Raw genomic sequence first — 50,995 nt, 5'->3', positions numbered from 1 at the left:
GGAGCAATAATAAGAGATTTAGATTTAAGAAAACCTATATACAAGCAAGTAGCAGCTTATGGTCACTTTGGTAGAACAGATATAGATTTACCATGGGAAAGAACTGATAAGGCAGAGCTATTAAGAAAAGAAGCATTAGAACGATAATAAATAAAGAGGTAATCTTTTAAAAGATTACCTCTTTATTTATTATAAATTGAAATAGCTTTAGCATAAAAATAGGATTTAAGATATTAATCTTAATATTATTTAGACAAGTAGTTAATATTTATATAGTAAACAAGCATATATATGTAATGAGATTTAATATCTATAAGGAGGAATTACTATGGGAAGTAAAAGTAGTATTAGTGAGATCATTAAATTTGCAGGAACATATATATCTGTATGTATAGGGTCGGGATTTGCTACTGGACAAGAAATAATGCAATTTTTTTCAGCACATGGCATAGTTAGTATATTGTCAAACTTAATATGTATGGGTTTACTAGCATATTGTGGATCTAGTTTATTAGAAATAGGGAAAACTCAAAAACTAAGAAGTAGCAATGATATATTTACATATTTATGTGGAAACTATATAGGTGGATTTTTTAAATTATTTATGCCTATATTTTTCTTTTGTAGCTTTATGGTTATGATATCAGGGGCAGGTGCGTCTATAAATCAATACTATGGGATAGATAAACAAATAGGTTCCATAATAATAGGGGTACTAGCATTAATATCTGTACTTATGGGAATGAATAAGGTTATAGATATCTTGGGTAATATAGGGCCAATTATAGCTATAATGTCAGTGGGAGTTGGTGTAGTAACTATTGCAAGAAATTATGAATCCCTTTATGCTGTTAATCAAATATTAACCACAATAGATGTTACTAAGCCAGTAGATAACTGGTTAACTACAAGCATAATATACACAGGACTAAACTTAATAATAGCCACACCTTTTTTAGTTGGAGTAGGCTCTACAGCAAAAAAGAAAAGTAGTTGCATATGGGGAGGAATTATTGGTGGAGTATTATTTATGGCAGCTGCTATAGCTCTTAATTTAGGAATAATGTCTGATATAGAAAATATATACATAACTGAAATACCTACTTTATACATGGCTGATAAAATCGGACCAATCGTAGGGGCTATGTTCTCATTGATGTTAATAGCAGGAATATATACAACTGCAGTTCCATTATTATGGACTGTATGCACAAGCTATTTTAAGGAAAAGAGTAGTAAGTTTACAGGTATAGCAATATTTTGTACTATATTAGGTATAATCGGAGGAAGGTTACCTTTTGCAACACTAGTAAAACTTATATATCCACTATCAGGTATGTTTGGAGTTATAATACTAATATCTATATTTGTAAATAAGATAAAAAATACTATATGTGGTATTAATATTAAAGCTAAAGGTTTATAATATTTGATATAATAAATACATAATTAAAATACTAAGGAGAAAAATATGACAAAAAAGTTAGAAATAGATTATGCATTTGGATATGTTTATGACAAAAGTAAATTAGTAGTAATGTATCCAGTGGGAAGTAATGTAATAGATGAAAAAGAATATGAGATGGAAGTTGAAGTTGCTTTCTTAGAAGATGGAATAGAGGCTGCATTTGAAGAAAGTGATATAAAAGAAGCAAATGATACTATAAAACCATTAGAAATGTTTTTAATGAAACCGAGTAAAATAATACCATTTGTAACAAGTATAAAAAACTATGAAAATAAAGAAGAAAATGAAAAATTATTAAAAGAATTTGATGAAGAATATAAAGTAAAGGAAAGTTACATAAATAAAGGATATGAGATAAGAGATGTATATTATGTGTTTGAGAACGTAGTAAAATATATACCTCAAGAAAATTTAGATACTTTAAACATATTAAAAATAGAAAAAGAAAAGTTTAATATGGACAAATTTATAGAAACTACTAGAAATAATTTAGATGAAGCTATAAATAGTGAATTAATACCTGTTAATATGGAAAAAAGTAATCTAACAAATAGATTATTCCTTAAAACATCAAAAGATACAAGTGCTAAATATGTAGTATTTGGAACAGATATAAGTACGTATTCAGAAGGGATACTTTGTGCAAATAAAGAAATAATAAAAGATATGGATGTAGATATGGGAGATCTTGAAATATCAAATACAAAAGATGTTGGATACCTTATAGAAGAAGCTGATGGATACCTAACATTTAAAATATCAAATTATAATAGTCAAACACCTAACGGAAACCAATTAGCACAAATAGTAGATTATAGCGGTGTATTCAAGAAAATGATGATTGATTTTATAGGTCAATTTATAAAATAAATAAATGGCGACATGAAGTGTAGCGCCCACGCAGTGGCTTGATCGAAGCGAATTTTTTATATAAATAAAAATAGAAAAAGTATCTATATTTATAGGTACTTTTTCTATTTCTAATAAAAAATTAAACATTTAAAAAAAATAAAGTAAGTTAAATACTAATTATTCTAAAATTTACCTATTATCGTGTATTAATAATAAATAAGCTCCACCAGCTAATTTACTATTACAATCTATTCTTCCAACTAAATCATTTCCTTTAGATATATAGCCATCAGAGTCAACTTTACCAATAGGTGAATTATTTATATGGTGAGAATGAATAGTACCGTCTTTTTCTACTCTCCCAATTGGATTATCACTAAGATCATACATAACATTATCACAAACTTTACCAATAGGGCAGTCATGATATAAATGATTATGAACAATGTTATTAGCATCTAATCTTGCAACAGGTCTAGCATTATAAGGAAATTTAACCATTTCAAACATACTTATCACACCTTTCAAAATAATTGTAAAGATTTAGAAAATTAATACAATAATACAATTCTATATTTATTAACTTACACCTTTTAAATAAAACAAAAATACATAATACATGAATTTAGATATAAACAACAATATATAAAATATATTTCTTAAAAAGGTTTTTGATACATATATTTTTATATAAATTACTTTTATAAAGGAGATTATATGTATACTGAATATATCAAAAAAAGGGTAAAAGATATAGAGCCTTGGTTAATAGAGGTGAGGAGAGAATTTCACAAGTATCCAGAATTATCATTAAATGAATATAATACTAAAAATAGAATATTAAATTACTTAAAAGAAATGAATATAGAGTATACAGAATTTGAAAAACACAACGGAGTTATGGCTTACATTATAAAACCAGAAAATAAGATAACTATAGGAATTAGAGCTGACATGGATGCGTTACCAATAAATGAAGAAAATGAAATTACTTATAAGTCAAAAAATAAAGGTGTGATGCATGCTTGTGGGCATGATGCTCATATAGCTATGCTACTTGGAGCGTGTAAGATTTTAAATGATATGAAAGATGAGTTATATGTAAATGTAAAATTTCTATTTCAACCAGCAGAGGAGACTGTAGGAGGGGCAAAATTTTTAGTAGAAGATGGATGTATGAAAAATCCAGATGTAGACTATATGTTTGGATTACATGTGATGCCATATCTAGAGACTGGATACATAGAGACTAAATATAATATATTAAATGCAAGTGCTGATAGTTTAAAAATCATTATAAAAGGTAAAAAATCTCATGGGGCATATCCAGAGTCTGGTAAAGATGCTATAGTAGTAGCGTCTAATATTATTTTATCACTACAAAGCATAGTAAGTAGAAATATATCACCATTAGATAGCGTAGTTTTGACGATAGGTAAAATTAGAGGAGGAGAAGCTCAAAATATTATATGTGAAGAGGTTTCAATGAATGGAACACTAAGGACAATAAATAAAAATACAAGAAAAGAAATGATCAAAAGAATAGAAAATATAGTATTGGATATATGTAGAGCATTTGATTGTGAAGGAGAAGTACTATGGGAAAGGGATGGGTATCCCCCTGTAGTAAATGATAACTATTTAGTAGACATAGTAGTTAAAAATACAGAAAAATTATTTGGAAAAGATAGATTTATACTAAAGGAGAAGCCATCTTTAGGAGGAGAAGATTTTTCTTATTATTTAGAAGAATGTAAAGGTGCTTTTTATCATATCGGTTGTAGGCATAGTAAACAAGATATTACTCAGCTTCATACTTCTACATTTAATATAGATGAAGAATGCTTAGTAGTAGGAACTCTAATGCATATATTAAATGTTTTACATTTTAATAGTAATTAATTAGTTACAAAATCAAATTCTGTATATATAGAAAAATCAAAACATTAAATTTAAATTAAATTATTGTTTTATATATTGACAACTATGTATAAAAATGTAATAATAAATAAAAAATGAAAATAAAATAATACTAAATCAGCTTTAAAATAGTCCAGAGAGGCTAAAAAGATATGTAATGTTTACACTAGTAGTATAGAAATGACTATCCTTTTATCGTGCTGATAAAAGGATTTTTTATTATATGGAATTATAAAATTTTTATCTTTGGACTATTTAAAAAGGCGGGGTTTATAAATAAAATTAGGAGGGTTTATCATGACATTTAAAAAGTTAGTATCATTAGCAACTGTAACTGCATTATCAGCATCATTATTAGTAGGATGTTCAAGCGGAGAAAGTGAAAAGAAAGAGGATGGTAAACTAAAGATAGCTATGGTAACAGATGTAGCAGGAGTAAATGACCAATCATTTAACCAATCTGCATGGGAAGGTCTAGAAAAAGCTAAAAAAGATTTAGGAGTAGATGTTACATACTTAGAATCAAAGCAAGACTCAGATTATGCAAGTAATATAGAAACTTTAGTAGATCAAGATACAGATTTAATACTAGGAGTAGGTATGAAATTAGCACCAGCTATAGAAGAAGCATCGAAAATGTATCCAGACCAAAAATTTGCTTTAATAGATGAAACATATCCAGAAGTACCTAAAAATATAGAAGCAGTACAATTTAACTCAGAACAATCTGCATATTTAGCAGGGATAGTTGCTGGTAAAATGACTAAAACTAATAACGTAGGATTTATAGGTGGTATGGAGTTACCAGTTATAGAAGCATTCCAATATGGATATATGGCAGGTGTAAAAGCTGCAAATCCAGAAGCTAAAATACAAGTTCAATATGCAAACTCATTTACAGACCAAGCAAAAGGTAAGGCTATAGCTAAGCAAATGTACTCTCAAGGTGCTGATATAATATTCACTGCAGGTGGGGATGTTGGTACTGGAGCTATAGAAGCTGCTAAAGAAGAAGGTAAATATGCTATAGGCGTTGATAGAGATCAAAGTTCCCTAGCACCTAAAAATGTATTAACTTCAGCTATAAAAAGAGTTGACGTTGGTGTATATGATGTAGTTGAGAAATTAAAAGAAGGTAAGTTTGAAGGTGGAACAACAACAGTATATGGATTAAAAGAAGGTGCTGTTGGATTACCTGAAAGTACTAAAAACTTAGTACCACAAGATGTAATGGACTATGTAAACCAACAAATTGAAAAGTTTGAAAAAGGTGAATTAAAAGCACCTAAAAATGAAAAAGAATATAATGAAATGGTAAATCAATAAAATGATTTTTAATCTACTATAACTATAAAAAAAGAGCTATCTTATGAGATAGCTCTTTTTTGTATTTAATATATTAAGCTAAGCCTAATATATTAAATAAACAAGTTGTCATAAAGCAAACTGTAAATGCTATTACAGTAGGTAATAAAAATCCTATTAAAGTCCATTTAGTACTACCAGTTTCTTTTTTTATAGTAATTAAGGTAGTAGCACAAGGCCAATGAAGTAAGCTAAATAACATAACATTAAGTGCTGTTAGATAAGTCCACCCATTATCTCTCAAAACTGTTCCTAAAGCTGAAAGTTCATCTAATTCAATCATTGAACCTGTAGCCAAATAAGACATTAATAAGACTGGTATAACTATTTCATTTGCAGGTAAGCCAAGTATAAAGGCCAAAAGAATAAATCCATCAAGACCTATAAATTTAGCTATTGGGTCAAGAAAATTTGCTACATGAACAAGTATACTCATGTCTCCTATATAAATATTAGCAAATATCCATGTTACAATACCAGCAGGTATAGCAACTATAACTGCTCTGTATAAGACAAATAAAGTTCTATCCATTATGGATGTATACAAAACTCTTCCTACTTGAGGAGTCCTATATGGTGGAAGTTCTAGTGTAAAAGTAGAAGGAACTCCTTTTAATAGTGTCTTTGACAAACCATAAGAAACTAATAGTGTTATTAATACACCAAACACTACTATTAAAGCAATGCAAAGAGCAGTTACTATACTTGTATAAGTAGAACTTGCAATGGCTGAAGAGAAAAATATTGTAGCTACAGCAATCAAAGTTGGAAATCTACCATTACAAGGAACGAAGTTATTCGTAAGTATTGCAATTAGTCTTTCTCTTGGAGAATCAATTATTCTACAACCTATAACACCAGCAGCATTACAACCAAATCCCATACACATAGTGAGACATTGCTTACCATGACAACATGCCTTTTTAAATAAATGGTCTAAGTTAAATGCAACTCTAGGAAGATATCCAAAATCTTCAAGTAAAGTAAATAATGGAAAAAATATTGCCATAGGTGGTAACATGACAGAAACAACCCAAGCCAAGGTTCTATACATACCAAAAGTAAGCATTTCATTTAACCAAACAGGTAGATGTATAGTTTCTAAAAAATTATAAATATGTGGTTCTATACTAAAAAGTGCATTGGATATCATCTGGGAAGGGTAGTTTGCACCTTGTATAGTTAACCAAAGTATAAAAGCAAGACACAATAGCATTAAAGGAATTCCAAATACTTTAGATGTAATAATCTTATCTATTTTATCATCCCTCTTATACTTTATATCACTTTTTATATTTATAGATAAATTATATAGTTCAGAAGCATATTCATAATTAGTTTTACTTATACTATCTCTTATTAATTTTTTATCTATATTTAGGGGAAGTTTTGATTTAATTAAATCAATTGCCTTGTTACAGTTACCATCTACATAGTCATTCATAGATTTATAAATACTATTATCTCCATCAATAAGCCTTAAAGCAAGCCATCTAGACTTTATAAAAGGAACATATTCTTTTAAGTCTTTTTCTATGGTACTTACATAACTCTCAATTTCTTTATTATATTTTATTATTTTATTATTATAATCGTATTTGTTTAATACTACTTTATCTAAAGTATATAAAAGTTCATCAATTCCTTTTTTATTTCTAGCTGATGTTAAAACTACAGGTATTCCTAGGTATTTTTCTATTTTATCTTTATCAATAAAAATACCTTTTTTCTTAGCTTCATCAATTAGGTTTATGCAAAGTATAACTTTATCAGTTAACTCCATAATTTGAAAAACCAAATTGAAATTTCTTTCTAAAGACGTAGCATCAGCAACAACAATAACTGCGTCTGGATTTCCAAAACAAGCAAAATCCCTAGCTACCATTTCTTCTTGAGATGCAGCAAATAGAGAATAAGTACCTGGTAAATCTACTAAAGCATACTCTCTATCATTGTATTTAAAATCCCCACGAGCGGTACAAACTGTTTTACCAGGCCAATTACCAGTATGTTGCTTTAATCCAGTTAAAGCATTAAAAACTGTACTTTTACCAGTGTTAGGGTTACCAGCTAAAGCAACAACATATTGGTTGGGCTTTCTTTCAATATCAAACATGTCTTTTAAAGATTTTACCTTTGTAGAGTCATGAGTTAAACCCATAATAAATCCCCCTTTATAAAACTAAAAATTAAATATAAAGCTAAAATTTAAATTCTAGAAACAATAATGTTATCTCCTTCTTCTTTCCTAAGAGCTATTTTTGCTCCCCTTATATCGTATACTGTTAGATTATTTTTAGGTCCCTTTCTTATAACATGAACTAATGCACCATCTGTAAGACCTAAAGCAAGCATTCTTTCTCTTATATATCCATCAGTTAAAAGTTGTTTAACTATAACTGTAGAGTTTATATCTATATCACTAAGTTTACTCATAATGCACCTCCATAAAATTCAAACTTAGTCTAAGCTAACTTTCACATTAAATACTATGAAAAAATTATAAGAAATGTTACATAAAAGTACTATGAAAAATATAAAGATAATATATTTAATATAAGACACATAGGAGGTTAAAACAATGAATAATGAGTATTACACGTTTAATGAATATATAAAAAATAATAAACTTAGTCCTAGTGAAGAAGATTATATTGAGATGATATATAGATTATATCTAGAAAATAAGACAATTAAAGTTGCTGAAGTTGCATTAGCTCTAAATGTAAAAATACCATCAGCAAGTAAGATGGTAAAAAGGCTGAGTGACAAAAATTTATTAGAACATGAAAGATATGGATGTATATATTTAAGTTGTGAAGGTAAAAGAATAGGAAAAAAATTATTAAAAAGACATGACACTATAGAATCATTTTTAAAAATTATAGGTGTTAAAAATAATCTTCATGAAGAAACTGAAAAAATTGAACATACTATTAGGGAAGAAACATTAGAAAAAATAAGCTTATTAGTAGGTTTTTTAGGTGAAAATAAATCTATATTGAAAGAGTTTAAAGATTATATATTAGACAGAGATGATGCATTTTAATAAAAATAACTAATAATTAAATATATATTGTTAAAAATAACTTATAGAATGATTGAATATAAAATATTAAATTTAACATAAATTGAACAAAAGAAAAGGAGATATACCTTATGAATAAGGATAGCATAAAAGTTATTCCACTTGGAGGTCTTGGAGAAATAGGAAAAAATATAACTGCCATAGAATACAACGATGAAATAATCATTATTGATTGTGGGATATCTTTTCCGGATGAAGATATGTATGGAGTAGATTTAGTTATACCAGACATACGATATCTATTAGAGAAAAAAGATAAAGTAAAGGGAATGTTTTTAACACATGGACATGAAGATCATATAGGTGCTATACCATATATACTAAAGCAATTAAATATACCTGTATATGGAACTAAGCTTACTATAGGGTTAGTGGCAAACAAATTAAAAGAACATGATATGTTAAATCATGTAGATTTAAACTCTGTAAAAACTGGTCAAAGTATAAAGTTAGAAAATATAAAAATAGAATTTATTGGAGTGACTCATAGTATAGCTGATGCTTGTGGATTAGCCATACACACACCTTTAGGTATAATACTTCATACAGGAGACTTTAAGATAGATTATACTCCTATAGATGGACGAATGACAGATTTAAATAGAATAGCTACACTGGGCAAAAAAGGTGTATTACTTTTAATGGCAGATAGTACAAATGTTGAAAGGAGTGGGCATTCTATATCTGAAAAAACTATAGGAGAAACATTAAATAGAATTTTTACAAATGCTAAAGGAAGAATAATTGTAGCTACATTTGCTTCTAATATCCATAGGATGCAGCAGATAGTAAATGCATCTATAATACAAAATCGCAAAGTAGCATTTAGCGGAAGAAGTATGGAAAATATATCTCAAGTAGCTATGGAATTAGGGTACTTACATATACCTAAAGAATATATAGTAGATATAGATGATATAAGTAAGTATCCAAATAATGAAATAACTATAATAACAACAGGAAGTCAGGGAGAACCAATGGCGGGCCTTTCTAGGATAGCTTATGGATCACATAGAAAAATACTTATAGAACCAGATGACTTTTTTATAATATCTGCATCACCTATACCTGGTAATGATAAATTAGTTTCTAGGGTTATAAACCAATTATTTAAAAAAGGCGTAGATGTTATATATGAGGATTTAGAAGAAATCCATGTATCAGGACATGCTTATCAAGAAGAGTTAAAGCTTATTCACAGCTTAGCCAAACCTAAGTACTTTATGCCAGTACATGGAGAATATAGACATTTAAAACATCACAAAGACTTGGCTATAAAGCTAGGAATGAAGCCTCAAAATGTATTTACTTTAGAAACTGGACAAGTATTAGAAATAACTAGTGAAGAGGTAAATACAAATAAAAGAGTTTATACAGGTGTTATATTTGTAGATGGATTAGGAGTTGGTGATGTAGGAAATATTGTACTTAGAGATAGAAGAGATTTAGCTAAAGATGGAATGGTAACTATTGTAGTTGCTATAAATAGAGATAGTTATAGTATAGTAGCAGGGCCAGACGTAATAACTAGAGGATTTATATACGCCAGAGAAGCAGAAGATTTGATAAATAAAATAAAGGAAGTATCAAAAGAAGAGATAGAAAAATGCCTAGAACAAGAAATATTGGAGTGGCAAATACTAAAAACAAATATTAAAAGAGCCATAGAGCAATTGCTATACCATAAAACTAAAAGGAGACCTAGTGTTTTCCCTATAATAATGGAAGTATAGCATATAAAAAGATATTAAATTAGATAATATAAAAAATTAAAAGCCTTCTGCTAGTTTAAAATAAACAATCAGAAGGCTTTTTAAACTTTTACTATTTATTAGAATTAGAAAGTGCTTTTGAGTATAATTCTAAAGATTTAGTATAGTCGAGTTCACCTAAAGTCCTATTATAGTAGTTATCAGAATCTATTGGTATTTTATCTTTAATATCATCTAACATAGGTATAAAAGATACCTTTGAAAATACTATAAAAAGCTTAAATTATGTAGTTATTATAATGACAATATCATCAGGAGTTTTAGCCTTTGTGATTATTTATAACCTGACAGATGTAAATATTTCAGAAATAATAAGAAAAATAACTACGATAAAAGTTTTAGGATTTTATGATAATGAAGTAAGTGTTTATATAGAGGGAAGGGATATTTAATAGATACAACAGTAGGTCTATTTGAAGGAAAAAATTGCATTTACACTTACAATAGTATTAGGATTAATTATAAATATATCTATGTATCATAAGCTAAAAAATGTAAAAATGGTGGAATCTCTTAAATCTGTCGATTAATGATGTAAATTGCAAATATAAAATTATGTCAAAAATAAATCTTCTTACATAATATATCTTAAGAGTAGAAAAACTCTAGAATATAAATGACAACAGGAGGTAAATATATGAGCAATATGTTAGATAGATTCTTTGGAGGCTGTGATGGTGGATTTGGAGCATGGTGGATAATAGTACTATTTTTCTTGTTCCTAGCATTTGGAGATGTATGGTGTGAAATAGATATATGTTCATGGATACCATTTTTAATATTATTATTAATAATATGTGGACAAGAAGGATTCTTTGGTTGTTAAATTAAACTAAATATAATTAAATTAAAAGCTAAGAGTAAAATCTTAGCTTTTTAAATTATTTCAAAATAAAACTTAAAAAAATAAGCATTTTTGCTGATTTGCTTGTATATTTTAATATATTTGTAAATACTTAATATATATAAATATATATATTAAAAATACGAAAAATAATCTTGAAATATTCAAAAGTTGAATGTATAATATAACCTTAAAGTGAAAATAAGAGAAAAAATATTACATTTTTAAACAAATTTCACTAATACGAATAAAAATATATATAAAAATACGGTTATCAAAAATTAAATAATTTAGTGAGGTGCAAAGATGAAGATAGGATTCGATCACAAGAAATATCTAGAAGAACAATCAAAGTATATCTTAGAAAGAGTTAATAATTTTGACAAACTTTACTTAGAATTTGGTGGTAAACTAATAGGAGATTTACATGCTAAAAGAGTACTACCAGGTTTTGATGAAAATGCCAAAATAAAAGTACTTCAACACATAAAAGAAAAAGTAGAAGTTGTAATATGTGTTTATGCAGGAGATATAGAAAGAAATAAGATAAGAGGAGACTTCGGTATAACTTATGATATGGAAGTTCTAAGACTTATCGATGATTTAAGAAGTTACGAATTAGATGTAAACAGTGTTGTTATAACAAGATATGAAGGACAACCTGCTACAACAGTATTCATAAATAAATTAGAGCGTAGAGGAATAAAAGTATACAAGCATGCTCCAACAAAAGGTTACCCAACAGATGTTGATACAATAGTAAGTGATGAAGGATATGGAGCAAATCCATACATAGAAACTACTAAGCCTATAGTTGTTGTTACAGCTCCAGGTCCAAACAGTGGTAAACTTGGTACTTGTTTAAGTCAGTTATACCATGAAAATAAAAGAGGAAATGCTGTTGGATATTCAAAATTTGAAACATTCCCAGTATGGAATGTACCTTTAAAGCATCCTTTAAATATAGCTTATGAAGCAGCTACAGTAGATTTAAAAGATGTAAATATGATAGATTCATTCCATCTTGAAAAATACGGTGAAATGTCTGTTAACTACAACAGAGACTTAGAATTATTCCCAGTTCTTAAAAAAATAATAGAAAAAATAACTGGAAAAGAATCTATATATCAATCACCAACAGATATGGGTGTTAATAGAGTTGGATTTGGTATAGTAGACGATGAAGTTGTACAAGAAGCATCTAGACAAGAAATAATAAGAAGATACTTCAAAACTGCTTGTGAATATAAGAAAGGACAAGTAGATAAAGGTGCTTTTGAAAGAATGCAAGTTATAATGCAAGGTCTTAACTTAAAGCCAGAAGATAGAACAGTTGTTATGCCAGCAAGAGAGTACAGCAACAAATTAAAAGAGGTTGCGGATAAAAACGATATGTGTCCAGTTGTTGCAATAGAATTAAATGATGGGGTAATACTTACAGGTAAAGGTTCAGAATTAATGGATGCAACCGCAGCAGCAACATTAAATGCTATAAAACATTTAGCAAATATAGATGATGAATTACATTTAATATCACCAGCTATACTTGAGCCAATTGTAAACTTAAAAACTAAAACTTTAGGAAGTAGAAATCCAGAATTAAGTTGTGAAGAAGTTTTAACTGCACTTAGTATATGTGCTGTTACAAACCCAACAGCACAAGTAGTACTTGATAAATTACCTTTACTAAAAGGCGCTCAAGCACATTCAACAACAATATTAAGTAAAAGTGATGAGCAAACATTTAGAGAACTTGGAATAGATGTAACATCTGATCCAGAGTATCCATCACAAAATCTTTATTACGCAAATTAAAAAATTGACATAAAAAATTAGACCATATTACAAATAGTAGTATGGTCTTTTTGTATACAATTACAAAATAAAAATAAATATAAAAATACGGTCATCAAGAACTAAAATAACTTAGTTCCTTGGAATAACTATTTTAAAGGTTTTTTCAAAAATTTGCAAGTTATTTTTTAAAAAACTTTAAATAATATATAAAAAGTACAATTGAGGCAAATAAAATATAAAAATATACTAAAATTAATGTAAGATAGATATATAAGTCAATATTTAAAAGGTGATTAAATTGGTAGAAAATAGAAAAATAATTCATATAGATATGGATGCCTTTTATGCATCTATAGAGCAAAGAGATAATCCAAGCTTAAGAGGAAAACCTGTTATAGTTGGAGGTCGTCCAGAAAGTAGAGGAGTTGTAGCTACTTGTTCATATGAAGCTAGAAAGTATGGGATTCACTCAGCTATGCCATCAAAAACTGCATATAAGAGGTGCCCATATGCACATTTTATAAGACCTAGGTTTGAAGAATATCATAAAGTATCACAAAAAATAAGAAATATATTTTATAGATACACAGATTTAGTAGAGCCTTTATCTTTAGATGAGGCATACTTAGATGTTACTAAAAATAAAAAAGGAATAAAATATGCAACACAAATAGCTAAAATGATAAAGGAAGATATTCTAAGAGAAGTTGGATTAACTTCTTCTGCAGGGGTATCTTACAATAAATTTTTGGCTAAGTTAGCATCAGACTACAAAAAACCTAATGGATTAACGGTAATAACACCAGAAAATAAACAAGAATTTTTAGATAAGCTTCCAATAAATAAATTTTTTGGAGTTGGCAAGGTAACCGCAAAAACATTAAATAATTTAGGAATAAAAAATGGCTATGATTTAAGGCAATTAGATATTAGTGAATTAGAATCAATATTTAAAAATAGAGGTTATGTATTTTATCAATTTGCAAGGGGGATTGATTATAGAGAAGTTAAACCACATAGAGAAAGAAAATCAGTTGGTTCAGAAACTACTTTAAGAAATAATTTAAGTATAGATGATGAGGAAGTTTTAGAGATACTCTCACAAATATGTGAAGATGTATCACATAGACTATTATATTCTAATAATTTAGGAAAAACTATAACTTTAAAAATAAAGTATGATGATTTTAGTCAAATAACAAGAAGTTTAAGTTTAAGAAATCCAATATATAAAAAAGAAGATATTAGAACCAATGTATATGAACTATTAAAAAATGTAGATACTAAAAATAAACAGATAAGATTACTAGGAGTAACAGTATCGAATTTAGTAGATTCTAAAAAAGAATGCACAAATGTAACTATATTTGAATATATAAATAATATGAATAACAATACTAATTTAAATTAAAATCCATGAAAAGCATAGATGCGCTTTTCATGGATTTTTTAGTTTAATAGTAAATGATAGTTATTACCAGATTTTAAGAGATTTCATATAATTTTATTTATTACTAAAAGGAGGTACTATGAATAGTAATCTAAGAGAAGTAAAAAAAATATTATGGATAATTTTATTTGCAAATTTAATGGTAGCTTTGTTGAAGATAATAATAGGTGGTTTTATTAAAAGTGCTAGTATGATGGCTGATGGATTTCACTCCTTATCAGATGGAGCATCAAATGCAGTAGGAATAGTAGGCATAAGTATAGCTATAAAACCTAAAGATAAAGAGCATCCTTATGGACATAGGAAGTTTGAAATACTTGCAAGTATGTTTATAGGAACTATGTTAACGCTAGTAGGAATAAATATAATTGTAGAGTCTATAGATAGATTTAAAAATATCATAGAGCCGTCAATTACAATTGAAAGTCTATTTATATTAATTTTCACATTATTTATAAATTTATTGGTGAGTAAATATGAGTATAAAATAGGAAAAAAATTAAATAGTCATATCCTAATAGCAGACTCAATGCATACAAAAAGTGACGTGCTTGTATCGATAGGAGTTTTAATAACTTTATTTGGTATAAACATGGGTCTTCCTCCAATTATTGACCCGATAGTATCAGTAGTAGTAGCTTTATTTATACTTCATTCCGCATATGAAATACTAATATCGTCTATAGGCGTATTAGTAGATAAAGCTATTATAGATGAAAAAGTTATAAATGATATTGTAATTAGATTTGATGAAGTTAAAGATGTGCATAAAATTAGAAGTAGAGGAAGTCAAAATGATATTTATATTGATATGCATGTGTTAGTAAATCCAGATTTAAGCACAGAAGAAGCACATATTTTAGGTCATAATATAGAAGATGCCATAAGAAAAGAAATAAATGAAAATTGCCAAGTTATAGTTCATACAGAACCTTATTATAATAGTAGAATTAATGTATAATAGTTATAAATTATACTTATAAAGGGAGAGAATATGTTAGAGATAATAGGAATGTCAGTTGAAGATGCTAAAACTATAGAAGCTTGTGGAGGAGATAGAATAGAACTTATTAGTGCACTAACAGAAGGAGGTTTAACTCCGAGCTTTGCTACTATAGAAAAGGTAGTAAATAGCGTGAATATACCTGTTAACGTTATGATAAGAAATCATGCAAATGGTTTTGTATATAGTGAGTATGATATAGAAATAATGGAAAAAGATATAGATATAGCTAAAAGTTTAGGTGTAAATGGAGTAGTATTGGGGCTTTTAGATAAAGAAAATAATATAAATGAAGTAAATCTACAAAGATTGCTTAAAAAATGTAAAGGAATTGATGTAACTTTCCATAAGGCCATAGATTTTACAAATGTGATTAAAAGTACTGAGATATTAAATAAATATAATATAACAAATATATTAACAGCAGGTGGTACTAAACATATAGATGATAATATAGAAAAAATAAAGTCTATGATAGAAGGATCAAAAGGTATAAATATACTACTAGGTGGGGGACTCAACTTTGAAAATATAAACAAAATAAAAGAATTAACAAAGGCTACAGATTACCATTTTGGGACAGCTGTAAGAATTGACAATAGCCCTTTTAGTAGAATAGATGAAAATAAATTAAAAGAATTAATTAAAATAATAAAATAGATAATAAAATATAAAAGAGCAAAGAAGACATAATTTTTAAGTCTTACTTTGCTCATTTTTTACTCCATTAATAACTCTTCTAAAGCTTCTATATCTAATATTTTAATTGTATCTTTTGAATAATCTATAAGTCCATCAGATTTCATTTTCATAAGCTCTCTAGATAAAGAGGGTCTAGGGATACCAAGCATTTCAGAAAGCTTTTGTTTTGTTATGCCAAGCTTTATAAATTTACTTTTCTGGATAGTATGTTGTGTAACTAGGTAGTTGCTTAGTTTTTGACGTATACTTGAAAAAGATAAATTTTTTATAGAATTATTAAGTTGTATAATCTTATTACTTAAGTCATTTAAAAACATATCTAAAAAATCTGGATTTTTAGTACAAAAGATTATAAATGAAGTTTTATGTATAAACATTACTTCACAATTACTAGATGCCATTATAGTAGCAGGATACGCATTAGTATCTGAGAAAGCTATAATTTCTCCAAAAAAATTACCTTCAGATAAGGAAGACATATGTATAACATTATTACTAGTTAATATACGTTTTACATCAATGCTACCTTGTAAGATTAAACCTACTTTGTCGCAAGGAGAACCTTCAATAGCTATAATATCATTTTTATTATATTTAGATATAGTATAAGTTGAATTTTTAAAAAAATGTAATGCTTCCTCTTTAGTTTTAAACAAAAAATCACCTACTTTTATAATTTTTTTATTAGTGTAACATATGTTACAGAAATATATACTATTATAACATATAATTATCACATAAAATAAAGAGGAGGACATGAAATGGAAAATAAAATGTTTTGTTTTCAGTGTCAAGAAACAGCAGGATGTACAGGATGTACAAAATTTGGAGTATGTGGAAAATCACCAGATCTAGCAAGAATGCAAGATCTATTAATATATACAACTAAAGGATTATCAGAGGTTACTACTAGACTAAGAAATGAAGGGAAGAAAATAGATAGTACTGTTAACCATCTAATAACTATAAACTTATTTACAACAATAACTAATGCAAATTTTGATGATGAAATATTCTATGAAAGAGTAAAACAAACTTTAATAACTAAGGAAGAATTATTATCAAAATTAAAGAACAAAGAAAATTTATCAGAAGCAGCATTATGGAATGCATCAAATAATGAAGAATTAGATGCTAAAGTATCTGTATTATCTAAACTAAAAAACACGATACTAGGAAGTGGTAAGAAACAAGTAGAAATAGATACAATACTAGATGAAAAATCAACTAAAGTTGGTGTATTAGCTACAAAAGATGAAGATATAAGAAGTTTAAGAGAACTTATAATATATGGATTAAAAGGCTTATCAGCATATATGAAACATGCTAATGCTTTAGGGTATGACAATGAAGAAGTTAATGCATTTTTACAAAGCACTTTAGCTAAAACATTAGATGATAGCCTAACTATTGACGAATTAATAGCATTAACATTAGAAACAGGTAAAGTTGGGGTAGATGGAATGGCTTTACTTGATAGTGCAAATACAGGCACTTATGGGCATCCAGAGATTACTAAAGTTAATATAGGGGTTAGAAATAATCCAGGTATATTAGTATCAGGACATGATTTAAAAGATTTAGAATTATTACTTAAACAAACAGAGGGAACAGGAGTAGATGTATATACTCATTCTGAAATGTTACCAGCTCATTATTATCCAGCATTTAAGAAGTATTCACACTTTGTAGGTAACTATGGAAATGCTTGGTGGAAGCAAAAAGAAGAATTTGAAAGCTTCAATGGTCCAATATTAATGACTACAAACTGTATAGTTCCTCCAAAAGATAGCTATAAAGATAGATTATATACTACTGGAGCAGCTGGATTTGCTGGATGTACACATATAAAAGGAAATGCAGAAGATGATAAAGATTTTTCTGTGATAATAGAACATGCTAAAAAGTGTAAAGCTCCTATAGAGATAGAAACTGGAGAAATAATAGGTGGATTTGCACATAATCAAGTTTTCGCCCTTGCAGATAAAGTTGTAGAAGCAGTTAAAACTGGAGCTATAAAGAGATTCTTTGTAATGGGTGGATGTGACGGAAGAGCTAAGTCAAGAAACTACTACACAGAATTTGCTAAGGCTTTACCACAAGATACAGTTATACTTACAGCAGGATGTGCTAAGTATAAATACAACAAGTTACCTTTAGGAGATATAAACGGTATACCTAGAGTATTAGATGCAGGTCAATGTAATGATTCTTACTCATTAGCGCTTATTGCATTAAAACTTAAAGAAGTATTTGAATTAGAAGATATAAATGATTTACCAATATCATTTAATATAGCTTGGTATGAGCAAAAAGCTGTAATAGTATTATTATCGTTACTGTACTTAGGTGTTAAAAATATACACTTAGGACCGACATTACCAGCATTTTTATCACCAAATGTAGCTAAGGTTTTAGTTGAAAACTTTGGTATAGGCGGAATAACAAATGTTGAAGATGATTTAAATATGTTCTTAGGAAAATAATTTTAATAAAAAAGGTACCATTTAATATGGTATCTTTTTTACATAAAATATTTAATTCTAAGTTAAAATTATTGATAATTCACACAGACTATAAAATACACTTTAAAATATTAATGAAAGAAAATTTAATATTTTCAGTAATAATATGAGTTTTATGTAACGTATGTTACACAAGTTTTACGAAAAATAGGATATAATAAGATTAAACAAAATTTAAATAGATTTAACTTAACTTTATAAGAAAGGTAAAGTGTAGATATAGATGAGTAATTATGGGAATTTACAAAAAATAAGGAATGGTAAAAGAACATATGGAATAACTCCTCATATACCTGGAGGGTTTGTATTGCCAGATACCCTTATAAAAATAGCTAATGTAGCTAAAAAATATAATGGAGTATTAAAAATAACATCAGGTCAAAGAATATTAATAACTAATTTAAAAGAAGAAGATCTAGATGATATATGGAAAGAGCTAGATATGAAACCAGCAGTTACAAATCAATATTCTGTAAAAAATGTAGAGATGTGTCCAGCAAATTTTTGTAAAAGGTCAAAATATCCAACAATAGGTATAGCTATGAAGATAAGTAAAAACTTTCATGGGATGCCACTTCCAAATAGAACAAAAATAGGAGTTGCGGGATGTAGAAATGCATGCACAAGTGTGTACTCTAAAGACATTGGAGTTTTAGTAGATATTGATGGAACTTTCTTTGTATGTGCAGGAGGAAGTGCAGGTTTTTACCCAAGAGTAGCTGATATAATAACTAAAAAATTATCAGAAAAAGAAGCATATACCTTAGTTGAAACTTTACTTAACTACTATAATGAACATGGTCAAATGGGTGAAAAGTTAGGTGAATTCATAGATAGAATAGGTATAGAAAATTTTAGAAAAGATGTACTAGAGATAGCAAATTTAAAGGAGGAATTATAATGATAACTAAAGATTCTATAATAGGAGATATAATAAAAGAAAAACCAGAGGCAGTAAAAATACTTATGGACTATGGTATGGGATGTCTAGGTTGCCCTTCAGCTACAATGGAAAGATTAGAACAAGCTTGTGAAATACATGGAATAGACTTAGACGAGGTTTTAGCTAAGATAAATAGCCTTTAATATTAAAAGAATAAATATATCAGTAAGGAGTATATATATTCCTTACTGATATATGAAATTAACATGCATGTTATAAAACTCTAAAATAGTCGAAAAAAGTATAAAAATTTAATTAAAAAAATAATGAAAACAGTTGCAAAAAAATATATAAAATAATATAATAGTATTGTGTTAATAAGGCGACATAGCCAAGTGGTAAGGCAGTGGACTGCAACTCCTTGATCCCCAGTTCGAATCTGGGTGTCGCCTCCAATTTAATATATGGGAATATGGCTCAGTTGGTAGAGCAATTGACTGTTAATCAATGGGTCACAGGTTCGAGTCCTGTTATTCCCGCCAATATGCTGGTGTGGCTCAACGGTAGAGCAGCTGACTTGTAATCAGCAGGTTGTAGGTTCGATTCCTATCACCAGCTCCAATTTAAATGACTCTAATCATATGATTAGAGTTATTTTTTTACGCTTAAGAAAATTATGATACTTAAAAAGCTGTGGATAACTATTGAAGTTTAAGTAATACTAATTAGTTTGCATAGCGTAAAAAAGAGATTTTGAGCAACGGACGAAGTCGTTGGCGACATGAGAGAAGCGAATTTTTTATAAAATAAAAAATGTTTTAAAATTAAATGGTTATGTATTATAATTAAAAGTATTAGAAAAATAGTATATGTTTAAATTTGAAATAGTTGACAATGTAAACTTAAAATATAATAAATCTAGGAGGGAATTTGGATGAGTAATAATGTCACGGATTTGGGAAAGGGAAGCATTCCTAAATTGATATTTAAGCTAGCAACACCTGCAATAGTAGCTCAACTGGTAAATGTACTATACAATATAGTTGATAGAATATTTATAGGGAGAATGCAAGGTGGAGATATAGCGATGGCTGGTGTTGGAGTTGCATTTCCAATAACATTAATAGTAGCAGCTTTCGCGGCTTTAGTAGGTATGGGGGGAGCTCCATTAGCTGCAATAAAAATGGGTGAAAAGGATAATGATGGCGCAGAAAAGATAATGAGTAATAGCTTTTCTACACTTGTACTATTAGCAATCTTACTAACTGTAGTATTTTTAATATTTAAAGAACCATTACTTTGGGCATTTGGAGCAAGTGAAGCTACTATAGGTTATGCAATGGATTACTTAAGTATATATCTAATAGGAACTATATTTGTTCTTATGGCACTTGGTATGAATCCATTTATAAATACACAAGGTTTCGCAAAAATAGGTATGATGACAGTATCTATAGGTGCGGCTATGAATATAATACTTGATCCAATATTAATATTTGGATTAGATATGGGTGTTAAGGGTGCTGCTACAGCTACAGTTATCTCTCAAGCAGTATCAGCAATGTGGGTACTAAGATTCTTACTAGGAAAAAAGACAATATTAAGAATAAGAAAAAAATACTTAAAAATAGATTTTAGAATAATGGGAAGAGTAATGGGACTTGGAGTTGCACCATTTATAATGCAAGCTACGGAGAGTTTAGTTTTAATAACATTAAATACAAAGCTTCAAATGTATGGTGGAGACTTAGCTGTAGGTGCAATGACTATAATGAGTAGTATAATGCAGATAATAATGCTTCCGACAATGGGGGTTACTCAAGGTTCTCAACCTATAATGAGTTACAACTATGGAGCAAAACAAATTGATAGAGTTAAAAAGACTTTTAAGTTAACTGTATTAATTACTTTAGGATACACTGCAACAATGTGCACAGCACTTATGATAATGCCAGAGATGTTTGTTAGGATATTCAATAGTGATCCAAAATTAATTGAAATAACAGTATGGAGTATAAGAATTTACTTCGTTGGAATAACTATATTTGGTATACAGGTAGCATGCCAAAATACATTACTTGCACTTGGGCAAGCCAAAATTTCTCTGTTTTTAGCATTACTTAGAAAAGTAATTTTATTAATACCATTAATATATATATTACCAACATTTATAGAAGATAAGTTATTTGCAGTGCTTTTAGCACAGCCTATAGCAGATATAACGGCAGTTTTAACAACAGCAATATGCTTTATGGTATTTTATAAGAAAAATTTAAGCAATATAGAAAGTAAAAGCATTAATACTAATGGTAAAGAAAGCTTAAATACAAATTAATAGAGTTAAAAAATCTCTTATGGATATATATATTTATGAGAGATTTTTTATTGTAAATATTTATAAATAATTAATGCAATCAAATTGAATTTTCATTAAGGAGAGACATATGAAGTATAATAAAATCGTAAAGGGTAAATTTATAGAAAGGCCAAATAGATTTATAGCTTATTGTGATATAGATGGAAAAGTAGAAAAAGTACACGTTAAAAATACAGGAAGATGTAAAGAGCTATTAATAGAAGGTTGCACTGTATATTTAGAAGAAAGTGATAATCCAAATAGAAAAACAAAGTATTCACTAGTTGCAGTTGAAAAAGGAGAGCGGCTAATAAATATGGATTCTCAGGTACCAAATAAGGTAGTATACGAAGCACTAGAGAATGATTTAATACAACTTCCTGGTCTTAATGAAGAAATAACTTACATTAAGCCTGAACAGAAATATCATGATTCAAGATTTGATATATATTTAGAAACTAAAAATAAAAAGGTATTTATAGAGATAAAGGGAGTAACACTAGAAGAGAATGGTGTAGTAATGTTTCCTGATGCTAAAACAGAAAGAGGAGTAAAGCATATAAATGAATTAATAAAAGCAAAAGACGATGGATATGAGTGCTATATATTTTTTTTAGTTCAGATGGATAATGTAAAATATTTTACACCTAATAAAAAAATGCACTATGAACTTTGGGAAGCATTAAAAAGAGCAAGGGAAAAAGGTGTAAATATAGTATCTTATGATTGTAATGTGGATAAAGAAGGGATAGTCATAAAGGAAGCTGTAGAAGTTATTTTATAAAATAATATATTTTTAAAATTTAGTATATAACTTTAAAATGTTGCAAGAAAAATATAAGTATTTGAAATATTAATGGTATAATATTCATATATGATATTTATTATGAAAGGAAGTTTATAACTATGACGAATAATTTATCAATGCAAGAACTTTTAGAACAACAAGAAAAAGAATTAAATAACATAAAAGTTGGGGAAACTATAAATGGTAAAATATCTAAGGTTAGTAATGATGGTGTTAGCTTAGAACTTAACTTTGGATTTGATGGGATAATCCCTACAAATGAATTAAATATTCCTAAAGGAAAATATACTAGTGATGTATATAATGTAGGAGATGAAATAAGTGCTGTTATAACAAAGGTTAACCATAAAGATGGAACAATACAATTATCAAAATTAAGATTAGATAAAGAAGCAGACATAAAAGAGTTAGAAAAAATACATAATGAACATAGAATAATAACTGTTAATGTAAATAAAAACATAGAAAGAGGAGTATTTGCTACTTATAAAACGCAAACGTTATTTATACCAATATCTCAATTAGATACTAAGTTTGTAAATGATACAAAAGAGTATGTTGGACGTAATTTAGAAGTATATATAAAAGAACTAGATTTAAAGAAAAATAGATTAGTGGCTAGTCATAGAGAAGTATTACAAGAAAGAATAGACAAAGAAAGAGAAGAAAGAAGAGCAAGAATAAAGGCGGAAAAAGAAGCTGAAAGAGCTAGAGTTAAAGCTGAAAGAGAAGCTCATATAGCAAAAGTTAAAGCTGATAAAGAAGCTTTATTTGAATCTTTAGAAGTTGGACAGAAAAGAGAAGGTAAAGTTGTAAAAATGATGCCTTATGGAGCTTTCGTTGATATTGGAGGAATAGAAGGGTTACTTCATCAAAACAACTTATCTTGGGAAAGAGTAGAGTCTGTAGAAGATGTAATTCAAGAAGGACAAGAAGTACAAGTTTATGTATTAGATATAGATAAAGAAAATAAAAAGTTTGCATTAGCATTAAAAGATATAAATAATGATCCATGGGAATTAATAAAACAAGAAGTACAATTAGATGATATAATAACTGGAACTGTAGTTAGAACTATAGAAAAGGGTGCTATTGTTAAGATAAGAGAAGGCGTAGAAGCATTCTTACCGATATCTGAATTAAGTGAAGAAAGAGTTATGAGAGTTAATAATGTAGTAAATGTTGGTGATGAAGTTAGCGCTATGGTTATAGAATTTAAGCCAAAGAATAGAAAAATGATATTATCTATAAAAGAAGCTACTAAAGAACCAGAAGAAGATTACTCAGAATTTTTAGAAGTTGAAGAATCATTAGGTTCATTAGGTGAATTATTTAAAGATAAATTTAAAGATTTAAAAAAATAACATTATACAAAGAGCCATGTTGTTTAACAATGTGGCTTTAACTATATGATATTTAAGGGAGATAGAGTGATTACACCAGATAACGAAAGTTTTAAATCTGTATTTTTATAGGATTTGATTTTTTGGGAATAATGAGTTTAGTAGTATTAAATTTAATTATAATAATATCATTATGGTTTTTATTTAAGAAAATAACACAGAAAAAATTATAATTTATAGGGAGAATTTTAATGAAAGCATTAATAGATTTACATACACATACACTAGTAAGTGGACATGCATATAGTACAGTACAAGAAAATATACAATCAGCAATTGACAATGGATTAAAATATTTAGGATTGTCAGAACATGCGCCAAATATGCCAGGTGGACCTCATCCATATTATTTCCATAATATTTATTGTATACCGAAAGAAGTAAATGGACTTAGAGTACTTAGAGGAATAGAAGCAAATATTATAGATTTTGAAGGAAATACAGATGTAGATGATGATATGCTTACACATATAGACTATGTCATAGCTAGCTTACATACACCATGTATAGATGCTGGAACTATAGAAGAAAATACACAAGCTGTACTTAATGTAATGGATAAATTAAAAGTTAAGATAATAGGACATTTAGATGATAGTAGATATCCAGTTGATTATGAAAAAGTAGTAAAAAAGGCAAAAGAGAAAAATATAGCATTAGAAATAAATAATTCATCTTTAAAGCCGACGACTTTTAGACAAGGAGCTTGGGAGAATGTAGTTAAACTACTTGAATATTGTAAAAAATACAATGTAAAAGTGATACTTGGAAGTGATGCACATATATCTTATGATGTAGGAAAATTCCCATATTCTGAGAAGGTAATAAATGATGTAAAATTTCCCAAAGAGTTAGTTATAAACTACAATGAAGAAAGTATAATAGAGTTTTTAAATTTATAAATAATATAATAGCTTAAAGTTAAGTAAATTTAGAAAATAAAGAGTATAAAAGAAGGACAAACAATATTCAAAATATAGTATAATATAAGAGTAACACTTATTGATAAGTGTTACTTTTATTATGCTTTAATTTAAAGGAGAGAGTTGGCATGGAGTATATTGCAAGGGTAGTATCTAATGTTGTTTGGCCTATGTTTATACCTTTTTTGCTTTTACTTGGGACATATATATGTTTGCAAGTTTTTTTTAACATAAGGCAACGAATTACAACAAAGGGGAAAATAAATTACAAGTACATAATTCCACAAAGTACCGTAGCTTTGGGTACTATGATGGGAACAGGAACAGTCGTTGGTTTTTTGACGGGGCTTAGTAAACTTTCTATAAGTGGGCAAATATATGTTGAATCAATTGCTATATGGGCACTACTTGGATCTATAATATTAATACCTATATCATATTGTGAAACTTTAATATCTAAAGTTGTGAGAATGCAACCAAAAGAATATATAGAAGCATTTATATCAAATAAAGCCTCAAAATTATATGTTGCATCTTTAGTTTTATTGTACATATTTGCTATAGGGGGAATACAGTTAAGTGGAATAGATGCAGTAGTAACCACTAGTATAAATGAAATAGTAAATTTGGAATTTAGTGAAATACAAAGATATATGTATATTGTTATTCCAGTAATAATTATATTAATTACCATTATACTTAAAAACAGACAAAGTATATTTTTAAAAATTTTAGTAACTATGGTAATACTATCATTTTCAACTTATTTATTATCATTTTTCATATTTCTTTATAAAACACAAGAGTATATACCTATATTTATAGAACGTATTATTATAGGATTTAAAAATCCTGTATCGGTGTTATTTGGAATACCATTAGGTCTTATATTTGGACTTCAGAGAGTTATACAAATAGCAGAACCAGGTCTTGGAACACTTGCATTAGCATCTATGAAATCAAATTCTAAGCCAAGAGAAGCTGCTTTAATATCTTCTATACTAACAACTGTACTTATTGTTATATCAGTGTTAGTTACTTCATATATAGCATCTTATGGACTTAGTAAAGGAATAATAAATTTTTCAGTTAATGGATACGAGAAGTTAGTGTCATACTTTGATACTATAATTAGTGTAACGGGTAAATTTGGGATATTAATACTATTTACATTTATAGCCTTATCTGCATTAACTACTTTATTGGGAGGATATCTTGTACTTATAAATGTAGCTAATTTTAATATTAAAAATAATTATCTTGTTTATGTAAGTTTATTAATATTAGGAGGTGCATTATCAGTATTTAATGTAGAATTAGTATTTTTATTATTGGAGATATTATTATTTATTTCAACATCTATTAACATTATGGCACTTGCTATGTTCACAGAATTTGAATGGAAAAAATATAAAATAAGAACATCAAAAATTAGGAAGGTTGCGTAAAAGTATAATTTAAACCAAGTTTAAATATAAAATTTATATATGCATAAAATAAAAGGAGTGTATAAAATACACTCCTTTAAATTATTATTAAGCAACTTCTTGAGAAGAAGCATCCTTTTGTAATTTAGCTATTCTTTCTTTGTTTAACTTAGACATACCTATAGAAGCAGTTATTAAAGCTGTATAACATACAACTATAAATGCTAAAACGAATATCCAAGCTATGCTGTATCCCATTTTATCAACTAATAATCCAAATATTGATGAACCAGCAGCAAATCCTACTGCGAAGAATATTTGAACTACACCAAGTATAGCACCGAACTCTTTTTTACCGAAGAATGATCCTGCAAGTAAAGAAGGTCCCATCATGTAAGCGAATACTGATAATCCTTTTAAAGCAGCAAATATTGGAGCTAACATAGGTATTAAACCTGCATTCATTAGAGCTAGGCAAGAAGTACCAGCTAATGCAAAGGCAACTATAAGACCTTTAGTTATACCTAATTTATCAAATATTACTCCACCAAATAAGTTTCCTCCAAGAGAGAATATAGCGAATGTAGAACCTACCATACCAACTATCATAGGATCAACTTTTAAGAAGTTCTTTAAGTAAGCAGGATATTGTACAGCAAGTACAGAAACATACATACCTAAGAAGAATAATCCTAAAGCAAACAGCCAGAAGAATTTAACATTTTTAACTTCTTTTAAAGAGTATCCCCAATCAACTGAAATAGTACTTTGCTCTTTTTCTTCTTTTCCATTGTCTTTTTTCTTACCTCTAACTATTTCGCTATCATTCTTTGGCATTCTTAAGAATAATAAAGTTATAGGTATACCTACAATTAATGATAAAGCACCAAACATAAAGTATGATTTAGATATACCGAAGTTAGTTAATGAATAAGCAGTCATACTTTGAAGGAATATATTACCTATAGATCCTCCAGCGAAAGCAAGTCCCATTGCCTTACCTTTTGATAATTCATCGAACCATCCATTTATTAATAAAGGAACCCCGATTGAAGATATAGCAGCTGTACCAACTTGAACTATACCAGCAACAAGGTAAAATTGCCATAATTCTTTACACATAGAGAATGCTAAGAATCCTCCACCTGAAAGTATAGAACCCATTAAGTACATTGTTTTAACACTAACTTTATTAAACATTGCTCCTATAAATGGAGACGCTATAGCAGATACAACTGTACCTAATGTAAATATTAATGAGAATCCAGCTTGTGTAAATCCATATCCTGAATCAGGAGATAGGATGTAAGCCATAAATTGTGGTTGGATATTTGCAGCAACGCCAAATGGTATAGCTTGTATAAGCATACATGCAACTACTATTAACCAACCAGTTGCGAATTTTTTACTTTTAGTGTTCATTGTATGATTTCTCCTTTGTTGTTGTTTTTGTAAATAGACACATAAAAATGGATATAAATGTAAAAACATAAATTAAAATGAAATATATCCTAGAAAAAGGATATCATAAGTGATATATTAAAAACAAAGGAAGGTTGATGAACAAAGTTGAAACTTGATTCAAGAATATTCAATAACTTCAATTAAAAATCAACTTTGATTAATTTATACTTAGTATGGTATTGTCAGATATACTATAAAATGGAGTCATAGTAATATATAAAATATATAATAATATTAAGAAATCATAAAAGAACGAGCAAATAAAAAGGAAGGTGAATAGGTTGAAAAATATTGCATTTGGTCAACTATTAGAAAAGCTACTTTACTTATCAAATCAAAAAAAGAGTACATTAGCAAAAGAGTTAGGATATGATATATCTTATATAAGTAAATGGATTAATGGGAGAAATTTACCGACTCAAAAGAGCATATCTAGTATATGTAAAATAGCATCAGAGTTTATAGTTAAATCTTTAAATGCTACATCAAAGCAAGAGCTTAAACACTACTTTGAAATAGATGTAGAGGTAAAAGATGACACTGTATTAGCTCAATATATAGAAAGAAGTTTAAAAGAATCATATATGGTTACGGCACAAAAAAGTTCTTCTAATATATATAAGAGTACACACTCTGAAGATAATTATAATAGTATGATGCATATAAACCCAAGGCTTAGAAAACAGTATTTAGCAAAGGATGCAATATTGCATATAAGTAAATCTAGTAAATTAGATTTAATATTATCTACCAACTTATATAGACTTAATGGAAATGACAAAGTTTCTATATCAGAAATGAAATCAGCATTATATAGCATACAAAAAGACAAAGAAGTGAAAGCAAGGGTATTAACTGGATTTGAAGGAAATCAAAATGATAAGGTACTAAATACATTACTTATAATAGACATGATAACAACATATCCTAATTTAGATTTTGAAGTATATAACTGTAATGTAGATAGCAGTAATATTTTAGCTGTTATAAAGGATAGAATTTTCCATAGTGCTATATTTGCAAGCGATGGACAATGCTTATTTACTAATATGTCTAAAGAAAAGGCTATCATAGATGAGGTTTATTATAGTTTAGAAGAAATATTAAAAAATCAAGGTAAATTGCTTGTAGAGAAAGAAACTCCACTAGATTTATTAAAGAATAAAACTTATATACAATATATAATGGGACAAGATTTAAAATGGGTATTAGGAGTTATGAATGAATTTTTTATGCCATCTGATTTATTTATAGAAATTGCAGAAGATGTATTTGGAAATGACAAAGAATTACTACAAGAGCTACGCCAAATAAATGCATTTTTACAAAATGTAACATACAAATCTAACATAAAGGTATTAATTTATGAAGCAAAACTAATGAAGTATATATCAACAGGAGAAATAACATTTTTTAATACACCAGTAAAATTAACATTAGAACAAATGGAAAGGCATATAAAAAATATAGAAAAAATAATAAAAGAACATGAAAATATAGAAATTAAACTTATTGAAAATAGCTCCATAGAAGAATTTGATTCAGGTTTAAGTCCATCTATGTATCTATCTAAGAATCTAAAGTTAATAAAAACACATCCTATGGATGAGGTAAATGATTATGCAATAATTAAAGATAACGAGTTTAAAAAAATATGTGATGAAGTGTTTGATAGTGTATGGAATGAGAAAGAAAATATACTAGTAAGTGAAAAGGAAGATATTTTAGAAAAAATATCAAAGGCACTAGTTTATACTAGAATAATAAATGGTGAAATTAATTAATAGTTTACTAGAAATTATATTGACGAATTTCAAAAATGTTTGAATTTGTTGAAAAAAGAAAATAAAGGTCAAAATAATTTATTGACTTAAATAATAAAAAATTGATATTGTAGTAACTGTAAATAGGCACTAACAAAATCATTAATGATCCAATAATTTTATATAGTTAATCTTAAAGTTTTATATTTTAATAAAATCTTAAAACTGATATAGATATACCGTTATTATTTTAATTAATAAAATACGTAAGATAGTCAGTTTTTTGATGAAAAAGTATAAGTGCTAAGATTAACTTTTATAAATTGTTGTATTATTTAATGAATGTGAAGCCTATTTTTTTTGTATATTTTAGGGGGTTAGATATACAAAAAACAAAATAGATATAAAAAATAAATATTTACAAGGAGAACATAAAAGATGCTACATCAGTTAGAAGTTGCAATAACAAAAGTATCTGAAGCTATATGGCCAGTATTTTTACCATTTATATTAGTTGTTGGCGCTACAATGGCTATAAGGACAATCTTCATGATACAAAAACAAGCTACAAAGCCTGCTAAATTACAAATGAAAAATGTAATAGGGCCAGCTTCTATATCTTTAGGGGCGATGATAGGTACAGGAGCGATAATAGGTGTTCTTGGTGCATTATCAAAATTATCAGCAAACGGCCAAGCAAATATAGAAGCTATGGCTATATGGGCATTAATAGGTTCATTAATAATGCTTCCTGTTTCATATTCTGAAACATTAAACTCAAAAATAATGGGGAAAACTCCAAAGGAGTATATATCTACTCTAATAAGCCCTAAATTAGGAATGACATATGCTATATGTTTCGTTGCATTAGCAGTATTTGGATTTGGTGGGTTCCAATTTAGTGGTATAGATTCAGTTTTCGCTACAGTATTAAATGATAAGTTTGGAATCGAATTATCATTAGTTCAAAGATATTTATTCATAGTTATACCAGTAATAGCAGTAGTTGCTGCATTAGTATTATCTAAAAAGCACGAGTTATTTATGGGAGCAATGACTTATATGATAGGAACAGCAGTTGCTGGGTACTTCATATTCTTTACAATGTTTGTTCTTAAGACTGCTGATTACATACCTACTTTCTTTGGAAGTATGATAAAAGGTATGATGAATCCAGTTAATGCAATGATGGGTGTGCCTTTAGGATTTATATTAGGTATGCAAAAGGTTATACAAACAGCAGAAACTGGTCTTGGAGCTTTAGCAATGGCTGCTCAAGAATCTAATTCACAACCAAGAGAAGCAGCTATGATATCTTTATTACCAACAGCTGTAACAGTATTCGTTTCTATAGTTGTTACTTCATATATAGCTTCTTATGGAGTTGAAGTAGGAACTTTAGCATTAGTTGATGCTAATGGAAATGCAGCAGGAACTGTTGCAAGATTAGGTGGTTACTTTGCTACGGCTGAGCATGTAGTTGGTATATTTGGATTAATTGTTTTAGCAGCATTCACAGTATTATCAGCATTAACTACAATACTTGGATCTTACTACTACATGACAAAGTTATTTAAGCAAAATCCAATTAATAAAAATATAGCAATATACTTAGCATTAATAATAGCTGCTGGTACTTTAGCAGTATTTGGAGCTAACGTGGTATTCGAAGCTGTTGACTTATTATTATTTGTACTTTCAGGAATAAATGTAACAGCATTAGCTATATTTACATTCAAACATTGGGAAGCTTACAAGTTAAGTGGATCAATTAAAAAAGACAAAGTAGCTTAATGATATAATAATTATTTAAATAAGCTAAAAAGCTACTTGCTATATTAGTAAGTAGCTTTATATATATACATTAAAACTTGCCTGGTGAAGGGAGAAATACAATGACTAAAAAGATTTACTTCAATGGAACAGTGGTAACTGTTGACAAAAATGAATCAATAGCACAAGCTATATTAGTTGAAGAAGGAAAAATAAAAGCAGTAGGAACTAATGAAGAGGTTCTTGCGTTAGCAGATGAAATTACTGAAAAAATAGACCTAGATGGGAAAACAATTCTCCCAGGGTTTATAGATCCTCATGGACACATAGTTGCTACAGCTCAAACTTTAATGATAGTAACATTAGGAGATGTAACTTCTAAAGAAGAACTATTATCTAGATTAAAAGAAGCCTTCGAAAGTGATCCTCCAACAGATGGAAACTGGTTAATAGGATTTGGATATGATAACACTAAATTTGAAGGTGGAGAACATCCAACTAAGTTTGACTTAGACCAAATAAGTACAGAAGTACCGATAACTGTTTCTCATGCATCAGGACATTTATCAGCTGTAAACTCTAAAGCATTAGAATTATATGGATATGTAGGAGATGACTATATAGTTCCAGAAGGTGGAGTTGTAAGAACAGTATCACCTGATTCAAAAGAGGCAAATGGAGTATTAGAAGAAAATGCTATATTAGATAGTGAAAAGAAAAAAGTTATAAAAGCTCCAGGATTTGAAGAAGTTTTAAAGGCTGTTGTTAAAGCTCAAAAGGTATATGCATCATTAGGTGTTACAACAACTCAAGATGCTTCAGTAGAAGAAGCTAATCATTACAATCATATATTAGGAGCATGTGCTCAAAATAATATGTTAATGATAGATATAGTTGGACTTGCTACTCAGCCATCAACAATGAACTTAATGAAAAATGAAGGTACTCCAAAGAGAGAATACTTCAATCACTATAAGTTAGCAGGAGCTAAGACTTGGTTAGATGGGTCTCCGCAAGGATTTACTGCTTGGTTAAGCAAGCCTTATCACGTTGTACCAGAAGGTCAACCAGCTGATTACTGTGGATATGGAACTCAAACTGATGAAGTTGTAACTAATTACTTTGTTGATTGTATAAACTTAAATGTACAAGTTCATACTCATGTAAATGGTGATGAAGCTTGTGCTCAATTCTTAAGATGCTACAAAAAAGCTTTAGAAATAACAGGAAGTAAAGCAGATTTAAGACCTGTTATGGTTCACTGTCAAGCATTAAGAGAAGACCAATTAGATGATGTTAAAGAAATAGGTGCAATACCAACATTCTTCAATGATCATGTAAGATTCTGGGGAGATTTACACCATGATCAAGTATTTGGACCAGAAAGAGCTCAAAATATATCTCCAATAGGATGGGCATTAGAAAAGGGTATAAAGTTTACGCTACATCAAGATCCACCAGTAAAAATGCCAAACCAAATAATAGCTATGCATACAGCTGTTAATAGAACTACAGAATCAGGAAGAGTATTAGGAGAACATCAAAGAATATCAGTTATGGAAGCTATAAAGGCTGTAACTATAAATGGTGCATACCAATACTTCGAAGAAGATGTAAAAGGTAGTATAGAAGTTGGTAAGTTAGCTGACTTAGTTATATTAGATAAAAACCCTCTTGAAGTTGATACTATGGAAATAGAAAACATAAAAGTATTAGAAACTATAAAAGAAGGTAAAACTATATTTGTTAAAGAAGCTGAATTACAAAATGCATAATATAAAAAATAGCGATGAGATATCTCATCGCTATTTTAAATTTTAAGCAAATTAAAAATTTCGTATTCCCTAAAAAACTAATAAATAAATATTTTAACTAATACTTTTGTTTGATATTTATATTAAGTGGTTAATAATAATTAAGAGTATCTATTTTGTGTAGTAAAATATAAAATGAGACAGTAAGCATAAATATTTTCCAGGAAATTATATAAAATTACCATACTTATTTTAATTTTGATAAAAATAAATAAATAATGATTAAAAATAAAGTAAATTAATGATATAATTAAATCTTAAGACCTAAGGACAGAAAATGAATTTTTAATATGTTAAAATAGACAAATATAGATTAAGCAGGTGATAAAATGGAAAACAAATTTTTACCTATATGCAAGCAAGATATGATAGATAGAGGATGGGAACAACTAGATTTTATTATAGTTACAGGAGATGCTTATGTTGACCATCATAGCTTTGGTACAGCTATAATATCTAGAGTATTAGAAAATGCAGGGTATAAAGTAGGAATAATAGCTCAACCAGATTGGAAAAGTACTGATGATTTTATGAAGCTAGGAGAACCAAGACTAGGTTTCCTAGTTAACTCAGGAAATATGGACTCTATGGTTAATCATTATTCAGTAAGTAAAAAACGTAGAGATAAAGATATGTACTCTCCAGGTGGGAAAATGGGACTTAGACCTGATAGAGCAGTAATAGTTTATTGTAATAAAATTAGAGAAGCTTATAAAGATGCTAACATAGCAATTGGAGGGCTTGAAGCAAGTTTAAGAAGATTTGCTCATTATGACTATTGGGGAGATAAAGTGAGAAAGTCTATACTAATAGATAGTGGTGCAGATTTATTAGTTTATGGTATGAGTGAAAGACAAATAGTAGAAGTAGCTAATGCTTTAAATGACGGTTTTGACCCTAAATATATAAGACATATAAATGGAACTTGTTATATAGCAGATAGCAAAGAAGAAATATATGATGATTATGTAGAGATACCATCATATAAAGATGTATGTTCAAGTAAAGAAGAATATGCAAAAGCATTTAAAATTCAATATGATGAGCAAGACCCATATAGAGGAAAAGTTATAATACAAAGACATGGTGATAAGTATTTAGTTCAAAATAAACCAGAACCACCATTAAATAGAGAAGAGCTGGATGAAGTTTATGCACTACCTTATGCTAAAGACTATCATCCTATATACAAAGAAATGGGAGGAATACCTGCTATAGAAGAAGTTAAGTTTGGTATAGTAAGTTCAAGAGGTTGCTTTGGAAGTTGTTCTTTCTGTGCAATAACATTCCACCAAGGTAGAGCAGTACAAAGTAGAAGTCATGAGTCTATATTAGATGAAGCTAAATATATAACAGAACTTCCAGATTTTAAAGGATATATACATGATGTTGGAGGTCCTACAGCAAACTTTAGACATGAAGCATGTAAAAAGCAAATAACTAAAGGAGCTTGTAAGCATAGACAATGTTTACACCCAGATCCATGTAAGAATTTAAAAGTTGACCATACAGATTTCTTAGAATTATTGAGAAAGGTTAGAAATTTACCTAAAGTTAAGAAGGTATTCGTACGTTCAGGAATAAGATATGACTATGTAATGGCTGATAAAAATGATAAATTCTTTAAAGAACTTGTTGAACATCATGTTAGTGGGCAATTAAAAGTGGCTCCAGAGCATATAGCAGAAGAAGTTTTAGAGCATATGCAAAAGCCAGCAGGAAATACTTATGATAAATTTAGAGAAAAATTCTTTAGATTAAGTGAAAGAGCTGGTAAAAAACAATATATTATACCTTATTTAATGTCATCTCATCCAGGTTCAACATTAAATTCAGCTATAGAGCTTGCAGAGTACTTAAGAGACATTAAATATCAACCAGAGCAGGTACAGGATTTTTATCCAACTCCAGGGACATTATCAACTACGATGTTCTACACAGGAATAGATCCATTAACTATGAAACCAGTATATGTTCCTAAGTCGAAACAAGAAAAGGCTATGCAAAGAGCATTACTTCAATATAGTGCTCCAAGAAATTATGATTTAGTACATGCAGCATTAGTTGAAGCTGGAAGAGAAGATTTAATAGGATTTAGTCCAAGATGTTTAATAAAGCCAAGAGAAGCTAGAGGATATTCAAATAGAAACTTGAATTCTAAAAACTCAAATAATAATAGTTCAAGAGGAAGAAATTCTTCAAGAAATAATGAATCAAAATCTAGAGGCAAAAAGGATAGAAATAATAAATCAAGTAAGAATTTTTCTAAAAGTTCAAAGCCTATGAAAAAGAAAAGAAGATAAATATACAAAGGATATGACATAAGTTCATATCCTTTTATTATTTTTATATCATTTTATACAAATCAATGGTAAAAATTTATTGAAATGTTAAGAATTTAAAATAATTAATAATAAAAATGTAGAAAAAAGTCGTTTTATGTAACTAAATTTTATATTATTCATATTATATTAAAGGACAGGCAAATAAGCTGTCCTAATTAAAAGGAGGTTAATATAAATATGTGCAGAAATAATAATTGTGAATGTTTCCAAAGAGACGATTTTGAGGATATAAGAGATGAAGTATGTGATATAGAAAGTAGATGTTGTGATGGATTTGTTAAGGAACAATTTACTATAAGATCAACGGCTACACCTGCTGGAGTAGTTGTTTATGACTCATCTAATCCAAATACTACGCGTGCTACAATAAAAGTTAGAAACTTATCAAGAACTGTAAGTATTAGAGTTCAAGCGAGCCCTATTGATATTGTCATAGCACCAAATCAAGAAGCTGCATTTTCAGTAGAGCAATTAAACGCTGTTGTAATTACATCACTAACACCAAATATGACAGCAAGAGCATTACTTTGCTTTGATTTACAACTTGCATCATTTTAACTTTAGTGATATTACACATACACTAATAATATAGATAAGTTACCCTAAGAAAAAATAAATAATTTCTTAAAGGCAGAGATTTTTCTCTGCCTTTTTTGTTTTTATTATAAGCATAAAATATATTAATTATTTAATTAAAAGATTAAGTATTTATAAAAAATAACGTAAATAATAAAGGTAGGAGTATGGTTAAAAAATCGACTAACATTGACATTTTTTTTAGTAAGAGTTATACTAAAATTTGTGTTTAATTTAAATAAATATAAATGTATACATCTAAAATAGAGAGGTATAAGTATGAATAAAAGTAAACTTTCAATAAAAACTATAGTTGCTATAGGAATTGGAGCTGCAGTGTTTATGATCTTGGGAAGATTTGGTTCTATACCAAGTGGTATACCAAATACTAACATAGAAACAGCATATGCTTATCTAGCATTAATGGCAGTGCTTTATGGTCCTATAGCAGGATTTTTAATAGGGCTTATAGGACATGGGTTAAAAGATTTAGTGTTTTATGGAATGCCTTGGTTTAGTTGGGTAATATCATCGGCTATAGTGGGTCTTATAATAGGTATAATGTATAAAAAAATAAAAGTAGACGAAGGAGATTTCTCCACTAAACAAATTATAATTTTTAATATAACTCAAATTGTAGCAAATGTAATAGCTTGGTTTGTTGTAGCACCTACTTTAGATATAGTTATATATGCAGAACCTGCAAATAAGGTATACATACAAGGAGCTATAGGTGGAATATCAAACATGGTTACAATAGGTATATTAGGAACCTTAATATTAAAAACATACTCTAAAACAAAAATAAAGAGCGGAAGTTTAAGAGTGGAAGAATAATCGGTGAAAGGAGGCATTTATGAAAAAGAAAATAATTGAGTTTAAAGACTTCAATTTTAAATATAGAATTCAAGCTGAGCCAACACTAAAAAATATAAACTTGACTATCTATGAAGGTGAAAAAGTATTAATAGTAGGGCCATCAGGATCAGGTAAAAGTACCTTGGCACATTGTCTAAATGGATTAGTACCATTTTTCTATAATGGAGAGATGAGCGGAGAGCTAAGGATAAATAATGAAGATATAAAAAATAAAAATATATTTGAATTATCTAAAGTAGTTGGGACTGTTCTTCAAGATCCAGACAGTCAGTTTATAGGTCTTACAGTAGGAGAAGACATAGCATTTAAGTTAGAAAACTACTGTGTAGAACAAAATGAAATGATAGATAGAGTTAATAAAGCTGCTAAGCTAGTTGATATAGATAATGAATTAGAAGCATCACCATATAAGCTATCTGGAGGGCAAAAGCAAAGGGTAACTTTAGCTGGAGTTACAGTAGATGAAGTTAAAGTATTACTATTTGATGAGCCATTAGCAAGTTTAGACCCAGCTACAGGAAAAAGTGCTATGGAACTTATAGATAGCATACAACAAAAAGAAAATAAAACAATGGTAATAATAGAGCATAGATTAGAGGATGTTCTTCATTGTAAGGTAGATAGAATAGTAGTTATGGACAAAGGATGTATAATAGCAGATACTACTCCAAATGAACTCTTATCAACTAACACGCTAGAAGAAGTTGGAGTGAGAGAGCCTTTATATATAACTGCCTTAAAATATTCAGGTTGTGAGATAAATAAAGACTTAAAGCCTGAAAGTATAAATACATTAGATATAGAAAAGTGTAAGGATAAGGTCAATGATTGGTATGAGAATACTAAAAAAGAAGAATCTAAAGCTAAAAATGACTATATATTAGAATTAGATAATATAAACTTTTCGTATTCTCCCGAAAAACAAATACTTAAAGATGTATCTTTTAAGATAAGAAAAGGTGATATAGCAAGTATAGTAGGTAGAAATGGTGCAGGTAAATCTACTATATCAAAATTAATATGTGGTTTTTACAAACCAACTAGTGGAAGAATATTATTTGATGGGAAAGATATAAAAGATGAATCTATAAAAGAGCGTTCGGAAAAAATAGGATTTGTTATGCAAAATCCTAATCAAATGATATCTAAAACTATGGTATTTGATGAAGTTGCTTTTGGTTTAAAGATAAGAGGATACAATAAAGAAGAAATAAAAGAAAAAGTAGAAAGTGTACTTAAAACTTGTGGGCTTTATGGGTATAGAAATTGGCCTATATCAGCACTTAGTTTTGGGCAAAAGAAAAGAGTTACAATAGCATCTATATTAGTATTAAATCCAGAGGTAATAATACTAGATGAGCCTACAGCAGGACAAGACTTCAAGCATTATACGGAAATAATGGAATTTTTAGTAGAATTAAATAAAAAGGGTGTTACTATAATTATGGTAACTCATGATATGCACCTTATGCTAGAATATACAAATAATGTAGTAGTTTTATCAAATGGTCAAAAAATAGGTGATGATAAATCAACTAAGATATTAACAAATAAAGATATAATAGAAAAAGCAAATTTAAAAGAAACATCACTACAAGAACTAGCTATAAAATGTGAAATAGAAGATTCTGTAGAATTTGTAAATAGATTTATTGATTATGATAGGAGGGTTAGAAACATATGAATACAGAAATGTTGTCATATATAAAGAAAGACTCACCTATTCATAGGTTAACTGGGGCTACAAAGTTAATATGTTTTTTACTTTGGACAATAGCGGCAATGATAACATATGATACAAGAGTTTTACTTGGACTTTTTATTGTTGGAATAGTAGTATTTAAAATGTCAAAAATTGAATTCAAAGAAGTATCTTTTGTAATTTATTTTATATTATTTTTCTTGCTACTAAACGCGCTTTTAATATTTATATTTGCTCCATATCAAGGTGTAGAAATATATGGAAGTAGAACGGATTTACTTCATTTAATAGGTCCTTATACAATAACAAAGGAACAATTATTTTATGAGTTAAACGTAGTATTGAAATACTTTGCAACAATACCTATGGCGCTTTTATTTATACTTACAACGGATCCAAGTGAATTTGCAGCATCATTAAATAAGCTTGGGGTAAGTTATAAAGCTGCATATACAGTATCAATAGCTCTTAGATATATACCAGATGTTCAAAGAGACTATAAGGATATATCTTTTGCTCAGCAAGCAAGAGGAATTGATTTATCAAAAAAAGAAAAATTATCAAAAAGAATAAAAAATTCGGCAGCAATACTTATGCCTTTGATATTCTCTAGTTTAGAAAGAATAGATAAAATAAGTTTAGCTATGGAGCTAAGAGCTTTTGGAAATAACAAAAAACGTACTTGGTTTAATAGAAGAAAATTTGAAAAAAGAGATTATATATCTATATTAGTGTTAATAATAATTTTATTAATATCTATATTTATGATTAAAGTTGATGGGTCGAGGTTTTATAATCCTTTTATATAATACAAAATTGCCAGATATATACTATTTAAAATCCATAGATAATAGCCTATATGAAATTTCATATAGGCTATTTTATGTTTGATAAATTATAATATAAATTAATTAGTTAAAATTACTAAATAGTGTTAAAATAGTACATAAGATAACCAAAATTGAAAGGAGTAAGACTATGATAAAAGAAAGAATCAATAAATTAAGAGCGTTAATGAACGACAAAGGGATATATGCCTACCTAATACCATCTTCAGATTATCACCAAAGTGAATATGTAGGTGATTACTTTAAATCAAGAGAATATATATCAGGATTTACAGGTTCAGCAGGTACAATAGTAATTACTCAAGATGAAGCAGGTTTATGGACAGATGGAAGATATTTTATACAGGCTGAAAATGAACTTAAAAATAGTACTATAAAGTTATTTAAAATGGGAGAAGAAGGTGTCCCTACTGTAGAAAAATATCTAATAGATAATATGAAAAAAGATTCAAAACTAGGTTTTGATGGTAAAGTAGTATGTGCAAAAGAAGGAAAAAATTTAAAAGATAAATTAGAATTTAAAAATATTGATATAGAATATAACTACGATTTAGTAGATCAAATATGGGAAAATAGAACGGAATTACCAAAGGAAAAAGCTTTTTTACTAGATGTTAAATATACAGGAGAAAGTTTTTCAAAAAGGTTAAATAGAGTAAGAAATGCTATGAAAGAAAAAGAAGCAAGTGTACATATCATAACAACTTTAGATGATATAGCGTGGTTATTTAATATAAGAGGTAAAGATATAAAACACAATCCAGTAGTATTATCTTATGCAGTTATAACTTTAGATGAAGTTTACTTATTTATAGATGAAGAAAAATTAGATGAAACTATAAAAAATGAATTAAATAAAGAGAAAGTACAAGTTAAACCATACGACTCTATATATGAATTTGTTAAAACTATAAATGAAAAAGAAGTTGTATTACTTGATTCAAATAAAGTAAATTATGCTATTTATAACAATATATCAAAAACTGTAAGAAAGATAGATACACAAAACCCGACTATTATGTTTAAATCAATAAAAAATGAAATAGAGCTAAAGAATATAAGAAATAGTCATATAAAAGATGGTGTAGCTTTTACTAAATTTATGTATTGGCTTAAAACTAATGTAGATAAAGAAGAAATAACTGAAATGAGTGCGGCTCAAAAACTAGAAGACTTAAGAAGAGAACAAGATAAATTTATAGAACCAAGTTTTAACACTATAGCTGCATATAGAGAACATGCTGCTATGATGCACTATAGTGCATCAGAAGAAAGCAACTATAAATTAGAGCCAAGAGATTTATTTTTAATAGACTCAGGTGGGCAATATTATGATGGTACTACAGATATAACAAGAACTATAGCATTAGGTGAAATAACAAGAGATGCTAAGACTCATTTTACAAATGTAGTTAGGGGTATGATTAGATTATCAAAAGCTAAATTTTTATATGGATGCAGAGGGTATAATCTTGACATATTAGCTAGAGGTCCGCTTTGGGATTTAGGAATAGATTATAAGTGTGGAACAGGTCATGGTATCGGATTTGTATTAAATGTTCATGAAGCTCCAAATGGATTTAGATGGAGAGTAGTACCAGAAAGAGATGACAGTTGTGTGCTTGAAGAAGGTATGGTAACTACTAATGAACCAGGTGTATATATAGAAGGTTCTCATGGTATAAGAATAGAAAATGAAGTGGTTACAAGAAAGGCTGAGAAAAATGAATATGGACAATTCATGGATTTTGAGGTTATAACTTTTGCACCAATTGATTTAGATGCAGTAGATGCAAGCTTAATGTTAGAAGATGAAAAGAAATATTTAAATAACTACCATAAAGCAGTATTTGATAAAATATCACCATTCTTAAATAAAAGTGAGTGTGAATGGTTAAGAAATTACACAAGGGAGATATAATAAGTGAGTAAGATAAAAACTAATGTATGTAGAATACTAGACTCTAAAAAAGTAAAATATAATATGTACTCTTATGAATTTAAAAAAGGAGAACATGTAGACGGAGTTGAGGTAGCGGAGAAGATAGGTAAAGATGTTAGTGTAGTATACAAAACATTAGTAGCTATATCTCAAAGTAAAAATATATATGTATATGTTATACCTGTAAATGAACATTTAGACTTAAAAAAAGCAGCAAAAGTAGCTAATGAAAAAAGTGTAGAGATGATTAATGTAAATGATATAAATAAATTTACAGGATATATAAGAGGTGGATGTTCACCTATAGGTATGAAAAAACTTTATAAAACTTTTCTAAATGAAAGTGCAAAAGAACTTGATAATATTATAGTTAGTGCTGGTAAAATAGGTTATCAAGTAGAGATTTCACCGAAAGATTTAAAAGATATAACTAATTTAGAGTTTAGAGATATTATAAAATAAAAAAGAGGGTATATACCCTCTTTTTTATTTTATATAAAATTATGTTTTTATTAAAATTAGGTAAATATAAAACTTTACATCATAGCCATAAAGTAATCTATTGCTATATAAATTCCTGAAAGTCCTACTAATCCATATACTATTTTGCTTAAAGTATTTATATTACCAAATCTACCTCCACCAGCACAAATTGCTGCAACTAAATCAAAATTAGCGATACTTACTAGACCCCAATTTATAGCACCAATAATAACTAGTATAAGAGCTATATTATATAACATATCCATAGTTATACCTCCAAAAAAATAATTTGTATATTATATGATTAACAAATAATTACATTTTATACATAATATTAAAATAATCAAAATATAAGCTATGTATTGTTAAAATTTGTAATAAATGATAAAGTTTAATTATATTACGAATATTTTAAATAAAAATGGGGTGTATGTTCGAGTGAGAGAAATTAAATCTCATAAAATTACAGAAGAAGTAAAAAAGATGTGTATAGATGCTAACATAAATTTGGGGCAAGATGTTGTATGTGCTATACATAAAAATCTAGAAAAAGAGGAAAGTGAATTAGGAAAAAATATATTACATGTGCTTTTAGAAAATATACAAGTGGCAAGTAAAAAAAATATACCAATATGCCAAGATACTGGTATGGCGGTGTTTTTTGTAAAGCTAGGTCAAGAAGTACTAATAAGTGGAGATACAATAGAAGTTGCTATAAATGAAGGTGTTAGACAAGGATATGAAGAAGGATACCTTAGGAAATCCGTAGTAGATCCTATAAATAGAGTTAACACAAAAGATAATACTCCAGCCATAATACACTATGAAATGATAAAAGGAGATAAAATAGAAATTGAATTTGCTCCTAAAGGTTTTGGTAGTGAAAATATGAGTAAAATGAAGATGTTAAAGCCATCTGATGGTATAAATGGAATAAAAGAATTTATAATAAATACAGTATCAGAGGCTGGTCCTAATCCATGTCCACCTATAGTTGTAGGTGTTGGTGTAGGTGGTACTATAGATAAGTGTGCTCAAATATCAAAAAAGGCTTTACTTAGAAATATTGGAGAACATAATGAAGATAGATTTATAGCAGAATTAGAGATGGAATTATTAACAGAAATTAATAAATTGGGAATAGGGCCACAAGGTTTAGGTGGAAATACAACAGCTCTTTCTGTAAATATAGAAACATTTCCAACTCATATAGCAGGTCTTCCTGTTGTAGTTAATATAAACTGTCATGCTTCAAGACATAAAAAAGTTATAATATAGGGGTGATTTATGATTAAATTAAATATGTCGTTATCCAATGAAGAAATAATCAAGTTGAGGTGTGGAGATGTAGTAAGTTTAAGTGGAACTATATATACTGCAAGAGATGCTGCTCATAAAAGACTTATTGAAACTATAGAAAGAAAAGAAAAAATGCCTTTTGATATATGTGGACAGGCTATATACTATGTTGGACCAACTCCAAATAAACCAAATGAAGTAATAGGTTCAGCAGGGCCAACTACAAGTTATAGAATGGATGACTTAACTATTCCTCTATTAGAAAGAGGTCTTAAGGTTATGATTGGAAAAGGAAAAAGAAGTGAAGATGTAATAGAAGGTATAAAAAAACATAAGGCTGTATATTTTGCAGCTATAGGTGGTGCAGGTGCTTATATATCAAATTCTATAAAATCTTGTGAAGTCATAGCTTATGATGATTTAGGTGCAGAGGCAATAAGAAGATTAGAAATCGAAGATTTGCAATTGATTGTAGCTATAGATAGTTATGGTGAAAATATATACGAAAAAGGTAGAAAACGTTATTGTAAAAGATAAAACATGGAGGTAGAATATGTCTAAAGATTATGCACAATTAGCTTTAAAAATGCACGAAGAAAACAAAGGGAAAATAAGTGTAGTAAGTAAGGTAAAAGTAGAAAATAGAGATGAATTAGCAGTAGCATACACTCCAGGTGTTGCTAGACCTTGTCAAGAAATACATAAAAATAAAGATGATGTTTATAGATATACATCAAAAGGAAATACTGTTGCGGTAGTTAGTGATGGAAGTGCTGTTTTAGGACTTGGAAATATAGGGGCAGAAGCATCTATACCTGTTATGGAGGGAAAAGCTATACTATTTAAAGAATTTGCTGATGTAGATTCATTTCCTATATGTCTTAAAACAAATGATGTAGATGAAATAGTAAATACTATAAAATTAATGGAGCCAGTATTTGGAGGAATAAACTTAGAAGATATAAGCTCTCCTAGATGTTTTGAAATAGAATCAAGATTAAAAAAAGAAATGGATATACCTGTATTTCATGATGACCAGCATGGTACGGCTATAGTTGTTGCATCAGCTGTAATAAATTACTCAAAATTATCTGGCAAAAATATAGGGGATTTAGAAATAGTAATAAATGGACCAGGAGCTGCTGGTTTGGCTATAGGAAAGATACTATTAAGTATGAATGTTAAAAATGTAATATTCTGTAATGAATATGGTGCTATAAATGAAGAAATGGATAATCTAAACTGGGCACAAAAAGATATGCTAGATATAACAAACATTAGAAATGAAAGAGGAACTTTAAAAGAGGTTATTAATGGTAAAGATGTATTTATAGGTGTATCTGCACCAAATTTATTAGATAAAGACGATATAAAAACTATGGCAGATAAGTCTATGGTTTTAGCTATGGCAAATCCAATACCTGAAATAATGCCAGATGAAGCTAAGGCAGGAGGTGCACTTGTAGTTGGAACAGGAAGATCAGATTTCCCTAATCAAGTAAACAATGTATTAGCATTTCCAGGTGTATTTAGAGGGGCATTAGATGTTAGGGCTAGTGATATAAACGAAGAAATGAAAATAGCAGCAGCATATGCAATAGCAAATACAATAAGAGAAGAAGAAATATCTTCTGAAAATATAATACCAGATCCATTCAATAAAGATGTTACTAAGAATGTGGCAAATGCTGTTAAGGAAGCTGCTATAAAAACTAAAGTTAATAGAATATAATAGAAAATGGAGTTTACAATTAAGTAAACTCCATTTTAAATATTTATAAAAATATTTTTACTTTAAATATGTTCCATTTTCGTTTTGATAGATATAATCTTTTTTCATTAGTACTCCAAGAGCACGTTTAAAGTTTTTCTTACTACTTTTAAATACTTTTGATATATCTTCTGGAGAACTCTTATCATTGAAACTCATATGACCATCATTACTCTTTAAATAATCTATTATTTGACATTCAAGAGAATCTAGTTCATTTTTTCTTTCTTGTCTAGGAGTAAGTCCTAATTTTCCATCTTCGTAAATCTTTATAACCCTTAGATTTTCAAGTTTATCTCCGTGTTTTAAATCTGTAAAGTATTCATTAGCAAGTATAACAGCAGCATATTTATTATCTACACATACCATAGCACTATTATTAGTTTGGAATCCGTAAACTATACCAGAAACTGTATCTCCTATATTATAATTATGGTCTGTTGTTAATAAACTGTCTATATCTGTTGTAGCAGCAAGTCTACCTGTTTTATCAAGATATATATTGAATAAATATCTATTGCCCTTTTCTAAATCATAAGTTTTGGCTTTAAAAGGGACTAATATATCCTTTGGAAGACCAATATCTATAAAGCTACCTATTTTAGTATGAGTAACAACTTTTAAATAGCATATTTCATCTACCTTACCTTTAGGAGGTATAAGTGTAGCTGTACGTCTACCTTCTGAATCTATATAGATAAATGCATTTACTACATCTCCAAGTTCTATTTTGTTATGTCCTATAAATCTTTTATGAAGTAAAATGTCATCCTTTGAATTAGATGTTTTTCCATCTAAAAAATAACCAAAGTTTGTTTCTCTCTTAACTTCAAGTTTATTGAAATCACCTATTTTTATCAAGTTTTATCATCTCCTTAAATTTGATTTAATATATACGATTAAAATAATTAAATACTATGCTTTTATTAAAGTTAAAATATGTAAGTTTAATGGTGTATCTTAATATAATACCATAGAAAGCACACATGTTAAACAAAATATTACATATAACATGTAAAGAGCATGATACAAAAAGATTATTTATATCGTATAATGATTTATTTTAAATTTGTCATTGTATATACTTAAAAATATTTTATGCAAAATTTAAATAAACTATTGAATAGATAGATAGAAATAAAGTACAATTGGTATATACCAAAATAAATATTATAACAAAAAAAGAGTGGTGGAAAATATGGAAATAGTAGATAAAAATATTACCACTCCACTTCACATACAATTAAGTTCTATAATTAGAAAAATGATAGAAGATGGAGAATTAAAAGAAGGGGATGCTATAATACCTGAAAGAGAGCTTTGTTCTAGGCAAAATGTAAGTCGTATGACTGTTAATAAGGCGATTATGGGTCTTGTAAGTGAAGGAATATTATATAGAGTACAAGGTAAAGGTACATTTGTTGCTAAGGAAAAGAAAAAATATGAGTTTTCAAATGTAAAAGGATTTACAGATGTAATGAAAGAAAAGGGTATAAACATAAGGACTGATATATTATCTTTTGAAATGGAAGTACCAAGTGACTTAATAAAAAATAAATTAAACATAAAAGATGAAAATACTAATGTATATAAGATAGTTAGACTAAGGTATACAGATGGAGAGCCATTTGGTATAGAAACTGTTTATCTGTCGGAACAAATGTGCAAAGGTTTTACTAAAGGAATGTTAGATAATAATTCATTATATAAAATGCTAAGTGAAAACTATAACTATAAGATAACAAAAGCTAGGCAAACTATGGAGCCAGTGATTTTATCAGAAGAAGAATCTAATATATTAGATACAGAAGAAGGAGCATTAGCGCTTAAGCTTCAAAGAAATTCATATAATACTGAAGGAAAGCCAATAGAATACACAATATCTATATTTAGAAGTGATAAGTATCAATATGAATTAATATTAAGTGAGTAGGGGTGTTAAGTATGAAATGTATAGTTAATGGAAAAATAGTTTTAGAAAACCAAATACTAGAGAACAAAGTATTAGTATTTGATGAGAAGATAATCGATATAGTTAATGAAGCACCAAAAGATTGTGAAATAATAGATGTCAATGGAAATTATGTATGTCCTGGATTAATAGATATACATATACATGGCAACATGGGAAAAGATACAATGGATGGTACTGATGATGCTATTTGTACAATAGCTAAATCTATAGCAAGACATGGTGTAACTTCATTTTTACCAACAACAATGACTATGGATGAAAAAAGTATAACAGACGCTTTAGACACCATAAAGAAATATATGGATAAAGATACTAAAGGAGCTCAAGTAATAGGAACTCATTTAGAAGGGCCATTTATAAATAAAGATTATAAAGGCGCTCAAAATGAAAAGTTTATAGTTGCTCCAACTTATGAATTTATAGACAAATACAAGGACGTAATAAAGATAATAACTTATGCCCCAGAAAAAGATGTAGATATGGAATTTACAAAAAAAATTAAAGCTAACACAGATATAGTTTTATCAATAGGTCATAGTAAAGCTACATATGACGAAGCAAAAGAAGCTATAAATATGGGAGCTAGTAATATAACACATACATTTAATGGAATGAGTGGACTAAATCATAGAAATCCTGGGGTTGTAGGGGCTGCTCTTACGACTAATGTATATTGCGAGCTTATAGCAGATGAAATACATATACTAAAGGATTTATTCCAATTTATACTAAATAATAAAGGTGAAGATAAGGTAATTCTTATAACAGATTCAATAGAAGCTGGTGGATTAGAAGAGGGGGAATATTCTTTAGGTGGTCAAAAGGTTATTGTTAAGAGTAATCAAGCAAGATTAGAAAGTGGAAGTTTAGCAGGAAGTGTTATGCCTCTTAATAAGATGGTTTATAATTTTATGAAAAATACTAATTTAGATATGAAAAAAGTTATAAAATTAGCATCAATAAACCCTGCCAAATCAATAGGAATAGATAATAAAAAGGGTAGTATAGAAATAGGAAAGGATGCAGATATAGCTATATTTGATGAAAAAATAAACTGTCATATGACTATAAACTGCGGAAAAGTAATATACAAAAAATAGATGAGGGGGTAATTTATTATGAGAATATTAGTATGTAAAGATTACGATGAAATGAGCAAAAAAGCTGCACAAATGATAGCAAGTCAATTAACATTAAAGCCAGATTCTGTTTTAGGATTGGCTACAGGAAGCACTCCAATAGGAATGTATAAAGAGTTAGTAAGTATGTATGAAGAAGGTCTTATAGATTTTTCTGAAGTTAAGACGTTTAATTTAGATGAATACTTTGAACTTCCAAAGTCAAACGAACAAAGTTATGACTATTTTATGAGAGAAAATTTATTTAACCATATAAATATAAAAGAAGAAAATATACATATACCAAATGGTATGACTGATGATATAGAAAAAGAATGTATAAACTATGATGAGTCTATTAAAGAAGCTGGGGGGGTAGATATACAAGTATTAGGTATAGGTCACAATGCTCATATAGGATTTAATGAGCCTACAATAAACTTTGAAAGAGGAACTCACTTAGTTGATTTGAAGGACAGCACAATAGAAGCTAATGCAAGATTTTTTGATAGTATAGATGATGTACCTAAGAAGGCTATAACTATGGGAACTGGATCAATATTTAAGTCTAAAAAAATAATGCTTTTAGCATCAGGAGAAGGAAAGGCAGAAGCTATATATAACACAGTATATGGTAAAGTTTTACCAGAAGTGCCAGCATCAATATTACAATTCCATAATGATATAGTATTAATTTTAGATAAAGACTCAGCAAGTAAGTTAGACCCAAAAGATTATAAGTTAGTATAAAAAATAACACCTCATATGAGGTGTTATTTTTTTTATTTATTAAAATTATGTTTTAAGCATTTATATTATTACTTAACCAACAGAGAAAATTTTTAATCTATACTTATTTTTCCGTGATTTTAGTATTGTAAATCTATATATGAATATTAGATGCTAGTGATTTTATTTTGTGATTTTTTGATTTAAAAATACTTTTAGGGGTAAAAATGGTAAGTGGTAAATATTTACATTATTTTACAATGTTCGATTTGATAAAATTTTTATTTAAATTTTAATAAAATAAAGGGGAGAAGAAAATCTAATGAATAAAAAAAATCATATTAAAAAGACATTTGTATCAGTAATTACAACAACGGTGATTATACAATCAATGATGGTAAATGTACTAGCAGATGAAATAGAATCTAATGATAAAGATATAAATGGAACTAGTTTGAATAAAGAAGAACATTTAGATCCAATTTCTATAGATAAAAAAATTGAGCCATCTACAGAGATTTCTAATCATGAAAGTATAGATACTAAAAATGAAATTAAAGATAATAATTTAAAGATTGAAAATAAACCTATAGTAAATAACGATGTTAAATCTGTAGATGAAAAGGTTAGAGAAAGTAAAATAATTGATATTAAAGATATAAATTTAAAAAGAGAAATAAATAGGCAGTTAAGGAAAAAAGATTTAGATGCAGATATAAGTAAGTCTGAATTAGAATCATTAAAAAGGTTAACTGTAATTGATTCAAAAATATCAAACTTAGAAGGGCTACAATATTGCGTAAATTTAACTTACTTATATCTAGATGGAGATAAAATAAGTGATATAAGTCCTCTAAAAAATTTAACGAAGTTAGCCATTTTGGACTTAAATCATAATCAAATAAGTGATATAAGGCCTCTATCAAATTTATCTAATTTATCTACTTTAAACTTAGCTAATAATCAAATAAGTGATATAACTCATGTATTAAAATTAACAAATTTATCTAATTTAGATTTAGCTAATAACCAAATAAGTGATATAAGTCCTCTATCAAAATTAACTAAATTACCAAAATTATCTAATTTAGACTTAACTAATAATCAAATAAGTGATATAAGTCCTCTATCAAATTTAACTAATTTAGTTACTTTACGTTTAATTGAAAATCAAATAAGTGATATAAGCCCTCTATCAAATTTAACTAATTTAAAATATTTATATTTAAATAATAATAAAATAAGTGATATAACTCCCTTGTCAAACTTAACTAAATTGCATGGATTGCATTTGTCTTATAATCACATAAGTGATCTAAGTTCTATAGGAGGATTGACAAAATTAACAGGATTATATTTAAGTAGTAATGAGATAAGTGATATAAATTTTTTAGAAAATTTGACTAATTTAGATTTTTTAAATTTAACTAATAATCAAATAAGTGATATAAATCCTTTATCGAATTTAACTAAATTAATGATATTGAATTTAGCTAATAACCAAATAAGTGATATAACTCCTCTAGTTAATTTGAATCATTTAAGTTACGTACAATTAGATAACCAAAATATAAAATTAAAATCAAAAAAAATAAAGCGATTAGGATCTCTAGAAATTGATGACATAATAGTGGATGAAAAAGGAAATAAAATAGAACCATCAAATATTTCTGAAAATGGATTATATGATAAAGATACTAATAAAATATTATGGAAAGATATAAATGTTAATAGTGAAAATTACTCTTTTTCAAAGAATGTAAATATTGGTAAATGTAATGCTGAATTTTCAGGTAATGTAATTCAACCAATTGAACTTATAGTAAATAAAGTACCAACGATAAATGCAGAGAATAAAACAATAAAGGTTGGAGAAAAGTTCAATCCATTAACAGGAGTAACTGCTAATGATAAAGAAGATGGCAATA

Annotated in this window: 46 protein-coding genes and 3 tRNA genes; 41 read left to right on the top strand and 8 right to left on the bottom strand. The window is 28.2% G+C overall.

The annotated features are described in order from the left end of the window. From I4U89_RS14090 to I4U89_RS14080, 3 genes are all read left to right on the top strand, one after another. A partial coding sequence (locus tag I4U89_RS14090) for a methionine adenosyltransferase domain-containing protein (RefSeq protein ID WP_195940914.1) occupies positions 1–147 on the top strand: 147 nt, incomplete at its 5' end. A 181-nt stretch (positions 148–328) separates the two neighbouring features. Further along, positions 329–1,426, top strand: a complete 1,098-nt coding sequence (locus I4U89_RS14085; RefSeq protein WP_195940913.1) for a YkvI family membrane protein — start codon at positions 329–331, stop codon at positions 1,424–1,426. Positions 1,427–1,471: 45 nt separating this feature from the next. Then, positions 1,472–2,338, top strand: a complete 867-nt coding sequence (locus I4U89_RS14080; protein ID WP_195940912.1) for a hypothetical protein — start codon at positions 1,472–1,474, stop codon at positions 2,336–2,338. 171 nt (positions 2,339–2,509) lie between these two features. Here I4U89_RS14080 and I4U89_RS14075 read toward each other — a convergent pair whose 3' ends face one another. Beyond that, the gene (locus tag I4U89_RS14075) at positions 2,510–2,830 is read right to left on the bottom strand and encodes a hypothetical protein (protein ID WP_195940911.1); all 321 of its coding nucleotides are present in this window, start codon (positions 2,828–2,830) and stop codon (positions 2,510–2,512) included. Positions 2,831–3,037: 207 nt separating this feature from the next. On the opposite strand from I4U89_RS14075, the gene I4U89_RS14070 reads away from it, so the two are divergent. Beyond that, entirely contained in the window at positions 3,038–4,222 is a 1,185-nt protein-coding gene (locus tag I4U89_RS14070) for a M20 metallopeptidase family protein (RefSeq protein WP_195940910.1), read from the top strand. Between the two features lie 315 nt (positions 4,223–4,537). Then, a complete protein-coding gene (locus tag I4U89_RS14065; RefSeq protein WP_195940909.1) occupies positions 4,538–5,566 on the top strand; it encodes a BMP family lipoprotein in 1,029 nt (342 codons plus the stop codon). 73 nt (positions 5,567–5,639) lie between these two features. On the opposite strand, the gene feoB is transcribed toward I4U89_RS14065, so the two are convergent. After that, positions 5,640–7,766 carry a ferrous iron transport protein B gene (gene feoB / locus I4U89_RS14060; protein WP_195940908.1) on the bottom strand — a complete coding sequence of 709 codons (2,127 nt, stop codon included), beginning with the start codon at positions 7,764–7,766 and terminating at the stop codon, positions 5,640–5,642. 47 nt (positions 7,767–7,813) lie between these two features. Next, positions 7,814–8,041, bottom strand: a complete 228-nt coding sequence (locus tag I4U89_RS14055) for a FeoA family protein (RefSeq protein ID WP_195940907.1) — start codon at positions 8,039–8,041, stop codon at positions 7,814–7,816. Between the two features lie 145 nt (positions 8,042–8,186). Here I4U89_RS14055 and I4U89_RS14050 point away from each other — a divergent pair, with 145 nt between their 5' ends. Next, positions 8,187–8,654, top strand: coding sequence for a metal-dependent transcriptional regulator (locus tag I4U89_RS14050; protein WP_195940906.1), 468 nt, complete (start codon positions 8,187–8,189; stop codon positions 8,652–8,654). 110 nt (positions 8,655–8,764) lie between these two features. Beyond that, a complete protein-coding gene (locus tag I4U89_RS14045; protein WP_195940905.1) occupies positions 8,765–10,426 on the top strand; it encodes a ribonuclease J in 1,662 nt (553 codons plus the stop codon). A gap of 91 nt (positions 10,427–10,517) precedes the next feature. On the opposite strand, the gene I4U89_RS15890 is transcribed toward I4U89_RS14045, so the two are convergent. Continuing rightward, entirely contained in the window at positions 10,518–10,646 is a 129-nt protein-coding gene (locus tag I4U89_RS15890) for a hypothetical protein (RefSeq protein ID WP_279311331.1), read from the bottom strand. Between the two features lie 58 nt (positions 10,647–10,704). Here I4U89_RS15890 and I4U89_RS14040 point away from each other — a divergent pair, with 58 nt between their 5' ends. From I4U89_RS14040 to I4U89_RS14015, 6 genes are all read left to right on the top strand, one after another. Next, the gene (locus tag I4U89_RS14040; RefSeq protein WP_195940904.1) at positions 10,705–10,857 is read left to right on the top strand and encodes a hypothetical protein; all 153 of its coding nucleotides are present in this window, start codon (positions 10,705–10,707) and stop codon (positions 10,855–10,857) included. A gap of 254 nt (positions 10,858–11,111) precedes the next feature. Then, complete coding sequence (locus I4U89_RS14035) at positions 11,112–11,291, top strand: hypothetical protein (RefSeq protein WP_195940919.1); 180 nt, start codon at positions 11,112–11,114, stop codon at positions 11,289–11,291. Between the two features lie 324 nt (positions 11,292–11,615). Continuing rightward, on the top strand, positions 11,616–13,124 hold the full coding sequence (locus I4U89_RS14030) for a DUF1846 domain-containing protein (protein WP_195940903.1): 1,509 nt from the start codon (positions 11,616–11,618) through the stop codon (positions 13,122–13,124). 280 nt (positions 13,125–13,404) lie between these two features. After that, the gene (dinB, locus tag I4U89_RS14025; protein ID WP_195940902.1) at positions 13,405–14,517 is read left to right on the top strand and encodes a DNA polymerase IV; all 1,113 of its coding nucleotides are present in this window, start codon (positions 13,405–13,407) and stop codon (positions 14,515–14,517) included. A 118-nt stretch (positions 14,518–14,635) separates the two neighbouring features. Continuing rightward, positions 14,636–15,517, top strand: coding sequence for a cation diffusion facilitator family transporter (locus I4U89_RS14020; RefSeq protein ID WP_195940901.1), 882 nt, complete (start codon positions 14,636–14,638; stop codon positions 15,515–15,517). 33 nt (positions 15,518–15,550) lie between these two features. Further along, entirely contained in the window at positions 15,551–16,219 is a 669-nt protein-coding gene (locus I4U89_RS14015) for a copper homeostasis protein CutC (RefSeq protein ID WP_195940900.1), read from the top strand. A 59-nt stretch (positions 16,220–16,278) separates the two neighbouring features. Here I4U89_RS14015 and I4U89_RS14010 read toward each other — a convergent pair whose 3' ends face one another. Next, positions 16,279–16,917, bottom strand: coding sequence for a Crp/Fnr family transcriptional regulator (locus I4U89_RS14010; protein WP_243279220.1), 639 nt, complete (start codon positions 16,915–16,917; stop codon positions 16,279–16,281). Between the two features lie 105 nt (positions 16,918–17,022). On the opposite strand from I4U89_RS14010, the gene hcp reads away from it, so the two are divergent. From hcp to I4U89_RS13955, 11 genes are all read left to right on the top strand, one after another. Then, entirely contained in the window at positions 17,023–18,747 is a 1,725-nt protein-coding gene (gene hcp, locus I4U89_RS14005; RefSeq protein WP_195940899.1) for a hydroxylamine reductase, read from the top strand. Between the two features lie 262 nt (positions 18,748–19,009). Next, positions 19,010–19,687 (top strand): NAD(P)/FAD-dependent oxidoreductase, encoded by a 678-nt coding sequence (locus I4U89_RS14000; RefSeq protein ID WP_195940898.1) that lies wholly within the window; start codon positions 19,010–19,012, stop codon positions 19,685–19,687. Then, positions 19,687–19,872 carry a DUF1858 domain-containing protein gene (locus I4U89_RS13995; protein ID WP_195940897.1) on the top strand — a complete coding sequence of 62 codons (186 nt, stop codon included), beginning with the start codon at positions 19,687–19,689 and terminating at the stop codon, positions 19,870–19,872. Before I4U89_RS14000 ends, I4U89_RS13995 begins: the two co-directional genes overlap by 1 nt. Before the next feature lie 178 nt (positions 19,873–20,050). Beyond that, positions 20,051–20,124: transfer RNA gene (locus I4U89_RS13990), tRNA-Cys, on the top strand. 11 nt (positions 20,125–20,135) lie between these two features. Then, positions 20,136–20,211: transfer RNA gene (locus tag I4U89_RS13985), tRNA-Asn, on the top strand. Positions 20,212–20,215: 4 nt separating this feature from the next. Continuing rightward, a tRNA-Thr gene (locus I4U89_RS13980) sits at positions 20,216–20,290 on the top strand. A gap of 313 nt (positions 20,291–20,603) precedes the next feature. Continuing rightward, positions 20,604–22,004 (top strand): MATE family efflux transporter, encoded by a 1,401-nt coding sequence (locus I4U89_RS13975; RefSeq protein WP_195940896.1) that lies wholly within the window; start codon positions 20,604–20,606, stop codon positions 22,002–22,004. Positions 22,005–22,113: 109 nt separating this feature from the next. Then, positions 22,114–22,809 carry a DNA/RNA nuclease SfsA gene (gene sfsA, locus I4U89_RS13970; RefSeq protein ID WP_195940895.1) on the top strand — a complete coding sequence of 232 codons (696 nt, stop codon included), beginning with the start codon at positions 22,114–22,116 and terminating at the stop codon, positions 22,807–22,809. Positions 22,810–22,931: 122 nt separating this feature from the next. Beyond that, positions 22,932–24,197 carry a 30S ribosomal protein S1 gene (locus I4U89_RS13965; RefSeq protein ID WP_195940894.1) on the top strand — a complete coding sequence of 422 codons (1,266 nt, stop codon included), beginning with the start codon at positions 22,932–22,934 and terminating at the stop codon, positions 24,195–24,197. A gap of 230 nt (positions 24,198–24,427) precedes the next feature. After that, positions 24,428–25,138, top strand: a complete 711-nt coding sequence (locus tag I4U89_RS13960) for a phosphatase (protein WP_195940893.1) — start codon at positions 24,428–24,430, stop codon at positions 25,136–25,138. Between the two features lie 149 nt (positions 25,139–25,287). Further along, complete coding sequence (locus I4U89_RS13955) at positions 25,288–26,607, top strand: hypothetical protein (RefSeq protein ID WP_195940892.1); 1,320 nt, start codon at positions 25,288–25,290, stop codon at positions 26,605–26,607. An 87-nt stretch (positions 26,608–26,694) separates the two neighbouring features. Here I4U89_RS13955 and I4U89_RS13950 read toward each other — a convergent pair whose 3' ends face one another. Beyond that, positions 26,695–28,008 carry a conjugated bile salt MFS transporter gene (locus tag I4U89_RS13950; protein WP_092923172.1) on the bottom strand — a complete coding sequence of 438 codons (1,314 nt, stop codon included), beginning with the start codon at positions 28,006–28,008 and terminating at the stop codon, positions 26,695–26,697. 323 nt (positions 28,009–28,331) lie between these two features. Between I4U89_RS13950 and I4U89_RS13945 the strand changes: the two genes are divergently transcribed. From I4U89_RS13945 to ybaK, 10 genes are all read left to right on the top strand, one after another. Next, positions 28,332–29,834 (top strand): helix-turn-helix transcriptional regulator, encoded by a 1,503-nt coding sequence (locus tag I4U89_RS13945; RefSeq protein WP_195940891.1) that lies wholly within the window; start codon positions 28,332–28,334, stop codon positions 29,832–29,834. Positions 29,835–30,251: 417 nt separating this feature from the next. Beyond that, complete coding sequence (locus tag I4U89_RS13940; RefSeq protein ID WP_195940890.1) at positions 30,252–31,607, top strand: sodium:alanine symporter family protein; 1,356 nt, start codon at positions 30,252–30,254, stop codon at positions 31,605–31,607. A gap of 101 nt (positions 31,608–31,708) precedes the next feature. Then, the gene (locus I4U89_RS13935; protein ID WP_195940889.1) at positions 31,709–33,361 is read left to right on the top strand and encodes an amidohydrolase; all 1,653 of its coding nucleotides are present in this window, start codon (positions 31,709–31,711) and stop codon (positions 33,359–33,361) included. A 368-nt stretch (positions 33,362–33,729) separates the two neighbouring features. After that, positions 33,730–35,703 (top strand): YgiQ family radical SAM protein, encoded by a 1,974-nt coding sequence (locus I4U89_RS13930; protein ID WP_195940888.1) that lies wholly within the window; start codon positions 33,730–33,732, stop codon positions 35,701–35,703. Between the two features lie 219 nt (positions 35,704–35,922). Then, positions 35,923–36,303 carry a hypothetical protein gene (locus tag I4U89_RS13925; protein WP_195940887.1) on the top strand — a complete coding sequence of 127 codons (381 nt, stop codon included), beginning with the start codon at positions 35,923–35,925 and terminating at the stop codon, positions 36,301–36,303. A 297-nt stretch (positions 36,304–36,600) separates the two neighbouring features. Beyond that, on the top strand, positions 36,601–37,158 hold the full coding sequence (locus tag I4U89_RS13920) for an ECF-type riboflavin transporter substrate-binding protein (RefSeq protein ID WP_195940886.1): 558 nt from the start codon (positions 36,601–36,603) through the stop codon (positions 37,156–37,158). 19 nt (positions 37,159–37,177) lie between these two features. Beyond that, entirely contained in the window at positions 37,178–38,884 is a 1,707-nt protein-coding gene (locus tag I4U89_RS13915) for an ABC transporter ATP-binding protein (protein ID WP_195940885.1), read from the top strand. Then, complete coding sequence (locus I4U89_RS13910; protein WP_195940884.1) at positions 38,881–39,711, top strand: energy-coupling factor transporter transmembrane component T family protein; 831 nt, start codon at positions 38,881–38,883, stop codon at positions 39,709–39,711. Before I4U89_RS13915 ends, I4U89_RS13910 begins: the two co-directional genes overlap by 4 nt. A 169-nt stretch (positions 39,712–39,880) precedes the next feature. Beyond that, a complete protein-coding gene (locus tag I4U89_RS13905) occupies positions 39,881–41,671 on the top strand; it encodes an aminopeptidase P family protein (RefSeq protein ID WP_195940883.1) in 1,791 nt (596 codons plus the stop codon). Positions 41,672–41,674: 3 nt separating this feature from the next. Continuing rightward, positions 41,675–42,154: a Cys-tRNA(Pro) deacylase gene (gene ybaK / locus I4U89_RS13900; protein WP_195940882.1), complete on the top strand. Its 480-nt coding sequence runs from the start codon at positions 41,675–41,677 to the stop codon at positions 42,152–42,154. A 74-nt stretch (positions 42,155–42,228) separates the two neighbouring features. Here ybaK and I4U89_RS13895 read toward each other — a convergent pair whose 3' ends face one another. Continuing rightward, a complete protein-coding gene (locus I4U89_RS13895; RefSeq protein ID WP_195940881.1) occupies positions 42,229–42,441 on the bottom strand; it encodes a DUF378 domain-containing protein in 213 nt (70 codons plus the stop codon). Between the two features lie 172 nt (positions 42,442–42,613). Here I4U89_RS13895 and I4U89_RS13890 point away from each other — a divergent pair, with 172 nt between their 5' ends. Genes I4U89_RS13890 through I4U89_RS13880 form a run of 3 tightly spaced genes read left to right on the top strand, consistent with a single transcriptional unit; the run spans position 42,614 to position 45,206 of the window. Continuing rightward, the gene (locus I4U89_RS13890; protein WP_195940880.1) at positions 42,614–43,453 is read left to right on the top strand and encodes a fumarate hydratase; all 840 of its coding nucleotides are present in this window, start codon (positions 42,614–42,616) and stop codon (positions 43,451–43,453) included. 9 nt (positions 43,454–43,462) lie between these two features. Beyond that, positions 43,463–44,011 carry a Fe-S-containing hydro-lyase gene (locus I4U89_RS13885; RefSeq protein WP_195940879.1) on the top strand — a complete coding sequence of 183 codons (549 nt, stop codon included), beginning with the start codon at positions 43,463–43,465 and terminating at the stop codon, positions 44,009–44,011. 16 nt (positions 44,012–44,027) lie between these two features. Beyond that, positions 44,028–45,206, top strand: coding sequence for an NAD(P)-dependent malic enzyme (locus I4U89_RS13880; protein WP_195940878.1), 1,179 nt, complete (start codon positions 44,028–44,030; stop codon positions 45,204–45,206). Positions 45,207–45,263: 57 nt separating this feature from the next. Here the strand turns inward: I4U89_RS13880 and I4U89_RS13875 are convergent, their stop codons facing one another. Further along, on the bottom strand, positions 45,264–46,106 hold the full coding sequence (locus tag I4U89_RS13875; protein ID WP_195940877.1) for a CvfB family protein: 843 nt from the start codon (positions 46,104–46,106) through the stop codon (positions 45,264–45,266). Positions 46,107–46,443: 337 nt separating this feature from the next. Between I4U89_RS13875 and I4U89_RS15885 the strand changes: the two genes are divergently transcribed. From I4U89_RS15885 to I4U89_RS13855, 4 genes are all read left to right on the top strand, one after another. Next, entirely contained in the window at positions 46,444–47,178 is a 735-nt protein-coding gene (locus I4U89_RS15885; protein ID WP_195940876.1) for a GntR family transcriptional regulator, read from the top strand. Positions 47,179–47,189: 11 nt separating this feature from the next. Beyond that, positions 47,190–48,320, top strand: coding sequence for an N-acetylglucosamine-6-phosphate deacetylase (nagA, locus tag I4U89_RS13865; protein WP_195940875.1), 1,131 nt, complete (start codon positions 47,190–47,192; stop codon positions 48,318–48,320). 18 nt (positions 48,321–48,338) lie between these two features. Beyond that, positions 48,339–49,088: a glucosamine-6-phosphate deaminase gene (nagB, locus tag I4U89_RS13860; protein ID WP_195940874.1), complete on the top strand. Its 750-nt coding sequence runs from the start codon at positions 48,339–48,341 to the stop codon at positions 49,086–49,088. A 301-nt stretch (positions 49,089–49,389) separates the two neighbouring features. Then, a partial coding sequence (locus I4U89_RS13855; protein ID WP_195940873.1) for a leucine-rich repeat domain-containing protein occupies positions 49,390–50,995 on the top strand: 1,606 nt, incomplete at its 3' end.

This window comes from Romboutsia sp. 1001713B170131_170501_G6 (assembly GCF_015668195.1).
GTDB lineage: Bacteria > Bacillota > Clostridia > Peptostreptococcales > Peptostreptococcaceae > Romboutsia_C.
Note: the sequence above shows the minus strand (reverse complement) of the source record. Positions and strands in the feature narration are given on the sequence as shown.

Bases quoted from the DNA above. Each gene is read 5' to 3' on its own strand.
- I4U89_RS13950 (WP_092923172.1), bottom strand. From the start codon at position 28,008: ATGAACACTAAAAGTAAAAAATTCGCAACTGGTTGGTTAATAGTAGTT.
- I4U89_RS15885 (WP_195940876.1), top strand. From the start codon at position 46,444: ATGGAAATAGTAGATAAAAATATTACCACTCCACTTCACATACAATTA.
- I4U89_RS14030 (WP_195940903.1), top strand. From the start codon at position 11,616: ATGAAGATAGGATTCGATCACAAGAAATATCTAGAAGAACAATCAAAG.
- I4U89_RS14055 (WP_195940907.1), bottom strand. From the start codon at position 8,041: ATGAGTAAACTTAGTGATATAGATATAAACTCTACAGTTATAGTTAAA.
- I4U89_RS14015 (WP_195940900.1), top strand. From the start codon at position 15,551: ATGTTAGAGATAATAGGAATGTCAGTTGAAGATGCTAAAACTATAGAA.
- I4U89_RS13965 (WP_195940894.1), top strand. From the start codon at position 22,932: ATGACGAATAATTTATCAATGCAAGAACTTTTAGAACAACAAGAAAAA.
- hcp (WP_195940899.1), top strand. From the start codon at position 17,023: ATGGAAAATAAAATGTTTTGTTTTCAGTGTCAAGAAACAGCAGGATGT.
- I4U89_RS14045 (WP_195940905.1), top strand. From the start codon at position 8,765: ATGAATAAGGATAGCATAAAAGTTATTCCACTTGGAGGTCTTGGAGAA.
- I4U89_RS13955 (WP_195940892.1), top strand. From the start codon at position 25,288: ATGGAGTATATTGCAAGGGTAGTATCTAATGTTGTTTGGCCTATGTTT.
- I4U89_RS14040 (WP_195940904.1), top strand. From the start codon at position 10,705: ATGACAATATCATCAGGAGTTTTAGCCTTTGTGATTATTTATAACCTG.
- I4U89_RS14000 (WP_195940898.1), top strand. From the start codon at position 19,010: ATGAGTAATTATGGGAATTTACAAAAAATAAGGAATGGTAAAAGAACA.
- I4U89_RS13975 (WP_195940896.1), top strand. From the start codon at position 20,604: ATGAGTAATAATGTCACGGATTTGGGAAAGGGAAGCATTCCTAAATTG.
- I4U89_RS13910 (WP_195940884.1), top strand. From the start codon at position 38,881: ATGAATACAGAAATGTTGTCATATATAAAGAAAGACTCACCTATTCAT.
- I4U89_RS13885 (WP_195940879.1), top strand. From the start codon at position 43,463: ATGATTAAATTAAATATGTCGTTATCCAATGAAGAAATAATCAAGTTG.
- I4U89_RS13920 (WP_195940886.1), top strand. From the start codon at position 36,601: ATGAATAAAAGTAAACTTTCAATAAAAACTATAGTTGCTATAGGAATT.
- I4U89_RS14085 (WP_195940913.1), top strand. From the start codon at position 329: ATGGGAAGTAAAAGTAGTATTAGTGAGATCATTAAATTTGCAGGAACA.
- I4U89_RS13905 (WP_195940883.1), top strand. From the start codon at position 39,881: ATGATAAAAGAAAGAATCAATAAATTAAGAGCGTTAATGAACGACAAA.
- I4U89_RS13935 (WP_195940889.1), top strand. From the start codon at position 31,709: ATGACTAAAAAGATTTACTTCAATGGAACAGTGGTAACTGTTGACAAA.
- I4U89_RS14075 (WP_195940911.1), bottom strand. From the start codon at position 2,830: ATGTTTGAAATGGTTAAATTTCCTTATAATGCTAGACCTGTTGCAAGA.
- nagB (WP_195940874.1), top strand. From the start codon at position 48,339: ATGAGAATATTAGTATGTAAAGATTACGATGAAATGAGCAAAAAAGCT.
- I4U89_RS14080 (WP_195940912.1), top strand. From the start codon at position 1,472: ATGACAAAAAAGTTAGAAATAGATTATGCATTTGGATATGTTTATGAC.
- I4U89_RS14050 (WP_195940906.1), top strand. From the start codon at position 8,187: ATGAATAATGAGTATTACACGTTTAATGAATATATAAAAAATAATAAA.
- feoB (WP_195940908.1), bottom strand. From the start codon at position 7,766: ATGGGTTTAACTCATGACTCTACAAAGGTAAAATCTTTAAAAGACATG.
- I4U89_RS14070 (WP_195940910.1), top strand. From the start codon at position 3,038: ATGTATACTGAATATATCAAAAAAAGGGTAAAAGATATAGAGCCTTGG.
- I4U89_RS13895 (WP_195940881.1), bottom strand. From the start codon at position 42,441: ATGGATATGTTATATAATATAGCTCTTATACTAGTTATTATTGGTGCT.
- I4U89_RS15890 (WP_279311331.1), bottom strand. From the start codon at position 10,646: ATGTTAGATGATATTAAAGATAAAATACCAATAGATTCTGATAACTAC.
- I4U89_RS14035 (WP_195940919.1), top strand. From the start codon at position 11,112: ATGTTAGATAGATTCTTTGGAGGCTGTGATGGTGGATTTGGAGCATGG.
- sfsA (WP_195940895.1), top strand. From the start codon at position 22,114: ATGAAGTATAATAAAATCGTAAAGGGTAAATTTATAGAAAGGCCAAAT.
- I4U89_RS13930 (WP_195940888.1), top strand. From the start codon at position 33,730: ATGGAAAACAAATTTTTACCTATATGCAAGCAAGATATGATAGATAGA.
- I4U89_RS13925 (WP_195940887.1), top strand. From the start codon at position 35,923: ATGTGCAGAAATAATAATTGTGAATGTTTCCAAAGAGACGATTTTGAG.
- I4U89_RS13880 (WP_195940878.1), top strand. From the start codon at position 44,028: ATGTCTAAAGATTATGCACAATTAGCTTTAAAAATGCACGAAGAAAAC.
- I4U89_RS13960 (WP_195940893.1), top strand. From the start codon at position 24,428: ATGAAAGCATTAATAGATTTACATACACATACACTAGTAAGTGGACAT.
- nagA (WP_195940875.1), top strand. From the start codon at position 47,190: ATGAAATGTATAGTTAATGGAAAAATAGTTTTAGAAAACCAAATACTA.
- I4U89_RS13995 (WP_195940897.1), top strand. From the start codon at position 19,687: ATGATAACTAAAGATTCTATAATAGGAGATATAATAAAAGAAAAACCA.
- I4U89_RS13940 (WP_195940890.1), top strand. From the start codon at position 30,252: ATGCTACATCAGTTAGAAGTTGCAATAACAAAAGTATCTGAAGCTATA.
- I4U89_RS14020 (WP_195940901.1), top strand. From the start codon at position 14,636: ATGAATAGTAATCTAAGAGAAGTAAAAAAAATATTATGGATAATTTTA.
- I4U89_RS14065 (WP_195940909.1), top strand. From the start codon at position 4,538: ATGACATTTAAAAAGTTAGTATCATTAGCAACTGTAACTGCATTATCA.
- I4U89_RS13915 (WP_195940885.1), top strand. From the start codon at position 37,178: ATGAAAAAGAAAATAATTGAGTTTAAAGACTTCAATTTTAAATATAGA.